Consider the following 57671-nt stretch of genomic DNA (forward strand, 5'->3'; position numbering starts at 1 on the left):
CTATGCTTTTGTTGATTCCACGCAAATGGCCATTGGTCTGCCGCCGCGCCAGTTCAGCTCCTTCAACGAGGCTGCGCTGGAGGCAGGGGAAAGCAGGATATACGGGGGCATCCACTTCCGCCCTGCCTGCGACCTTGGCGCAGAGCAAGGCAGAGAGGTAGGCGACCTGGTGGTCACGAAGTTGAAAACCCGTGGCGGTGAGCGGACAGCAAAGCTGTAGCTTGCAGCCAGTTCTTCCACCCTGATGATTACTTATTATTGAAAAGCAGTCTGCATTGGCTAACAGGCCGGCATGCTGCTTTTTTCAATTACCACACATGCACGCACCAACCAAAATCGCCCTGCCTAACAAGCTGAAGAATGTAGCGCTTGCTATGCTTGTGCTGCTTGCCAGCTGCAACCCCGAGCCGGAAAAGGAAACCGCCGCTACAGAGCCGGCAACAGCTACAGCACCTCCCCTGTTTCAGAGCCTCCCGGCCGAAGAGACGGGCATCACCTTTGCGAACACGCTCACAGAGACGCCTACCCTGAACGTGCTGGAGTTTGAGTACTTCTACAATGGCGGCGGCGTGGCCATGGGCGACTTTAACAACGACGGCCTGCAGGACATCTTCTTTTCGGGCAACATGGTGCCCAGCAGACTCTACCTTAACAAAGGAGATTTAAAGTTTGAGGATATAACCCGGCAGGCAGGCATCAATACCTCCGGCCGCTGGGCGAGCGGCGTGGCCGTGGCGGACGTGAACAGCGACGGTTACCAGGATATCTATGTCTGCGTGACAGGTAAAGTAGCGCCGCAGCAACGCCGGAACCTGCTCTATATAAACAACCAGGACAACACCTTCACCGAGGCGGCCGGACAATATGGCCTTGCCGACGACAGTTACTCCACGCACGCCGCTTTCTTCGACTACGACAAGGACGGTGACCTGGACCTCTACCTGCTCAACCACACACTGGAAGAAAAGAACCCGAACCTGCTGCGCCCCCAGTTAAAAGACGGTTCCGGGAAAAACACAGACAAGCTATACCGCAACAACGGCAACAATTCCTTTACAGACGTCTCGAAAGAAGCCGGTATACTGGTGGAGGGACACGGGCTGGGTGTGGCCATCAGCGACATCAACCGGGACGGGTGGCCGGATGTGTATGTGTCCAATGATTACCTGTCGAACGACATTCTTTACCTGAACAACAAAAACGGCACCTTCACCGACAAGGCAGCGGCTTACTTCAAGCACCAGAGCCAGTCGGCGATGGGCAACGATGTGGCCGACTTCAACAACGACGGGCTGGTGGACATCATCACGGTGGATATGCTGCCGGAAGACAACCTGCGGAGTAAGCTGATGTTCGCGGGCATGAACTACGACCGCTTTGTGGGGGAACTCATGAACGGCTACACACCGCAGTATATGCGCAACACGCTGCAGCTGAACAACGGCAACGGCACGTTCAGCGAGATGGGGCAACTGGCAGGCGTACACAGCACCGACTGGAGCTGGAGCCCGCTGCTGGCCGACTTCGACAACGACGGCTACAAGGACCTGCACATCACCAACGGCTTCCCGAAGGACATCACCAACCGCGACTTTATCATGTACCGCATGCAGGGCCTCAACAGCAGCATGCCGATGGACGAACTGAACAAGCAGCTGATGGAGATAATAAAGCAGCTGCCGAGTGCCAGGAAGCCGAATTATATATATAGGAACAAAGGCGACCTCACGTTCAGCAACCAGACCAGCGCCTGGGGCCTGGATGTGCCTTCTTTCTCAAACGGCGCCGCTTACGCCGATTTGGACCATGATGGCGACCTGGATCTGGTTACCAACAACATCAACGAAAAAGCCTTTGTGTACCGCAACAATGCCGAGAAGCAGCTGGGCAATAACTTCCTGCGGATAAAGCTGCAGGGAGACAAAGGGACCGCAGCCGGATATGGCGCCAAGGTAAAACTGACGCTGGACGGCAAGGAGCAGTTTCAGGAGTACTCGCCTTACCGGGGCTTTATGTCGACGGTGGAGCCTTTCCTGCATTTCGGGTTGGGGCCAGATTCGGTGGTGGCGGCCGTGGAAGTGACCTGGCCGGATGGCAAAGTGCAGCGCCTCGGGAATGTGAAGGCCAACCAGGTGCTCACGCTGCAGCAGAAAGATGCCGCCGCTGTGAGAGAATCAAAGAAAGCACCTGAGCCGCAGTTGTTCCAGCGGGTAAACGCGACGCACAGGATAGACTACACGCACATAGAGGAGCCCTATATAGATTTCAAGGTGCAGCCGCTGTTGCCGCACAAGTACACGCAAAACGGGCCGGGCATAGCGGTAGGCGACATGAACGGCGACGGACTGGATGATTTCTATGTGGGCGGGGCCTTCAAATATCCCGGCAGGGTTTTCCTGCAGTCCAGGAACGGCACCTTCACCAGCACAGCCGTCACGGACCAGACGAAGTACGAAGAGGATATGGGCAGCCTGCTCTTCGACGCAGACGGCGACGCAGACCTGGATTTATATATCGTGAGCGGTGGAAACGAGTTCCCGGCCAACTCGCCCTATTATCAGGACAAGCTTTACCGGAACGATGGCAAAGGCAACTTCACCCTGGATGCGCAGGCGCTGCCCAACACCACCGCCAGTGGCTCGTTTGTGACCGCGGCTGACGTGGACACAGACGGCGACCTGGACTTGTTTGTTGGTGGCAGGGTGTCGCCGCAGCAGTACCCGGCTCCGGCGGAGAGCTATATCCTGCTGAACGAGGGCGGGAAGTTCCGAAACGCCACCGCGCAGGTGTGCCCGGACCTGCAAAAGCTGGGGATGCTCACCGCCGCCCTCTGGACTGATTTCGACAATGACCGTGCCGTTGACCTGGTTGTGACGGGAGAAGGCATGCCCATCACTTTTTTCCGAAATACTAAAGGCAAATTGCAGAACGTAACGGCCGCCACCACGCTGCCTAACACCAGCGGCTGGTGGAACAGCCTAACCGGCGGCGACTTTGACGGCGACGGCGACATAGACTATATGGCCGGAAACCTGGGGCTGAATACCAAGCTGAAAGCCTCGGAGGCAGAGCCCGTGAGCGTATATGCCGCCGACTACGACGGCAACAGCAGCATGGACCCCATCGTGGCGCACTACGTGATGGGCAAAAACGTGCCGGTTCGGCCGCGGGATGATATCTTTGACCAGATGGTGTCCATGCGCCGGCGCTTTGCCACCTACGACAGCTACGCCCGCGCCTCTGTGACGGAAGTGCTTTCTCCCGCAGAACTGAACAAGTCCTACGTGCTGAAAAGCGTGAACATGCACTCGAGTTATATCGAGAACCTGGGCAACGGCAAGTTCCTGATAAAAGCCTTGCCTGTGGAGGCCCAGTTCGCCCCAGTATATGGCATGACGGTGCATGACTATGACGGCGACGGCAACCTGGACGCGCTGCTCACGGGCAACTCACAGGCCCCGGAAGTCATCAGCGGCGCTTACGACGCTTTTACCGGCCTGTATCTCAAAGGGAATGGCAAAGGTGGTTTCCAGCCTGTGCCGCTGCAGCAAAGCGGTTTCGTGGTGGACGGTGATGCGAAAGGCATGGCGAATCTGACACTGTATAACGGGAATACGCTGGTGCTGGCAGCCAACAACAACGGCCCGCTGCTGGCTTATACCGCGGGCACCGGAAATGGGGCACAGGTTGTTCACACCAATCCTTCAGACGCAAGACTGGAGATCATGCTTGATTCAGGAAAGAAAATCGTGAAGGAGCTTTATTACGGCTCCGGTTATCTTTCACAATCTACCAGAAGCGTTGCCCTCCCCCGGAATGCCGTGTCGGTGGTGGCTTTTGATTTTGAGGGTAAGAGCAGAAAGGTTAAGTAAAATGGGTTGTGGGGGTAAAGCCCCTGTTTTTTACCTGCCCTTCAGAGGAGTGGATTCCTGAATCGACTGAACTAATTCCCCTCCTTGAAGGGGCAGGGGTGGGTTTCTTTTTTATTCGCACTATTCATCAGTTAGCTGTTATTTATATATGAAGAAAGCATCAATATTAGCAGCTTTGATTATGGCAGTTTTTGGCTGTGAAACTAAAAACCCTGAATCCATTACAAATAAACCTTCAAAAGCTGACTATCAAAAAAATAAAAACTCCCGATTTACAGTAATAAGCGACACATCAGAAACAATAGCTGTTACCCATGGGAGTAAAAAGCTCTGGGAACCGACTGAAGAGCAAATCTTTGACATTGAGGCCATAATAAAGACAACAATTGCAAACGACCCCGGCGTTGGGAACAGACACCTAAAACCTGACAGCATAGAAAGCATTTACAAGCAATATGTCTGCTTTGTTGATAGCAATGGCGATTCTTTAGTTTATATAAACGCCTCCTGCAGAGTAAGAGAAATACTGGTGACCGATTCTGTAACGAATGAATTAAAATTCAAAAAGTTTGATTGGCGGAACAGTCTCTTCGGAACAGTATTGGACGGAGGAGATTGCTTCTGGAATATGTTAATCAACTTCTCCGAGAAAAAAACTTTAGAATTGAATGTAAATGGAGAAGCTTAAAAAATCAACGGCTAACAAGGCATAAAAATAGCACAGATACGATGTTTCCGCCTCCTATATATAGCAGAGTTATTCCCTGCCTTTTGCTTTCTGCCCTGCTCCTGCTGACTTCCTGCAAGGAAGAAAAGCAGGAAGACGGGAATGCCCCGATGGTGACGCTACTTGAAGAGGTGGCGCAGAAGTTCTACGTACCCGGCAACCGGTTTGCGAACCATGCCCGCGTCGCCCACTTCGACACGCTGGCCGCCAAATCCGCAGGCCGGGAGAAATTTGATTACGAGTACCAGAAAGCCACCGAGCTGCTGCGGTCAGGAGACCCGGAAGGAGCGGCAAAACTGTTTGAGAAACTGCACCAGCAACTGCCGCAGGTGGCCTACAGCTTTACCCCGAAAGACCAGGGACTGGCCGACAGGCTGCAGGCGGATATCGCGCAGGCTTACCTGCGCTTCGGCGAGCAGGAAAACTGCCTGATCAACCACACCTCCGCCTCCTGCCTCTTCCCCATCGCCAGCCCGGGGTTTCACCAGTTGCCGCAGGGCTCCCGCAAAGCCATCGAGCACTACACCGCGCTGCTAACCCGGAACCCGGAAGCGCTGCACTACCGCTGGCTCCTGAACATTGCCTATATGACCCTGGGCGAATACCCCGACAAAGTGCCGGCGCAATGGCTGATACCCATAGAAAGCCAATCTGAAGTCGCCGTGGCCCCTTTTGAGGAAGTGGCCGGAGACCTGGGCGTGGATGTAGACGCCATCTCCGGGGGCTCCATTGTGGAGGACTTCGACAACGACGGCTACCTCGACATCATGGCCTCTTCTTACGGATTGCGGGACCAAATCCGGTACTTCCGCAACGAGGGCGACGGCACCTTCTCGGACCATACCGGAAAGGCAGGCCTGAAAGGCATCACCAACAGCCTGAACATGGTGCAGGCGGACTATAACAACGACGGCTATATAGATGTGCTGGTGCTGCGCGGTGCCTGGTTTGAGCAGCACGGCAAGCAGCCCAACTCGCTGCTGCACAACAACGGCGATGGCACCTTTACCGATGTGACGGCAGAAGTTGGCCTGCTTTCTTTTTACCCTACCCAGACAGCGACCTGGAGTGATTTTAACAACGACGGCTGGCTCGACCTGTTCATCGGCAACGAAACGGCGGACAAGTTCAGCCCGAACCCCAGCGAGCTATATATAAACCACCGGGGTGTTTTTAAAAATATCGCGAAGGACGTGGGCCTTGAGTTGAACCGGTATGTCAAAGGCGTCACCTCCGGCGATTTCGACAACGACGGCTGGCAGGATTTATATGTCTCCACGCTATATGGCCAGAACTTTCTGTTCCGGAACCTGGGCTTGGGGCGCAACGAGCAGCTCAAGTTTGAGGACGTGACAGCGCAGGCGGGCCTGGCCAAGCCGATGATGTCGTTCCCCACCTGGTTTTATGATTTCGACAACGACGGCTGGCTCGATATTTTTGTCTCCGGCTTTAAGTTCAGCAAAGACCCCAGCGTATCCTACAATGTGGCCGCCGAGTACCTGGGCCTGCCGAACCAGGCTGAAAAAGCAAGGCTTTACCGCAACAACCGCGACGGCACCTTCACGGACATCGCCGAAGCAGCGGGCATCAACAAAGCCCTGTATTCCATGGGCAGCAATTTCATGGATATGGACAACGACGGCTGGCTGGATATGTACCTCGGCACCGGCGACCCCAGTTTCGAGTCTATCATCCCCAACAAGCTGTACCGCAACAACGCCGGTAAAACGTATCAGGATGTCACCACCGCTGCGGGTGTGGGGCACCTGCAGAAAGGGCACGCCGTTTCGGTGGGGGATATAGACAACGACGGCGACCAGGATATCTATACCGTGATGGGCGGCGCATATGAAGGCGACAACTACCGGAACGCCCTGTTTAAAAATACCTACCAGGGCAGCGCCACGGCTGGCAATAACTGGATATCAATAAAGCTGGAAGGAGTAAAAGCCAACAAAGCCGCCATCGGCACCCGCCTGAAAATAACGTTTACGGAGCAGGGAAAGCAGCGAAGCATATACCGGGACGTGAACTCCGGGGGAAGTTTCGGAGCCTCTGCGCTGCGCGCTGAGATGGGCCTTGGCCGGGCTACCAAAATTGACAAGTTGGAGATCCTGTGGGCAGGCTCAAACCGGAAACAGGTGTTTGAAAATATAGCCGCCAACCAGTTTATATATATTAAAGAAGGAGACAGCCAGGTAAAGAGACTTGACATCCGGAAGCTGGATTTACAGATGAAAAAAGGTGCGCACGATTTACACCATGCGCACCTCCCGAATCAGTTGGAGTAAGCCTATGGCTTCGTCGGCTTGCCTTTAGTAGCAATGTGTTTCGCCTGCGCTACGTCTGTTATCGTTGTCCGTACCTTTCCTGCCTTGTTTATGATCTGAACTGACTTTGTCCCGGCTGGCAGCCACAGGGTTCTGGAAGAATGGGACAAGTACCCGGAGCCATAATAGAATTCCTGCTTCCTTTTCTGGCCGTCAGGTAGTGTGAGGATGGCGTAGGCGTCGGATGACAGAACGGGCACAGCATATAGTTCAGCCGCCGGACGCGCACTTTTGTATGCCCGCAGGCTGTCGTTGTGCGAAGCGATGAGTACCAGCGGACTTCCTTCTCTGGCCTTTAGTTCTGCCATGCCTTTGGCATCCGAATCCACCGCAAAGCCGCTCTTGCTGATAGCAACCGGGGCGAACTTCCCTTTGCCATTGCCTTTCAGATATAAACCGGTAAACGCGTCATACCGCCCCACCACCACTTCCGTTGCATAGGAGTTCCCGACCAGCAGCAGGTCCAGGTGGCCGTCGCCGTCGTAGTCGTTCACCGTAATGCCGCACACCGGGGCGAACTGCGCCTGTATGGGGAGCGCTGTCATTTTGAATTTTCCGTTGCCCAGGTTCTCGATGTAGCTGCTTTTAAAGTTCTCGCTCTTCGCCACGTAAGCACCTTGCAGCCTCTCTGCCGTAAATATCTCGTCAAACGATTTGCTGGCGTAGTCTTCGTAGGTCCTGAATTCCCGCCGCATCGACACCATCTGGTCCGTCATATCGTCCCGCCCGTGTACCAGTTGCTCTTTTCCCTGGATATAATGCGTCATCACGGCATCCGTCGTGCCGCTCTTGTCAAAGTCTTTGGCATATACGCTTACCGGCTGCTCCTCCGAAGCCTTGAATTTGGAGTTGAGCCCCAGGTTTCCGGCTATATAGTCCGTGTCGCCGTCATTGTCGAAATCACCGGCTGCCAGGCTGTTCCACCAGCCGCTGGTACCGCGGAGCCCCGTCGTGGCGGTCACATCTTCCAGTTTGCCGTTTGTGTTCTTCAGAAACGTGAGCGGCATCCACTCTCCCGCCACCACCAGGTCGATGGCATTGTCGTTGTCAAAGTCTGTCCAGAGCGCGGAGGTCACCATGCCTAAATCAGAGAGCACCGGCCCGACGGTTTTGGTCACGTCAGAAAACTTGCCCCCGTTGTTCTGCAGGATGTAGCTCTTCGCGGGCAGCGGAAATTGCCTTGGCTGCACCCTTCCCCCCACAAACAAATCCAGGTCACCGTCCTTGTCGTAGTCTGCCGCCGCCACACACGAACCGCTTGCGTCTATATGGGGTAACGCCTTTATATCGAGCATGAAATTACCTTTTCCATCGTTGATATAGAGCCGGTCCTGATAGGCGCTGTCTCCGGCGGGGTACTCGCTTCCGCCGCGCACGATATATAAATCCAGGTTGCCATCATTGTCAGCGTCGAAGAACAGGCTGCCCATATCCTCCCCGGGTTTCTCCTGTGTAGCAAGTGCGCGTGCGCTGAAGCTTCCGTCGCCGCCCTGCCAAAACAATGCTCCGGCTTGGGTGGAACCGCCGCCTACATAAAAGTCCTCCAATCCATCTCCATCTATATCCCCCACCGATATGCCGGGCCCGTTCTGCGAGTACTTGTGCGGCAGCAGCGGCTGCAGTTTGAAGTCTATATACTCCTGGCTTTTGTCCTGGTAGGCAATGCCTACAGCCGCTGTTATATCTTCGAAAAGGGGAGCTACTTTATCTTCAGGCTTGCTCTTTTTGATTGTAGCATCCCTGTAATTCACCACAAGCACCTGGTTGGGCTTTACATTTTTCAGCACCTGCTGCTTGCCGTCAGGCCATGTGATTTCTACTTCCTCTACCACCCCGGCAGACCCCAGCCCGAAGTGCAGCGTGTTCTCCACTGTCGATTGGAATCCTCTGAAAGGATACTGCTCGGCCACCTGCATTTTGCCGTCATACCGCAGCGTTGCCTTTGCCCCGATGCCCGCTTTGTTCTTATCAGGTCCGTTAAACTTCAGGCGGAGGTAGTTTTTACTGCTCGCTTCCTTTTCCCCGCGCCGCTCCGACACCATGTTCTGGTATAGATAGGGCTCCTCGTCCACGTTGCTGATGACAATATCTAAATCCCCGTCATTGTCCAGATCAGCATAGGCGGCCCCGCTCGAAAAAGACTCCTGGCCCAGCCCCCAGTTGACGGACTTGTCGGTGAAGGTGAGGTCGGCATTGTTCCGGTACATGAAGTTGTGCTTTTTCACCCCCTCCATGGTCTCGGCCATCTTCACCAGATGTTCTCCGGTGCCCTCGTTGCCAAAGCTGGACCTCATCTGCGTGACATAGTAGGTCGCAAAATCCAGGTGCGTGATGTCTTTGCGGATGCCGTTGGTGATGAAAAGGTCGCGGTTGCCGTCGTTGTCGAAATCGGCCAGCAGGGGCGCCCAGCTCCAGTCGGTGTAATGGATGCCCGCCAGCTGGCTTATCTCGCTGAAGGTGCCGTTGCCGTTGTTCAGCTGCAGGTTGTTGCGGACGTACTGCGGCATATAGCCCCGCTGCAGCGCCAGCTGAAACTCATCGTAGTTCTTCACCCCGTTCATGAGCTTCTGCCGCCGGCTGTCGTCGGGCATCATGTCCAGGCTAATGATGTCCAGGAGCCCGTCGTTGTTGAAATCGGCGATATCCGTCCCCATCGAGAAGTGGCTGGTGTGCTTCAGGTAATCGCGGATACTTTCGGTGAAGGTGCCGTCCTGGTTGTTTATATATAAAAGGTCGTCATATATAAAATCGTTCGACACGTAGATATCCGGCCACCCGTCCTGGTTGATGTCCCCGATGCCCACGCCCAAACCGTAGCCCTCTTTTGTGATGCCCGCTTCCCTGGCAACATCGGTGAACGTGTTGTTCCCGTTGTTCCGATAGAGCCGGTCCACACTTGTGCCCTTGCCCTGCCCGGGTTTGGAGGCGAGCACATTTGGGTTCACCTTCGCGCGGTTTACGGTGGCCAGGTACATATCCAGGTCCCCGTCCAGGTCATAATCGAAAAATGCGGCCTGGGTAGAGTAACCGGTATCGGCCAGCCCGTATTTCTCCGCCTCCTCCACAAACTTCGGAGCATTGCCCGCACCGATGCCCTTGTTTATATATAAAAGGTTCTTCCGGCGGCGGTCATCCTTGTAACCCGACATGCAGACGTATATATCCAGCAGGCCGTCGTTGTTTATATCCACGATGGAGGCGCCTGTCGCCCAGTCGCTGGTTTCTACGCCCGCCTGCTGCGTTATATCCTCAAACTCGAATTTTCCCTTGTTCAGGTACAGCCTGCCGGACACCATGTTGCCCGTGAAGTATATATCGGGCAGCCCGTCGTTGTTCAGATCGCCCACCGCCACGCCGCCGCCATTATAGAAGTACTCGAAATTGAGCAGGTTGATGGAGTCGTTGGAGGTGAGTTGGTTCTTGAACGTAATGCCCGTTTCGGACGGGTACCGCAGCTCAAACATACTTTCTTCCTGGCCGCAGCCTGTAAATGCCACCGCCACAAGAAAAATAAGGATTGCTCTCACCAAATCTGAGATGCTGTTGAAAGTCAGGATCATGGTACCTGTGTGGCTCGTAAACTGCGAAGGCTACACCCGTTTGTCTGCCGGGGTGAAGCACCTGAAAACTGACAACAACCCTGTACCCTAAAAAGTGACATCTTCGATTTTACCGGCCACCACCGTATAGGTTGTTTCTTCAGGCACAGACATGCTGAACCCAAAACTGCCAGACACGCTGTAGTCGGCCGCATTGTACTCCGTAATCTGCAGTTCCCCGTTGCTGATGCCGCCCTCATACCTTGCCTTCGTCTCCTCCAAAGCGCCATTAGAAATGCGCGTTAAAAAATAACCCTTCCCTTTGGCGTCAGTTCCACCCCCAAGCCGGTAGGTGCCCACCTTGTCTTCATCCAGCTTCACCGACAATACAATGGCCGTCGTATCCGCGCCCTGCACCTGCACCCCGATAATAGTAAGGGTATCGCCGGGTTCTGTGAAGGCGCTGGCACCATTGGATACGGTGCGCGTGCCCAATTTAAAACTTCCCTTTGACGATGCCCAGTCTGCGTTGTTCACCTTTGCCGTAATGCTGCTTTGGGCGGTGCTTGCCGGAGTAGGCGCGTCGTCGTCGCTGCTGCAGCCCGGCAGCACCAGCAGGCCGGTAAAAGCAGCTAAAACACAGGTGCTGAATTTGTTATATACTTTCTTCATTTTGATATTCATTTTACAGTTCCGTTAAAATAGGAAAAGGATCGCAAACCGCGACCCTTTTCCTTATTCTTTTACGCTTTAATCTGATATGGCCAGGCTAGAATCCGGGGTTCTGGTCGCCCTGCAGGGCAGGGTTTCTGTCAATCTCGGCCTGCGGTATCGGGAACAGCTCGTTCTTGCCAACCTGGAATGGTCTTCCCATCGCGTTCAGCACTTCGGATGCTCTGCAGGTCCTCACAAGGTCGAAAAAGCGGTGCCCTTCAAAGGCAAGCTCCCTGCGACGCTCCTGAATGATGATGTCTCGCAGTTCGGCCTGGCTCACGCTGGTGACAGCCTCTGGGCAGGTTGCGCCCGGAAGACTTTCCCTGGCACGCTTCCTGACTGCGTTCAGCGACTCCAATGCCTCTTCTGTTCTGCCCAGTTCATTCAGCGCCTCTGCGTTCCACAGCAGCACGTCAGCATAGCGGATAAGCGGTATGTTGAGCGGGGAGTTGCCGGCACCTGTCAGCTGATCTTCGGGTATCAGGAACTTCTGGATGCTGTAACCGGTGCGTGACCAGGAAGCGGCATACGTCAGTCCATTGATTTCATCACCCGGCTCCAGAATAGAGTACTCCAGGCGCGGATCGCAGGGCTCGAAAGCCTCATATATGTTGTTCACCTTGATGTCGGGGTTACCGCCATAGTTGTCTGGTGTGTTCGGCCCGATCGGGGTGCTGAAGCCCCAGCCGGATATATCCGCAGTACGGGGCGACAGCCACTGGTTGAGCATAACGCCGTCGTTCTCGCTTGCCCAGCCGCCTGTGCCGCCTACTGCCTGCACCGCGAACACAATCTCAGGGCTGTTTTCCCCTTCCAGCAGGAACAGTTCCTCAAAGTCAGGCATCAGCCTGTAGTTGCCCGAGTTGATGATGGCGTTTGTCAGTTCCACCACCTCCTCGTACTGGTCTTGCGTAGCCCACGGCGTTTCAGCACAGCCTTCAGGAGTAGACTGCCAAAGCAGGCTTTTAGCCAGCAGCGCCCGGGCAGCGCCTTTCGTTGCCCGGCCTACATCCGCCCCTGAGTAAGATTCAGGAAGCACCTCAATGGCCTCCCGCAGATCCTGCTCCATCTGGTTCCAGTTTTCCTCGATAGACGCCGGGCGGGCGACAAACACTTCATCCGGATTAAGCACGCTCGTTATGATCGGAACACGTCCATAGGCTTTCACCAGATCGAAGTAGTACTGCGCCCGCAGAAATTTGGCCTCCCCCAGGATTCTGGCTTTCAGTGTTTCGTCCATCTCGATTTCGGGCACGCGCTCCAGCACCAGGTTTGCCCGGTACACCCCGTCATAAGACTGGCTCCAGAAGTCCATCAGCAGCGGGGCGCTGGCCACCTGCGTAAAATACTGGAACTGCAGAATTTCGGCATAGTCCTGGTCGTCCGTGCTTCCTTTGTCGGTGTCTCCGCCCACCACGTCTCCGAATATCCAGTCCATGCGGGAATGGACATCCCATTGCAGGGGATCGTAAGCGGCGTTCAGGGCGGCCAGGGCGTCTTCAGCCGTGGTATAGAAGTTAGCGGTTGTTAGATCAGACAGCGGCTTCCTATCCAGAAACTCCTCCTCACAGGCCTGCAGCACCATCCCACCCGCGAGCAGCCCACCGGCAATAAGGGACAGCTGTATCGTTTTTCTATAATTTATCATGATTTGTTTGAGTTAATACTTTGCTTAAAAACCGATGTTTACTCCGAACAGGAAGGTTCTTGACTGCGGGTAGATGCCACGGTCAACCCCTATTTCAAGCACACTGTTCGACTGGCCTTCGAGGAATCTTGCAGAGCCAATTTCCGGATCAAATCCATCGTCGTAGCCTGTTACGGTAAAGAGGTTAGCAGCACTTACATATACCCGCAGGCGCTCGATTTTTGCTCTTGTTGAGATAGCTGCCGGCACATTGTACCCAAGCTGGAGGGTCTTCAACCTTACGTAAGAGCCGTCTCTTATCCATCTGTCTGAATCCGGCCTCAGGTTCTGGTTGGGATCACCGGCTATCAACCTGGGGTATTCCGCGCCCGGATTGTCGGCGGTATACGTGTTGTTGATCAGCACCGAGAACTTATTGCCTGGGTCTGAGGAGTAACCGTAGAGGCTGATAGCACTCCAGATATCGTTACCGAAGCTGCTGTTTAACAGGAAGTTCAGGTCAAAGTTTTTATAGGTAAACTCACCGTTCAGACCTGCTGTGAAGTCAGGAAGAGGGTTGCCGATAAACGTTCTGTCGTCTCCGGTGATGGCGCCGTCCTCGTTCAGGTCCACGAACCGGATATCACCTAACTCAGCGTTCGGCTGCACGGGCTTCACCTCGTTCAGTTCTTCCTGCGTTCTGATGATGCCTGCCGTCTGGAAGCCATAGAACTGCGCGATCGGCATGCCCTCCTGCGTACGGCTGTTCGCCTGCGTCAGCACCAGCCCGTTCATGTCGATCACCTCGTTGTCGATGGTGGTCAGGTTCAGGCCAAACCCATACCCAAAGGCATTCTCCATGTTGCGGTAGCCCAGGGCAATCTCGAAGCCCCTGTTCCGGATTTCACCGGCGTTAGTATAGGCAGCGGCAGGACCGGTACTTGCAGGAATCGGGAGTTGCAGCAGCAAGTCTTTCGTGGTTTTCACGAAGTAATCGGCTGCGAAAGTCAGTTTATTCTGCAGAAAGCCTGATTCTATACCGAAGTTAATTTGCTTGGTCGTCTCCCACCGGATGTCCGGGTTAACCTGCGTAGGCTGAAAATAGCCTGGTACCTGAATCTGGTCAGCACCCAGTGCGTATCGTCCGGTTCCGACTAACCTACCGTAAGTAGGGTAAGGTTCACCTATGTTTTGGTTTCCGGTTTCACCCCAGCTGGCCCGCAGTTTCAGGTTGCTGACAAAGTTTACACTGTTCTTGAAGAAGTCCTCCTCTGATAGTCTCCAGCCAATGGAGGCCGAGGGGAACACACCGTATCGGTTATTGGCAAATCTTGATACACCATCACGTCTGATGTTGGCGGTGAACAGGTACTTGTCAGCAAAGCTGTAGTTTACCCTGGCCAGTTGTGAGAAAATAGCATATTCACTGGCCCCACCGCTCACGAAGAAGTCTTTCGTGGCCTGGTTCAGGAACTGGATTTCCGCATTCTTCAGAAAGCCGCCGCCTCTTGCAAAGGCATTCTGGAAATAATTGTCCTGTGCTTCGATACCGGCCAGTATCTCTATATCATGCAGACCGATTGTTTTGCTGTAGTTGAAAATGTTGCTCCACTGCCACGCCCGGTTGGTGCTGTTATTTATGCCCAGCGAGTTGGCGTCGTTCCGCCTGTTGCCAATGGCATAGGCCGGGTCGAAGTTCTGGTTCCGGAAGTAGCTGAAGTCCATGTTGAAGCTGGAGCGGAAGGTCAGATCTGGTATGATTTCCACCTCTCCATACACAGAGCCCAGCAAGCGGTAGTTTTTGTTGGTGTTGTAAGACTCCAGCGCCAGCCACACGGGGTTCTCAGACTCCCCTTCGAAGTTTCCGGTAGGTCCGGCAAAAGAGCCATCCTCATTATAGACAGGCACCGTGGGCAACTGGCGGATACCGCGTGACAGCACCCCGGTGTTCAGGTCTTCGTTGTTAGGAATCAGCGCCTCGTCCGTGTAGCTCAGTTGCAGGGTGTTTCCTACCTTCACCCTGGTTCCAATGGTATGGTCGGTGTTCACCCGGAAGGTATAACGCTCAAAGTCAGTGCCGATTACAATACCATCCTGCTGAAAATAGCCCGCGGAGACGTACATGGTGGATTTTTCTCCGCCCCCTGACCATGACAACTGATAGTTGGAGATAGGGGCAGTTCTGAAAAGCTCCTCCTGGTAATTTGTGCCCTCGCCCACGGACTGTGGGTTGGCCCACTCCGGGTTGGTGGGTATGCCTGCGGCCTGCCTTGCCAGGTTATCCAGCGTCACGTACTCGGCGGCATTTGTCATGTCCAGCGTCCGCCAGGCATTCTGCACACCGGTATAAGCTGAGAAGTTTACCTCACCCGCGCCTGCTTTACCTTTTTTGGTAGTAACCACGACCACGCCGTTTGCCGCCCTGGAGCCGTAAATGGCTGTGGCAGAGGCATCCTTCAGAATCTCGATGGAAGCGATGTCATTGCTGTTCAGGTAGTTGATATTGCCTTCCACCTGCACGCCGTCCACCACGTAGAGCGGGTTGTTGTTGCCGAGCGTACCGGCTCCCCTGATGCGGATACTGGACCCAGCGCCCGGTGAACCGGAGTTAGCCGTTACCTGCACACCGGGCGTTTGCCCCTGCAACTGCTGCGCGATGGTAGGGGTTGGAACCCTTTCAAGGGCTTCTCCCTGCACTGATGAGATGGCACCCGTCACATCGGTACGTTCCTGAGTACCATATCCCACTACCACCACTTCCTCCAGCGCTTCCACATCGGTAGAGAGGCTAACCGTAACGGTAGAGCGGTTGTTGATGGGTACTTCCTGCGTTTCGTAGCCGATGAAGGAAACAACCAGGGTTTCGCTGCCGGTTGGCACATTCAGCGTGAAGTTTCCGTTGGCATCCGTGGCCGTGCCGATCGTGGTGCCTTTCACCACCACCGTCGCGCCGGGCACTCCCTGCCCGTCGTCGCCCACTACTTGTCCGGACACTGCCACGCCCTGCATGAAGGCTTTCTCTGTTAGGGAGACGTTTCCTTCGGCCAGATAGGCGTTGTGGGTGCCGGCCTCTGCCTGCAGCGCGCCCTGCGAGAGGCAAGCGGCCGCCAGAAGCAGGGCGAGCACCCTTTTCTGCGGTAAGGTTTTCCTATGGCCGTTCTTTGAGGTCGGCCACGTATTCAAGTACCTCTTGTTCATACGTTGTGTTTTGAGATTAGAACTATGATTTTACTGATAACGCTCACTTTGACAATTACACCCTTTTAGAGGTATGCCAATAAGATTTACACGCAGGCTAATAAGAATGCCAAAGGCTCACGGACCAAAACGCATAGACAGAACAGGCATTTTGATTGAGCGCTCAACCTCCTAATTTATTCCAAATCTATGATAAATAGATCAACAATAGTGTATCGGTATCCGATAATTTTTTCTGGTTTTTTTATTGACTTCTGCAGCAACGCGTTCACGCTTCGCTATAGCTGTACCCGTACCGGGTATAGCATGGCTCCGGTGGTGGGCACTTCGGCAGAAAAGCCTCTGTGATGCCGCATTCCCGCTGTTGCTTGTAAGGTTATCCTCTCTTCAGACAAAAAAACAACACCGTCTGTTTTGCCTTGAGGCATTATTAGGCGCTAAGTGCTTGGGTGGGACGCCACGAAATGCCGCATGTAGCACAGACGCTGTAACGGAGGCAAAGTATCTTCTAATTCTGCTATTCAGGTACAGCAGTACTAAAATATATAACGGATATACTTAAACACGATGAAAAGCTGCGCGCATCGGACAGCTATAACCGACTATTACGATTTACGGATAAAGAAGTTAAATAGAAGTTTACTTTGTTCCGTACCCCGGAGCGAAATACGTATAAACCAGGCGCGGGGGCAGGGCAAAACAAGTATTTATCGCGCCCAACCTGCTGACTGCCTATGCCCGGAAGAACTATATGGCCTGTTTCAAAGTCCGCTCCCGAAGTCTCTCAGCAAACCTGAAACGAAATTTGCTGACTTGCCTGCCCAAAAGTTGCTTTGGTGCAGACCTCCACTCTTTTCTCCGGTTTGTAGGAGGTTTGCGTTCCCGCAGACAGGCAACAGGACACCAGTAGCAGGTAGCAAGACACAAGACTTTTCAGAGCCTGTTTAACGGCGGATATATCGGATGACAGGGCGCGCTTTTGTGGACAATGCAGGCGGATTTTGCATGGTTATATATAAACCAAGTTGCGATTTACTTTCGCCGTAGAAATTTGCCCACCCCTACCCTTCCGGCACCGCAGTTCCCGGGCTCTACCGGCTACGGATTGCTGCCGCCGCCGGGGAAGCCTCCCCCTAGTGCTTCCTTGCCAACCAGCAAAAGGGCCAACCAGGGTTGCATGTCAGAGATTTATATATGCATTGCCTGATGCACGCGCTTTTCTCTCGTTTTCCCTTCTACTATAGCGCCTGCCGGGTGCGCCCACTGAAATCCTGTATCAGCACAGAGGCCATGTTGCTCGCCAGGGCCAGCTTCCGCGACGACTGTGACAGGTAGGTATGGCCGTAGTAGAGTTCTTTCACCTGCTGTTTGCCATTCTTGTAGGTGATGGTGACTTTACAGTCCAGCGGCTGGAGCGTTAGTATTTCTGTGTGATCTTGCGCCTTGCCGACAGGCGCAAAAACCCGCAGGCTGTCGCTGTTCTGGGTGACAAGTGTTAGCTGCCGGCCGTCGGTGCCGAAGAGCTGCGCCACCGCTTTGGCATCCCCATCCACAAAAAACCCGCTGTTGGCAAGCGCCACCGGCTGGAATCCTCCCCTGCCGTTTCCTTTCAGAAAAAGTCCGGCAAAGGCATCGTAACGGCCCGTAAACACCTCCGTTCCATAGTCGTTGCCCACCAGCAGCAGGTCGAGGTTGCCGTCTCCGTCCATGTCATCGGGCTGCATGCCATATATGGGCGCAATCTGCGCCGCCACGGGAAGCGCCTTCAGCTTGAACTTGCCCTGGCCCAGGTTCTCTATATAGCTGCTCTCGAAGTGCGTTGCCTGCCTAATCAAAGCCCCTTGGCGCTCGGCCTGCGGTATCACCTCATCTATCGTGGCACGGGCATAGTCGGCATAGCGGCGGAAAATACTGCGGGTGCGGGGCATCTGGGCGTTCAGATCATCGCGGGTATGCATCGGGAAAGATTTCATGGTGCCATCTTCGGCCTTGAGGTAACACGACAGCACGGGATCGATGCTGCCGTTGCTGTCGAAGTCTTTTGCGAAGATGCGCAGCGGCTGGTTTACTGAGGCCACGTAATTTGTGTTCAGGCCCAGGTTCCCGGCCACATAATCTATATCGCCGTCGCTGTCAAAATCTCCTGCGCTGAGGCTGTTCCACCAGCCGGTATAGGACGAGAGGCCTGTCGCAGCCGTTACATCCGCGAACCTCCCTCCCTTGTTCTGAAGAAAGGTGACTGGCAGCCACTCCCCTGCCACCACTAAATCCACGTTCCCGTCTCCGTTAAAGTCAGACCACAGGGCGTCGGTTATCATGCCCAGGTTCTTCAGCCCGGGACTCACCGATGCCGTGACATCCGCAAAGCGGCCGCCGTCATTCCGGAGTATATAACTCTCCGGCGCCAGCGGGTACTTGCCGGGCACCACCCGGCCCGCCACTAGTAAATCCAGGTCGCCGTCTTTATCGTAATCGGCCGCCCTCACACAGGATTTGCTCGCCGTAAGCGCGGGAAGCGCAGCCGCATCCACTCTGAAATTGCCTTTACCGTCGTTTATATATAGCCGGTCCTGCAGCGCCTCCGAGCCCGCCTCAAATTCATAGCTGCCGCTGGCGGCATAGAGGTCCGGGTCACCGTCGTTGTCCGCGTCGAAGAACAGCACCCCCATATCCTCGCCGGTTTTACCTCCCGGCATGTTACCTGACGCCATGCGGAAGGTCCCGTCCGGCTGCTGCAGGAAAAGGCCGCCCGCCTTGCCCGCGGCTCCGCCAATATAAAAGTCGTCCAGACTGTCTCCATTGATGTCGGCGGCAGCAATGCCGGGCCCGTACTGCGACAATTTGTGCGGCAGGGTGCGCTGCCAGTTAAAGTCTACGGCATCATCCTCTTGGCTTTTGTAGGCAATGCCGAGCGCTTTGGAAACTTCCCTGAAAAGTGCCTGCTGCGGCTGGCCTCCGCCCTGAGCGGGGAAAACGTGCTGTTGTGTCGCGTTCTTCTGGTCGAGTGTCAGCACCTGGTCTGCCTTTATGTTTCTGAGCAGCTGACACTTTCCGTTTGGCCATACCACCCTCACAGAATCAACCTTGTCCGCATCGCCCAACCCGAAGTGGGCGACGTTCTCAACAGTAGACAGGTAGCCTTTGTAAATGCTGTTTTCATGGAACTGCGTTTTGCCGCCGCCATAGTACAGGGTGGCGGTTGCGCCCAGACCGGCTCCGTTCGGGGGAGTTCCCTTAAATTTCAAACGGAGAAAGTGCTCCTTGCCCGGACCAGTTTCCGCCATATATAACGTGTTCCGGTAGACCAGGGCGCTGTCGTTGATGTTGTTGACCACCAGGTCGAGATCGCCGTCGTTGTCCAGGTCGGCGTAGGCGGCGCCGTTTGAGAAAGACGGAATATCCAGGCCCCAGCTTTGGGTTTCGTCGCTGAAAGACAGGGCACCGTTGTTCTTAAAGGCATAGTTCGACACTTTGACCACCGGAATAGAGTCGGCCATGTATTCATATCCCCCTACTCTGCCGACGGGGCCGTTCCGGTACACGCCAAAGTCCTGGTCTGTTATGTCCTTGGGGAAGCCGTTGGTGATGATGACATCCCGCAGTCCATCGTTATCAAAATCGGCCACCAAAGGCGTCCAGCTCCAGTCGGTCTGGTGAAGCCCCGCCAACTGGCCCACCTCGCTGAAGACCGGGTGCCCCGCCGGCGTCATGCCCTGGTTCAGCTGCAGCGTGTTCCGGACGTACTGGTGCTCATAGCCATAGGCATCGTTGTTGAGGTAGGTAGCGTAGTTGTTTGCCATCAGCATCATTTTCTGGCGCTTGTTGTCTTCGGGCAGCATGTCCAGCGCCAGAATATCCACCAGCCCGTCGTTGTTGATGTCGGCCACGCTGTTGCCCATAGACGAGTGGCTTGTGTGCTTTATATAGTCTGCTATTTTGTTGGTGAAGGTACCGTCCTGGTTGTTGATGTAGAGCAGGTCGTTGGAGAGATAATCGTTAGTGACGTATATATCCGGCCAGCCATCCAGGTTAATGTCGTTGACGGCCACACCCAGGCCGAAGCCCTCGATCAGAATCCCGGCCTCCTGCGAAACATTGGCAAACGTTCCGTCCCCGTTGTTTCGGTAAAGCCGGTCGGTGTTGAGGGCAGATCCATCTGTCAGCTTCTTTCGGTAAGTTTTGGGCACGCCTGCGTTGATGACGCTGATGACTACATATAAATCAAGGTCCCCGTCGTTATCATAGTCAAAGAAAGCGGCATTGGTGGTGTAGCCTGTGTCGGCGATGCCATATATGGCCGCTGATTCCGTGAAAGTCGGCACGCCGTCTTTGCCCGGCCCGTTGTTTATATAGAGCAGGTTGGCCCGGCTCAGCGAGTCCTTTTTCATGGTGGCCCCCACATATATGTCCAGCCAGCCGTCATTGTTTATATCCACCAGCGCCACCCCGGAGCACCACTTGCCCTCGCCGGTCACACCGGCTTTCTCCGTCACATCATCAAAAGCAAAATCGCCTCTGTTCAGGTAAAGCCTGTTGGAGACCATGTTGCCCGTGAAGTATATATCCGGCAGCCCGTCGTTGTTGAAATCCCCGATGCCCACGCCACCGCCATTGTAGACATACTCCGATTTCAGGACGTTCAGCGTGTCGGATTCCGTGATACGGTTTGAGAAGGTGATGCCTGTCTCGCCAGAGGGCATCCGCTCAAAGAGGCGCGCTTCCTGCTGCCTGCAGGCTGGCAAAGCAAGCGCAAAAAAGGCAAGCAGAAAAAGAAGGGTGTTTTGAGGAAGGCGCATCATATATAAGGGAAACGGACAAGGCATGTTGGCCACCTGGCTCTCACTATCACACAAACCAAACCTCTGTTTATTAGGTTCTTTAGAACAGGCAATATGCATAATTAGGGCGAAATTCTGAACTGCCGGTATACTCCGGGCTAAAGAAAAAAGAAGCCTCCGGTGCTAATGCTCCGGAGGCTTCTTTTTATGATTCTCTTCCAACTTACGTCAAAAAGAAAAGAATGCCATGGGCAGGTTACAAATACCCAGGGTTCTGTGTCAACACAGATTCTCCGCCCACCGTCTGCAGGTCTATCTGTCGTTGCGGGATTGGGTAGTAATCGTTTTTGCCCTCCTGGAAGAAACCGCCCTCCACATCCGGAAGGATGGCTCCCTCATATTCGAAGAAAGCATTCAGTTCCTCAGCCGCTTTGCCCCAGCGCACCAGATCGAAGAAGCGGTGGCCTTCCAGCGCCAGCTCCAGTTTGCGCTCAAAGTAGATGGCTTCCAGCGCCTGATCTTTGCCAAGCCCTTCAAAATAACCTGCCGGGTAAGGCGCTATGTTGTAATTGGCTGCCGGCTGGCTTGTAAAGCCTTCCAATGGTTCTTTCGGATCTACATAGGTATGCACAATGTTCTCAGGCTTCGCTGCTCTGGCACGCACCATATCCACGTACTCCTGCGCCTGCGCCAGGTTGCCCAACTGCGCCTCCGCCTCGGCCGCCATCAGCAGCACGTCCGCAAAACGGATGATGAGCACGTTGATGGCAGAACCCGGAGCCCAGGAGCTCTGGTCTGAGAAGGTTTCTGCTGTGGCCTGCCAGTAGATGAACTTCTTGGCAGAGTACGGGCCGGCAGTAGACTGCTCACGAATCCAGGCCTGTCCCGGGTGAAGGCCCCAGTCCAGGAAAGGAATGCCGCGACGGCCTACGGTCCAGTCCAGGCGAGGGTCTACGGACTGATCGTCCGGTACAAAAGCCTTGTCAGAGGTCACGCCCTGGTCGTTCTTGAGCGGGTCAGCATTGTAGTTGTCTATCAGGGGAAGTCCCTGCGGCGTCGTCTGATACGAGTTTGCCAGGTCCAGGGTAGGCTGATAGAAGCCGCAGCAGCGGAAAGGGCTGTTGTACGGGAAGTTCAGCATCTGGCCCTGGTTGCCATTGGCAATGGTGTTGGTACCGTCGTTGGCCACCATCTGCACCGCAAAAATCGACTCTTTGTTATTCTCGGCGCTGGCATCGAAGTTATCTTTAAACTTGTCTACAAGACCATACGTCAGGCCGTTGCTGGTAACGCCTTCCGAAATAACGCGGTCGAACATCGCCTTCGCATCCGCATATTTGTGCTGATACAGGTAGGTTTTGCCGAGGTAAGAGGCTGCGGCCCACTTATTCGCTCTGCCGACCTCCGCCTGCGAGTTTGGCAGGTTATCGAAAGCGAACTGGAAATCCGCCTCGATATTCGGCCAGATGTCCACGTTGTTCGGCTGGTTGAACTCAGTGGTTGTCTCATCAATCCAGGGCACCATGTTAAACATCTTCTTCAGTTCGAAGTAATAGTGCCCGCGCAGGAAGCGGGCCTCCGCTGCCACTCTCTGCTTGTCGGCATCCGACATGTCTTCTGCCAGAGGGAGTATACTCAGCACAGAGTTTGTGCGGGAAATACCCTCGTACATCGCCCGCCATTTGAGGTTTATAAAACCGTTGCTGGGGTCTATGTTGAACGTCGCGATCGGGTTGATGGCGGGCTGGTCCGCGCCGTTGCTGCCTTTGTGGGCTTCCCCACCGGCCACGCTGCCATACACCCAGTTGGTAGGGTCTACCTCCCAGTTGCCTATGTCTATTCCATCCAGGGCGGCGTAGGCGCCTATCAGAAGTTTCTCCACCCCCGCCTTATTGGCCAGCACGTTGTCGCTCAGGGCACCAATGGCTGGCTTCTCCAGGAACTCATCGCCGCAGGAGGTAAACAGCGGCATAGTAGCCACCATGGCCGCGTAAACTATATATTTAAACCTTTTCATATATCGGATTAATTAAGATAAGAAATTAGAAGGAAACATTGAGCCCCACCAGGTACTGGCGCATGTTCGGATAATTGCCTTCGTCTATACCGAAGGCTGTGGTGCCTCCCGAGATCTCCGGGTCAATGCCCGAGTAGTTTGTAATAGTAAACAGGTTAGCGGCCTGCACATACACCCGCAAGCTGCCCATGCCGTATTTGCTTATCAGCTCAGTCGGCAGGGAATAACCCAGCTGCACGTTTTTCGCCCGCAGGTAAGAACCATTCTCCACGTAATAGGAGTTCGGAACGTTCGAGGTGCTGAAGGATCCCACGTTCTCCTGAATCGGCGCTGTGGCATCGTGGTTTTCCGGGGTCCAGGCATCATACACGGCGGTGTTGCTTTTCGCGCCCAGGAAGTTCGGGTAGAAGTCCGTCCACCATTTTACCTGGTTCCAGATTTCGTTGCCCTGGCTACCGTACAGGAACATACTGAAGTCGAAGCTCTTGTATGTGGCCGCAATGTTCAGACCATATGTGAAGTCCGGGTTCGGGCTTCCCAATATCGTTCTGTCATCAGGCGTAATGATGCCGTCTCCGTCTGTATCGGCATAGCGGAAGCGACCAACGCTCACATCTGACTGGTAAACGGCATCAGGATTGTCTGTAGCTGCCTGCGCTGCCTCGTTGGCACTGTTAATCTCTGCCTCGTCGTCCCAGAAGCCCTCGATTTGATAGCCGAAGAAAGAGCTCATGGCATCGCCCACCTGGTTGCGGATAATGTTGCTTCCGTTAAAGCGGCGTGACTCCAGGTCAAAGTTCTGCGCACCGTTGGATATCTTCAGAATCTCATTCTTATACGTCGTTACTGTACCCGTAATGTCGAATCTCAGGTCTGAAGAAGCTTCGATATGACCGGTCACCGCGGCATCAATACCCTGGTTCCGCATCTTGCCAATGTTTACAAACGGCCTGGTAGCTGCCCCTGAGGTACCCGGAAGCTCCGGGTTGAACAAGAGGTCCTGTATCTCCTTCACATAATAATCGGCGGTCACATCAATCTTACCGTTGAACAAGGTGGCGTCAATACCAATGTTGCTGTTAATGTTGGTTTCCCACTTGGCAGCCGGGTTACCGATACGGCTCTTCCGGAAGCCTTCTACAGTGCTATTGTTGGTACCATTGATGTCGTAGAAGGAAACAGTTCTGCTTGAACCGTAAGTGGTGAAGGCATTGGGCGGATCTACGTTCAGTTGGTTACCCATCACCCCATAGCCCCCGCGAATCTTCAGGTCTGTAATCCAGGGAATGTCCTGCATAAAGGCTTCCTCGGATATACGCCAGCCGGCGCTCACCGCCGGGAACACCCCATATCTGTTCTCTTCCCCGAAACGGGAAGACCCATCCCGGCGGATAACAAACCCGAGCAGGTACTTGTCCATCAGGCTGTAATCCACCCTGCCTATCAGGGAGAAGAGGGCATCCTCGCTTCTGCCACTGAAGTTGGTTGGAGTGCCCGAACCCGTGCTGAGCGTGGTAAAGTTCGGATCAAAAGAGAAGTAGCCCTGTGTTGAACCGCCCACCTCGTTCCAGAAATTGCTGTAGGCCTCCGTTCCCACCACTACACCCAGGTTATGGATCTCGTTGAAGGTGTTTTTATAGGCCAGCGTGTTGGTCCAGGTCCAGTTGTAGCCGTTGCTGGCGCTCTGGTTGAACTGGTTCACGGTGTTGTTCTCGGCATTCTCGTATTCCGGATAGGTAAAGGACCTGCCAGAGCCACTGTACATCTCCCCACCGAAGCTGGTGCGGGCCGTGAAGTTCTCCAGGAAGTCTACCTCCGCGAACACATTACCAAAAAGGCGGTTGCCGAGCCCGCTGTTGTCCCCAATCCTTGTGAGCTGCGCCACCGGGTTCCGGGCGTTGCCAAGGCCATTGCCAAACGAACCGGCAAAGTTGCCCATGATGTCATACACCGGGATAATGGTCTGCTGCCGGTAGGCCATGTTGATGGGGTTTTCGCCGCCGCCAACCTGCCGGTCGCTGATGATGGAGTACGACAGGTTTTCCCCCACCCGGATGTTCTCAGACACGTTATAGGTGCTGTTTGCCCGGATGGTGTACCTCTTAAAATAGGTATTCATCAGAGCCCCCTGCTGGTCGAAATAGTTTGCAGAGAAGTAGTAATTGCCCATGTCGCTACCGCCGCTCACGGCCACATTGTGGCTCTGGATAGGCGCCGGATCAAAGATTTCCTCAAACCAGTTGGTGCCTTCCTTGTTTGCCCGCACGATGCGGTAGAAGGAGCCAAGCTCTGTACTACCGCCTGTGTAGAACGGATTCAAGTTGTAGAGCGAGGGGTCCGTGGCCGGGTCTCCTTCCATCAGGCCTGTACGACTGCCGACAGCCAGATAGTCCGGCAGCACCGGGTTCGCCCCTGCGCCATATAGCGTCTCATTCGGCGCAACCCGGAAGTTCAGTTCGGCCATCGCCTGCGGGCTAGCCAGATCCCACACGTTGCCCTCCGGCGGCCGCTGCGTGCCGTAGTAGCCGTCGTACTGCACCGTCACTTTGTTCTTTCCTCTCTTGGTGGTGATGATGATCACCCCATTGGCTGCACGCGAGCCATATATAGAGGCAGACCCGGCATCCTTCAGCACCTGCATCGAGGCGATGTCGTTCGGGTTGATGTCGTTGATGTTCTGCGTAGGCACACCGTCCACTACGTAGAGCGGGCTGTTGTTCTGAAACGTGCTAAAGCCGCGTATCCGCACCTGCTGCGAGGCGCCCGGTTGGCCGGAGCCCAGCACCGTCACGCCGGCGGCCCTGCCCTGCAGCATGCTTGTCACCTGCGCCTCCGGCTGCTTGGTCATCTCACTCACGTCTACCACGGCCACTGCGCCCGTCAGGTCCTTTTTCTCCTGCGTGGCGTAGCCCACCACTACCACTTCTTCCAAGGCCTCCACATCCGTAGAGAGACTAACGTCAATCGTAGATCGGTTGTTGACAGGCACCTCCTGCGTCTCATAGCCGATAAAGGATATGACCAGCGTTGCATTGCCGCTCGGCACCGTTAGCGTGAAGTTACCGTTGGCGTCCGTGGCTGTTCCCACAGTGGTGCCTTTCACCACCACCGTGGCACCGGGCACCCCCTGCCCGTCGTCGCCTACTACCCTTCCGCTCACTTCCACGCCCTGCACAAAGGCCGCACCTGACAGGAAGAACGCGTCAGGGGCAAAGGCTTCCGCCTGCATGGGGCTCTGCGACAGGCAGGCGGCCGCCAGCAGGAGGGCGAGCACCTTCTTCTGAGGCACGGTTTTCACATGGCTGCGCTGCGAGAGCATCCATGTATTAAAGTAATTCTGTTTCATACTAGATTGTTTGGGATTAGTGAATACATTTCATTATTTAGGAAAAGCCTGATAAGAGCGCTCCTTTACTATCTATGCGTAGGTACCCGGCACCTGTTTAAGCCATATGAGTTAAAGGAGAGTGTGATACAGAAGGAGGCTTGACAGTCTGGGGGAGATTGCGGGATGCATATGTGGTAATTGAGCGCTCAAACTCTTTTTGCATTCCCAAATATATACTAAAATTTGATATCCGCTATAGAATTTAAATATTTTTTATTTGGATAAGAGCAAAGTTTATATATTGTCTAAAATACATTTATTTGCAGACAGGGTGTTTATATCCAACCGAACTAAGCAATAAGGTTTTTATAATATTAAATACTTTTGAAAAAAAATTATCAAAGCCTTTGCTAATAACCGAAAATTAATCAATTTAGCATAAATTTATGCCATGATGGAGCCTTCACTTATAGAAGAGAGGCATTTAGGGAGCCTAAATAACCTGGAGCGCAAGAAGCACTTGCAGAAACTCAGAATTATCAAGCACCTTTATGTGAAGGGGGCCAAGACCACCACAGACATATGCACGCGGTTTCACATCAGCCCTCCCACCGCCATGGGCATCCTGAACGAGCTGATTGCGGAGGGATTTGTGGAGAAGCAGGGACAGGGCAAATCCGTGGGCGGGCGCAAGCCGGACCTGTACGGCCTGAAAGACAACTCGCTGTTCGTGCTGAGCATCGACATGGAGCGGTACAGGACGCGCATGACCATCTTCGACAACAACAACAACAAAATTACCGCCACCCAAACGTACCCGCTGCAGATATCCAAAGACCTGAGCGCTGTGGAGCAGTTGTACGAGCATGCCAGCAAACTGATTCAGGAGTCTGGTATTAATACAGAGAAGCTGATGGGCATTGGCGTGAGCATGCCCGGCCTGGTGGCCTCCGCAAGCGGCAAAAACCACACCTACCTGCTGACGCAGCACATAGAGGAACCCCTGCAGGAAGTGCTGGAGAAGAAATTCGGCAAGCCCGTCTATATACAGAACGACGTGAAGAGCGCGACGCTGGCCGAGTACCGGTTTGGGCAGGCCCAGAATATGAAGAATGTGCTGGTCCTGTCGATGGACTGGGGGCTCGGGCTCGGCATCATCATCGACGGCAAACTGCGAACCGGCGCCTCCGGTTTTGCCGGGGAGTTCGGCCATATCCCCCTGATAGAGGGCGGCGCCCTGTGCCACTGCGGCAAGCGCGGCTGCCTGGAAACGGTGGCCTCCGGCATTGCCCTGGCCCGCATGGCCCGCGAGGGCATCCGGTCGGGGCAGAGCACCATGCTGCGGTACCTGGAAGAGGAGGACCTGGAGCCGGGGCTCATCATCAACGCCGCCAACGAGGGCGATCAGTACGCCATCAACATCCTGGCGGAGACGGGCCGGTACCTGGGCAAGGGCATCGCCATCCTGATCCAGCTGTTCAACCCGGAGGCTATCATCCTGAGCGGCAAGATTGCCGAGGCAAGGCAGTACATCACCATCCCGATACAGCAGTCCATCAACACCTACTGCATGACGCAGCTCCGCGAAAACACCACCCTCGCACTGTCTGACCTGGGCAGCGATGCCGGTATCCTGGGCTCCGTGGCAACGGTGATGGAGAACATTTTTGAAAAGCAGATTGCATCCGTAAAGTGACAGGTGCCGACACGCCGCACCCCGTCCCATATATATACCCTGGTAATCACATCAACAACCACGAATAGCAGTACAAAACTATGGCCCGATTAAATCTTCTGGAAGAAACACGCTTCGAAAAACTGCCGGTGACGGTATACCCCGATGAGCACATTGCCTCGGTGAGAGTGGCGCAACGCATCGCGGACCTGATCCGCTCCAAGCAGCGGCAGGGGGAGCAGGCGGTGCTGGGCCTTGCCACAGGCGCCACCCCCGTAGAGGTATATGCCGAGCTCGTGCGCATGCACCGCGAGGAAGGGCTGAGCTTCCAGAACGTCATCACGTTTAACCTCGACGAGTACTACCCCATGAGTCCCACCGCCGCCCAGAGCTACGTGACGTTCATGAACGAGAACCTCTTCGACCACATCGACATCCCGAGGGAGAACATCCATATCCCGGACGGCACCTTGGCGAAGGAGGAAATAGCGGCCTACTGCCTGGCCTACGAGCGAAAGATAGAAGAGGCAAACGGCCTGGACCTGCAGATACTGGGCATCGGCCGGACCGGCCACATCGGTTTCAACGAGCCGGGCTCGGCCCCTAACTCCGGCACCCGCCTCGTCACCCTCGACGACCTGACGCGCCGCGACGCCTCCCGCGACTTCGGCGGCAAGGAGAACGTGCCCACCAAAGCCATCACCATGGGTATCGGCACCATCTTCAAGGCCCGCGAGATCATCCTGATGGCCTGGAGCCAGAAGAAAGCGCCCATCATCAAGAAGGCTGTGGAAGGGGAGATATCCAGCGACGTGCCCGCCACCTACCTGCAGCTGTCGGACAAGGTGGAGTTTGTGCTGGACATGGACGCCGCCTCCGCCCTGACGCGCTTCGACACGCCGTGGCTGGTGAAGGACTGCGTGTGGGACGAGAAAATGACCAAGAAGGCGGTTATCTGGCTCTCGAACACCATGAAGAAGCCGATACTGAAGCTGACCGAGGAAGACTACAACAACCACGGCATGGCACAGCTGGCCGTGGAGAAAGGCCCTGCCTACAACATCAACATCCATATCTTCAACAAGCTGCAGCACACCATCACGGGCTGGCCGGGCGGCAAGCCCAACGCCGACGACTCCCAGCGCCCCGAGCGCGCGGAGCCTGCCCGCAAGCGCGTGATCATTTTCTCCCCGCACCCCGACGACGACGTGATCTCGATGGGCGGCACGTTCATACGCCTGGTGGACCAGGGGCACAATGTGCACGTGGCCTACCAGACCAGCGGCAACACGGCCGTTTGGGACGATGACGTGCTGCGCTACATGGAGTTCGCCATCGACTTCGACAAGAGCATCGGGGAAGACAGCCAGCGCCTCAAGACTATATATGAGGAGATGCGCACCTTCTTCGAGACAAAGCAGCCGAACCAGCCCGACAGCCAGGAAGTGCGCAACGTGAAGGGCTTCATCCGCAAGAGCGAGGCCATCGCCGCCGCGCGCTACGCCGGGCTCGACGACGACCATATCCACTTCATGGCCCTGCCTTTCTACGAGGCGGGCAAGCTGCGGAAGAACTCCGTGACGGACGAGGACATTGAGATGACGATGGACCTGCTCCGCCAGGTGAAGCCGCACCAGCTGTTCGCCGCCGGTGATTTTGCCGACCCGCACGGCACCCACATTGTCTGCTTCCGCATTATCCTAGAGGCCCTGCGCCGCCTGCGCGAATCCGGGACAGAGGAGTGGATAGAGGACTGCTGGCTGTGGATGTACCGCGGCGCCTGGCACGAGTTCGAGACACACGAGATTGAGATGGCCGTGCCGCTCTCGCCGCAGGAGGTGGAGCGGAAACGCAACGCCATCTTCAAGCACCAGTCGCAGAAAGATCGGCCGGTGTTCCCCGGAGACGATGCCCGCGAGTTCTGGGTGAGGGCCGAGGAGCGAAACCGCGAAACCGCCAAAGACTACGACGACCTGGGGCTGGCCGACTACGAGGCGATGGAGGCCTTTGTCAGGTATCACTTCTGACAACCAGCGCCACAGCCATCTATAAACCCGCGCTCGAAGAGCCAAAGGCTATATAGGAGGAAGCCGAAAGTTTTTAACTCAAACCGGAAAGGAATGCCGGAGTGGCCCTCTATATAGGGGCCACTCCTAAACCATTCAGCATATAGAAAGCAATATGAAAAGCCAGAAGATCATCTGCATAGACATGGGGGCTACCAAAGTCCATATAGGCGTCGTGCAGGATGGAGTGCTCCTGACAGAGGTAAGACTGCCCACCTCCGCGCACGCATCGCAGGAGCAGGTGCTGGCCGAGATAGCGGCGGGCATCGCGCCGCTGCTCGATGCGCAGGTGGCGGGGATTGGGATTGGTGTACCAGGCCTGGTGGACGATGTGGCCGGCTGCGTATATGACGTCGTCAACATCCCGTCGTGGCAGGAGGTGCCCCTGCGGCAGTACCTCGAAGACCGCTTCCATATACCCGTGTACCTGACCAACGACGCCAACACCTTTGTGCTGGGCGAGAAAATGTACGGCAAGGCGAAGCCTTACAAAAATGTGGTCGGGATAACGCTTGGCACAGGCATGGGCGCAGGCATCATCATCAACAACAGCCTCTACACCGGCACGCTCTCCGGCGCCGGGGAGTTCGGCAGTGTTCCCTACTTAGACAAAACCTACGACTCGTACTGCGGCGGAAAATTCTTCCTGAGCAGGTATGGCCTGGAAGGCAGCGTGCTCAGGGAGCGCGCATCGGGCGGGGACAAGGAGGCGATAGCAGCTTTCCAGGAATATGGGCAGCACGTTGGCAGCGTTGTCAACCTCATTTTATATACCCTTTCCCCGGAAGCGATTTTCCTGGGGGGATCTGTGAGCAAATCCTATCCGCTCTTTAAAGAGGCGATGTTCCAGTGCCTGCGGGCTTTCCCGTTCAAGCGGGTGACAGACAGGCTGGTCATCGAGCCATCCGACATCGACAATGCAGCCTTGCTGGGAGCCGCAGCGCTTTACCAACTGCGAAGCGCGGAGAAAGCAAGCGTGGCTGCACTATAATCAATTTTTGAATATGCCGCAGAATATGCCATATTACAGCTCCGGCCAATATCATTCATCCAAAACCTATCAAATAAACAGCACTATCCGATGGCAAACAACTCATTAGCAACAGAAGAAAAATTAGCCACAGCCTCGCAGGGGAACGGCACAATGCGGTCGATGCTGATCATTGGCGCACTGTTCTTCATCTTCGGCTTCGTGACGTGGCTCAACTCCGTCCTTATCCCCTACCTGAAAATCGCCTGCGAGCTCAACAACTTTGAGTCGTACCTCGTGGCCTTTGCTTTTTATGTTGCTTACCTGGTGATGGCCATCCCCTCCGCCTGGGTGCTTAAAAAAACGGGCTTTAAGAAAGGCATGTCGGTGGGACTGGGCGTGATGGCGCTGGGTGCCCTTATCTTTATTCCGGCCGCCATGACGCGGACTTACCTCATTTTCCTGATCGGCCTTTTTGTGCAGGGCACGGGTCTGGCCGTGCTGCAAACGGCTGTGAACCCTTACGTCACCATACTGGGGCCGCGCGAGAGCGCGGCAAAGCGCATCAGTATCATGGGCATCTGCAACAAAGTGGCCGGCGCGCTCGCGCCGTTCATCCTGGGGGCCATTATCTTGGATAACGCCGATGCCCTGACAAACAGCCTCAGCGGCATGAGCCTGGCGGAGCAGGCGGCAGCCCTCGACGCACTGGCCACGAAGGTTATCACCCCTTACCTGGTGATGGCGGGCATACTGGTGGTGCTGGCGGTGCTGGTTTCCTTCTCAGCCCTGCCCGAAATTGACACCGACCAGGAGGATGAGACCGTGGCCGTTGCCAACACAAACAAAACAAGCATCACGCAGTTTCCGCACCTGCTGCTGGGCGCTTTCACGCTTTTCCTGTACGTGGGTGTGGAAGTGATGGCAGGCGACACGGTTATCAGTTACGGCGCCTCCAAGGGAATTGATCTGGTGGATGCAAAAATCTTCACGACCTATACCATGATCGCCATGCTGGTCGGTTACGTCATCGGTATCTTCGCCATTCCAAAGTATATATCGCAGGCCAAGGCGCTGCAGGTATCGGCGGTGCTGGGCGTGGTGCTCTCGCTTGTCGCAATTTTCTCTGAGGGCTATACCTCGGTGATGTCGGTGTCGCTGCTGGGCCTGGCCAACGCTCTGATGTGGCCTGCCATCTGGCCGCTGGCCATCGCAGACCTGGGCCGCTTCACCAAAATAGGCTCTTCGCTGCTGATCATGGGCATTGCGGGCGGCGCTATTCTGCCCCTGCTCTACGGCTGGCTCGCCGACACCGTGGATCCGCAGCAGGCCTACTGGATTATGGTGCCCTGCTACCTCGTGATTTTGTACTTCGCGGTATACGGACACAAGATCAGGACAAAGCAACCGGTATCAGGCAGCCTCCCTCTGTAATCAAACCATCCTACAAACAGCATCATGAAAAAATTATTTTTCCTGTTCCTGCTGCTGGCTCACGTCGCGGCGGCACAGGAAGTGAGCATCATCCCGAAGCCTTCCAGCGTGCAGGTGAAGCCCGGAAACTTCACCATTACCCGGAACACCACCATCGCTGTAAAGGACAAGGCAGACCGCAAAACAGCTGAGTTTCTGAACGAGTACCTGCAGGAGGTATATGGCTTTCAGCTGGATATCAAAAAGAAGGGGAAGAAAGACTATATACGCCTCTCGACCGGCAAGCCCGCTGCGGAAGCCAAAGACGGCTACAGCCTGAACGTGACGCAGGACGGCGTGGCCATTGAAGGCGAGACGCATGCCGGCACGTTCCACGGCCTGCAGTCGCTGATTCAGCTGCTGCCTGTGGAGAAAAGTGCCTCGCTCGTGATACCAGCAGTGGCCATACAGGACGCCCCGCGCTTTGCTTACCGCGGCATGCACCTGGATGTGGGCCGCCATATGTTCCCGTTGGCCTTCATCAAGAAGTACATCGACTACCTGGCCCTGCACAAGATGAACTACTTCCACTGGCACCTGACGGAAGACCAGGGCTGGCGGCTCGAGATCAAGAAATACCCGAAGCTGACGGAAGTGGGCGGCTACCGCGACGGCACTATCATCGGCCGCTTCCCCGGCACCGGCAACACCAATAAGCGCTACGGCGGCTTCTACACCCAGGAAGAAGCCAGGGAGATTGTGAAGTACGCCGCCGACAGGCACATCACGGTGGTACCGGAGATTGAGATGCCCGGCCACGCCAGCGCCGCCCTCACCTCCTACCCCTGGCTGGGCTGCCCCGGCACCGGCCCTTACAAAGTAGAGCAAACGTGGGGTGTTTTTGATGACGTGTACTGCGCCGGCAAAGACTCTACCTTCACGTTCCTGCAGGATGTGATGGACGAGGTAATGGCCATTTTCCCGTCGAAGTATATGCACATCGGCGGCGACGAAAGCCCCAAGGCCAACTGGAAGGTATGCCCGCTGTGCCAGAAGCGCATTAAGGAGGAAGGCCTGAAAGATGAGCACGAACTGCAGAGCTACTTTATCCAGCGCATGGAAAAGTACCTCAACAGCAAAGGCAGAACCATCATCGGCTGGGATGAGATTCTGGAAGGCGGTTTAGCGCCCAATGCCATCGTGATGAGCTGGCGGGGCGAGGCGGGCGGCATTGCGGCGGCCCAGCAAAACCACTACGTCATCATGACTCCCGGTTCTCACTTGTACTTAGACCACTCCCAGAGCCAGCGCGAAGACTCCGTGACCATCGGCGGCTTCACCACAGTTGAGAAAACCTACAGCTATAACCCTGTACCGAAGGAACTGACGGCAGCGCAGGCAAAGTATATACTGGGCGCGCAGGGCAACGTGTGGACAGAGTATATGAATAACCCGGCCAAAGTAGAATACCAGGTTTTCCCGAGGATGAGCGCCCTGAGCGAAGTGCTGTGGACGGCCCCGGAGCAGAAAAACTGGGAGGACTTTGAAAAGCGGCTGCTGACGCAGTTCAGGCGCTACGACCTGTGGGGAGCCAGCTACAGCCAGGCGTTCTACGATGTCGGCACGGAAGTGCTACCGGCACCAGGCAACGAAGGCATCATGCTGAAGCTGGACGGCAAGCAAGACCTGGGCAAGCTGCTATATACCATCAAAGGCCAACAGGCCGAGACTCCCTATACGGGGCCGCTTGTGTTGAAGCAGACCTCGGATGTAACCGCTTTATATTACAAAGACAGCAAGCTGCTTGATTCTGTAACTGTTAATTTAAACTTCAACAAAGCTACCGGTAAGAAAATAACACTCGCTGAGCCGCCATCCAAAAGTTATCCGGGCAAAGGCGCTTTCACGCTCAACAATGGTTTCATCAACAAAAACGACAGCCGGGGCTCTGAAGTGCTGGGCTATGCCGGAAGAGACGTGGAAGCAACCATCGACATGGGGACACCCCAGGAGATAAGCAGCGTGGCAGTGCATGCCATCAACTCAAACGGCGCCTATGTGTACCCGCCAAAGACAGTGGCGATATATGGCTCCGCCGACGGCAAAAACTTTCAGCCGCTGGGCACCACAGACACCGTTTCCGAGACGGCTGGCCCCAAAGTTATCATGAAAGTGGATATAAAACCCGCCACGGCGCGCTTCGTGAAAGTAGCCATACAGAACATCCAGACCGTGCCGGATGGCAAGCCGGGCGCAGGCGAAAAAGCCTGGATTTTGCTGGATGAGATACAGGTGAATTAAGTAAGTTCACCCATATATAAAGAGGCCGCTCTGCATTTATGCAGAGCGGCCTCTTTATATATGGGTGGCTCAATGGCAGGCAACAAGTCAGGCCGAGACAGCCATGCTTTCCTCTTCAAGAGCGTAGCGGTACTTCAGGCCCTGCAGGATGTGGAGCACCTCGTCCTTCAGCCCGAGGCGTATATGGTCGTCCAGAATGTCGTCCCAGGAGGTAAATACTTTCCAGGTTTCGCTGTTTTTGCAGGAGGCTCTCTCGCGCGCGGTCAGCCTGCGCTCGAAGAAGGCGGTCAGTTCCATGTCCTCCTCGCGCATGGGCACCTGCACCACTTCCGAGCTGCTGTTCAGCACCTCGATAATCTCTGATTGCTTTGAAGGGTTGGCCGGGAGGTAAAAGTAGCGCACACAAGGGCTTTTGCTTTGGGTGTTGAAAGTAAGCATGTCAGATAAGGGTGTTTCTAGATCAGTGTTTCAGTGTTTTAGTTGGAGGCACACCTTTGCCGCCACGGCAACCTGCGTGTTCTACATTGTTGGCTGGCAGCGCACACAGGCTATATGCTACCGGCAAACACGTAAAGAATGCTCCAGTTTTCCGAGCTCAAAATTGCGGCCTCAGCTTTGATGATAGGCTATACCTACTTACCCCTGAAAGAGTTATGCTTTATAAATACATTTATGCATATTCTATATATAATTAAATTAATATTAAAAACAAGTGCAATTCCCGCCGTTGTCTTCCCTACCGCCGCCATTTGCATCTATCTTTTTTGGTTCTGATTTGTTAACTTTGCAGCACCTTAACAATTTATACAGTATTCCTATGGCAATGTATCCTGAATATATGGTTGCGCCTATCCGTGAGGACCTTACCTCCGCAGGCTTTGAGCAGCTAATGACACCTGAAGAAGTAGAGCAGGCTGTTACATCCGAGGGCACCGTACTGGTGGCCGTGAACTCCGTATGCGGCTGCGCCGCCGCAAAGGCGCGCCCGGCCCTTAAAATGGCGGTGGCCTCCGCTTCCAAGAAGCCAGCGAAGCTGGTAACCGTATTTGCGGGCATGGAGCAGGACGCCGTGGCCAAGGCGCGAGAGCACATGCTGCCTTATCCCCCGTCATCCCCTTCCATCGCGCTTTTCAAAGACGGTGAACTGGTACACATGATTGAGCGCTACCACATCGAGGGCAACGAACTGAACCGCATCGTGGACAACCTGCAGGGCGCTTTCGAGGCTTACTGCTAAGTATATAGCGGCTTATAGAAAAAGGCGAAGGCCGGTGAAATTCACCGGCCTTCGCCTTTTTCTCGTGTTTGTATATCCCGCTATATTGCCATACCTGTCTGTCAGGCGTGGGTGCCCTGCAGGTCGAAGCCAATGTCGTGGCGGTAGTAGCGGTCCTGCCACTGGATGGCGCTGGCGGCGGCATTCGCTTTTTTCAGCGCCTCCTCCATCGTGTCGCCCAGGGCCGTGACGGCAATCACGCGGCCGCCGTTGTTCACCAGTTTCCCGTTCACCATTTTGGTACCGGCATGGAACACCAGCACATCCGCTGGCACGTTCTCAATTCCCGTAATTTCCTTGCCCTTCTCAAACCCCTCGGGGTAGCCACCGGATACCAGGAAAACCGTGGTGGCCGTGCGCGGGTCAACCTCCAGTTCAAACTCACCTAGTTTATGGTCGTGCAGCGCCCGGAACAGCTCAAACAGGTCGGACTTGATGCGGGGGAGAATGGCTTCCGTCTCGGGGTCGCCGAGGCGCACGTTGTACTCAATCACGTAGGGGTCGCCGTTCACGTTCATCAGCCCGATAAACAGGAACCCGGTGTAATCCAGCTGGTCTTCCTGCAGGCCGCGCAGCGTGGGGTTGATGACACGCTCCTTCACCTTCTGCATAAACACGTCGTCCACAAAATGCACCGGCGATACAGCGCCCATGCCCCCGGTGTTCAGGCCGGTGTCGCCCTCGCCAATGCGCTTGTAGTCTTTCGCCTCCGGCAGCAGCACATAATCTTTCCCGTCCGTCAGGATAAACACCGACACCTCGATGCCGTGCAGGTATTCCTCGATCACCACTTTGCTGCTGGCCTTGCCGAAGCGCTTGTTGCGCAGCATGTCCTCAAGGGCGTCCACCGCCTCGTCATAATCCTTGGCGATGATGACGCCCTTGCCCGCGGCCAGGCCGTCGGCCTTCAGCACCGCCGGGAAACTGTGCGTGCGCAGGTACGCCGCCGCCTGCGCGAACGTGTCCTCGGTGAACGTCTGGTAACGGGCCGTCGGGATGCCGTGCCGCTGGAAAAACTCCTTGCAGAAGTCCTTGCTCCCCTCCAGCATGGCACCGGCTTTTTTCGGCCCTATCACCAGGATTTGCTTCAGGTACTCAGAACTCTGGAAATAATCATGGATGCCTTCCACCAGTGCGTTCTCCGGGCCCACCACAATCATCATGATGTTGAAATCGGTGGCAAACTTGGCCAGTTCATCAAAGTTGTGGATGTCTACCGCGGCGGTGGTGCCGTATTGTGCGGTGCCCGCGTTGCCGGGAGCCACGAACACCTTGTCGCAGTATTCGCTCTGGCTCAGTTTCCAGGCAATGGCGTGCTCGCGCCCACCGGATCCTATTATCAGTACGTTCATTGGGGGATAATTGAGTTGTTAATTATTGGTTGTTGGGTTGCTGAATGGCTACATGGTTGGATGGCTAAATGGCTGGTCACTGTTTGGGCAGCGGCAATATCGGGCCATATATACCCCGACAATCAACAATTTAACCATTCAACAATTCAACCATTCAGCCATTCAATTGGCGTACTCCGACATGAATTTCACGCGCATCAGGCGCAGATCTTCCTCGGTGTAGTCGTCGGTGCCGAGTTCTTTCACCGCTGCGGCGATGTTGTCGGTGCTGGCGCTCATAAAGTAATCGTAGATTTCCTCCTGGCGCTCCTGGTCCAGCACGTTATTGATGTAGTAGTTCAGGTTGAGTTTGGTGCCTGAGTAGCATATATGCTCAATCTCCTCTATCAGCTCCTGCATGGTCAGGTCTTTGGCCGCCGCTATTTCCTCCAACTCCACCTTTTTGTCAATCTGCTGGATGATGTAGATCTTGATTTTCGACTTGTTGACTGTGGTTTTCACCACTACGTCAGCCGCCGTCACAATATCGTTTTCATCCACATACTTGCTGATGAGGTCCAGGAAAGGCTTTCCGAATTTCTGTACCTTGCCCATGCCCACGCCGCCTATATGCGCCAGGTCATCTTTTGTGGTCGGGTATACGGTGGCCATCTCCTTCAGCGACGGGTCCTGAAAGAGCACATAAGGCGGCAGGCCTTTCTCCTTCGCCAGCTTCCTGCGCAGGTTCTTCAGCAGGTCGAACAGCACCTCGTCGTGCCCGGCAGAGGCCTGTGTCTCTTCCTTCTCTTCGTCCTCTTTTACCTCCTGCTCGTAGTTGTGGTCTTTTGTCAGCTGAATCGGCTGTGGGTTCTTTATAAACTCCTCCCCTTTCTGCGTCAGCTTCACGATTCCCAGGCTTTCAATGTCCTTCTCCAGGTAGCCCGACAACAGCACCTGCCGGACGACGGAGCTCCAGAACTGGGCATCCTGCTCTTTTCCTGCCGCAAACACTTCCAGTTTGTCGTGGTCGTAGCTGGTGACGTATTGGTTGCGCAGGCCGGTGAGCACTGCTGTGATATGGTCAATGCCGAAACGCTGGCCCGTCTGCTCCACCGCCCGCAGCGCCAGTTGCACTTCCTTCTGCGCCTCAAAACGCTCCTTCGGGTGCAGGCAGTTGTCGCAGAAGCCACAGTCTTTCTCGTAGGCCTCCCCGAAGTAGTGCAGCAGCTGTTTGCGGCGGCACACGGCAGAGTCGGCGTAGGCGGCCATCTCCTGCAGCAGCAGCTTGGAATTGTCGCGCTCCGTCACCGGCTTGTCCTTGTTGAACTTCTCCAGCTTCACGATGTCGTCGTAGCTGTAGAACATGATGCAGTTGCCCTCCAGGCCATCGCGCCCGGCGCGGCCGGTCTCCTGGTAGTAGCCCTCAATGGACTTTGGCGTGTCGTAATGGATCACAAAGCGCACATCCGGCTTGTCGATACCCATGCCAAAGGCAATGGTCGCCACAATCACATCGGCGTCCTCGTTCAGGAAAGCATCCTGATTGGCCATCCGTATGTTGGCATCCAACCCGGCGTGGTAGGGCAGCGCCTTCACGTCGTTCACGCGCAGCAGCTCGGCAATCTCCTCCACCTTTTTGCGGCTCAGGCAATACACAATCCCGCTTTTGCCCTTGTGCTTTTTTACGTACTGGATGAGTTGCTTTTTTGTATGGTGCTTCGGGCGCACCTCATAGTACAGGTTGGTGCGGTTAAAAGAGGATTTGAACACCGAGGCCTCGTCCATCTGCAGGTTGCGCTGAATGTCGAGCTGCACCTTGGGCGTGGCCGTGGCGGTGAGCGCGATAATGGGCAGGTTGCCGATCTGGTCGATGATGCCCCGGATGCGGCGGTACTCCGGCCGGAAGTCGTGCCCCCACTCCGAGATGCAGTGCGCCTCGTCGATGGCCACAAAAGAAATGTTGGAACTGCGCAGGAACTCGACGTTTTCCTCCTTCGTCAGCGACTCCGGCGCCACGTACAGCAGCTTCACCTCGCCGGAGAGCGTTTCTTTCTTCACCTTGTTTATCTCGGATTTCGACAGGGTGGAGTTCAGGAACTGGGCATTCACCCCGAACGCGTTCAGTTGGTCCACCTGGTTCTTCATCAGCGCGATGAGCGGCGAGATGACGATGGCGGTGCCCGGCAACGAAAGGGCAGGCAGCTGGTAGCACAACGACTTGCCCGCGCCTGTCGGCATGATCACGAAGGTGTTCCGGCCGTTGATAATGTTGTTTATTATCAACTCCTGGTTTCCCCTGAATTGATTATACCCAAAAACTTCTTTTAATTTGTTCTTGAGATTGATCTCTTGTTTTACTGACATGTAACCGTACTAAAATTAATCAGGCAGCAACGTACTCCCTTAGAGTATACTATACAAATTTAATTTGAATCTCTCACATAAAATAACCCTCACCGCAAAAAAAGTCTTACAACTTGAGGCAGAGGCAATCGCCAGGCTGGCAGAATTCATTGACGAAGGGTTTGAGGAGTGTGTCAAGGCCATCCTTTCCATCAAAGGGCGCGTGGTGGTGACGGGCATCGGCAAGAGCGCGAACATCGCCCAGAAGATAGTAGCCACGCTGAACTCCACGGGTACGCCCGCCCTCTTTATGCACGCCGCCGATGCCATACACGGCGATCTGGGCATGATTCAGCAGGACGACTTCGTTATCTGCATCTCCAAAAGCGGCAACACCCCGGAGATAAAGGTGCTGGTGCCGCTGCTGAAGCGCAAAGACTCCAAACTGGCCGCCCTGGTCTCCAGCACCGACTCTTACCTCGCCAAGTGCGCCGACTATGTTTTGAACGCCCATGTGGAGCGCGAGGCCTGCCCCTTTAACCTGGCCCCCACCACCAGCACCACGGCGGCCCTTGCCCTCGGCGATGCGCTGGCCATATGCCTGCTCGAGGCCAGGGGGTTCAGCAGCGACGACTTTGCGCACCTGCACCCGGGCGGCTCGCTGGGCAAGCGCCTCTACCTGAAAGTGGGCGATTTATATACCCAGCACGAGGCGCCGCACGTATCGGAGAACGCCAGGCTGAAAGAGATTATCATTGAGATTTCCTCCAAGCGGCTGGGGGCCACCGCCGTTTTGGCAGCAGATACGGAAGAACTGGTCGGCATCATCACGGACGGCGACCTGCGGCGCATGCTCAACAAGTACGACTCGGTTGAAGGCATCACCGCCACCGACATCATGACACCGGCCCCGCTCACCATCGAGGCGTCGGCCTATGCCGTGGAAGCCCTGGCCCTCATGCAGCATAAAAGCATAACACAGCTGATTGTGACAAATTCAGGTAAATTTGGGGGCTTTGTACACCTGCACGACTTATTAAAGGAAGGACTTATATAGATATGAGAAACGACACTTACGTGGTCATTATGGCGGGCGGCATCGGAAGCCGCTTCTGGCCCTTCAGCCGCACCAATTACCCGAAACAGTTCCACGATGTGCTGGGCACAGGCGAAAGCATGCTGCAGATGACCATGAACCGCTTCCGGGACATATGCCCGGTCGAGAACGTGTTTGTGGTGACGAACAAGGACTACAAAGGCCTGGTGCAGCAGCAGTTACCGGACCTCAGCGAAAACCAGGTCTTGCTGGAGCCTATCGGCCGCAACACCGCCCCCTGCATCGCCTACGCCTCCTACAAAATCGCGCAGCTAAACCCCAACGCCAACCTGGTGGTGACGCCCTCCGACCACGTGGTGCTGAAGCAGAACGAGTTCACCAGCGTGATCAAGGAAGCCGTGGAGGCCGCCGCCCAGGATGATGTGCTGATTACGCTGGGCATCACGCCAAGCCGCCCCGACACCGGCTACGGCTATATACAGTACATCAACGACGATGCGCAGCGCATCAAAAAGGTGAAGACCTTTACTGAGAAGCCGAACCTCGAACTGGCCCAGATGTTCCTGGACAGCGGCGATTTTGTCTGGAACTCGGGTATCTTTATCTGGAACGTGCAGAGCATTCTGCGGGCATTCCGCCAGCAATTGCCCGAAATAAGCGAGATTTTCGAGGAGGGCACTTTGGCCATGAACACGCCGGAGGAGCAGAACTTTATTACGAGAGCCTACTCGCACTGCCGTAACGTGTCCATCGACTACGGCATTATGGAGAAGGTGGACAACGTGTTTGTGCTGCTGGCCGACATCGGGTGGTCTGACCTGGGCACCTGGAACTCGCTCTACACCATCAACGAGAAAGACGCGAACGGCAACGTGGTGGACGGCGAGGTGATGCTGTATGACACCAAAAACTGCATCGTGAAAACGCCAAAGGAAAGACTGGTGGTGCTGCAGGGCCTGGAGGATTACATCGTGGCCGAGTATGACAATGTGCTGATGATCTGTAAGAAGGGCGAAGAGCAGAAAGTGAAGGACTTTATGGCCGACGCCAAGTCCAAAAAAGGGCCGGATTATATATAGGCAACTGGTTTTAAACGGAAACAACCGCCTGCTTTGACAAAGGAAGAAGGGCAAGCGGCAAGGTGCTTAATCATGATAGCACTTTGCCCCTTGCCCTTCTTCTGTTACGATCCTTTTATATATAACTTACGCTGTTACCGGCTTCAGTGGCTGGTGTTGCTGCTGCTGTCATGGAGGCGCTGCTTCATGGCTTCGTACAGGATGATGCCGGTTGCCACGGATACATTGAGCGACCCGATCTGGCCCATCAGCGGGATGCGCACCCTTGCATCGGCGCGTTTCAGGTACTCCGGCGATATACCGTCCTCCTCGCTGCCCATGATGATGGCGGTCGGGCCTACCATATCTAATTCCGCATCCGTCAGGTTCTGCTCTGTTTTCTCGGTACAGGCCACCACCTGGAAGCCCGACTCCTTTAGATAGTCGATGGTGTCTTTCAGGTTCGGCTCGCGGCACACCGGCATGAGGTGCAGTGCCCCGGCGGAGGTCTTCACGGCATCCGCGTTTATCTGGGCGCCGCCGCGGCTCGGGATCACGATGGCGTGCACGCCCATGCACTCGGCGTTACGGGCGATGGAGCCGAAGTTCCGCACGTCCGTCACCCGGTCCAGGATCAGCAGCAGGGGGTTCTTGCCCTGTTCAAACAGCGCCGTCACAGTTTCCTGCAGCGGCACATAGGAGATGGGCGAAATAAGGGCCACGGCGCCCTGATGGTTCTTGCGCGTGAGGTTGTTGAGTTTCTCCAGCGGCACGGTTACCACCGGCACCTCAAACCGCTTCGCCAGCTGCACAATCTCGTCGGTGGCCGGGTTCCTGGCCCCGCGCTGCAGGAAAATCTTCTCCAGCTCTTTTCCGGCCGACAGCGCCTCCAGGATGGGGCGGGTCCCGAAAATCATCTCACTTTTATCGTCCCTTGATGTCCTGGGGCCACCGGGGCGGTTGCCTATGTACTTATTCTGCCTGCTCTCCATTTTGCTACTGCGCTGTACCAACTGTCGCCGTACTCGCGCCGCCGTATCAGCTCATAATGATTTCGGGTAAAGGTATTCTCTTTTTTGGTAAAAACGAATTTGATATAGGGCCGCTCCGCCGCGTCGCGGTATATCCAGGTGATATCAGAGCCGTTTTCAGTAACCTGGCTGGGCTGCCCGAAGACGATGTAAATCATGCCCCTGTCGGTGGACCAGCCCGCCTTGTGCGAGGAGAAGCGCCTGTTCGCCAGTTCCACGCGCTTATAAAACTCCCGGATGAGGGCGCGCGCTTCGGCCTTGCTGCCGCCCAACTGCAGCCAAAACCTGTCCATAGCGGCCTTGGCATTTTTCGCCTCCGAAAGCGCCTTCCGCTCCTCTGAGGTAGTCAGGTACACGAGGGGCTGCAGCATTTCCTGTGGCCGCGTTATCAGCGGGAAACGGTTCGGCATCACCAGCAGGCCCCTGGCAAAGGCTGTGTTTGGGTCCAGGAGGTATATCCCCTCCTGCCGCAGCGCCACAGTGTCCGCGGCCCCGATGGTATACGTGTCGGTTGCGGAGAGCGTGCGCGGGCCCGCAGGGGCCCGCATGGACATCGGCGGTGCGGCGGGCATAAAGTCGGGCTCGAAGCGCTGCACCGTTACCGTACCTGAATCTGCCCCGAAATGCTGCACCCGTAATCTATCGGACGTGGTGGCGTAGTTCTGCAGCAGCGGCTGGCCGGTGGTGGCGTTTACCAGCAGGTAGTTCTTCTGCAGCATGCTGCTGTGCAGGGGCAGTCTGAACTTCGTTTCCATCAGTTCCTGCCCCATCAACTGCTGCCACAGCCGGAAGTGCAGCACATGGCCATCCTGTACCACCTGCGCCGGCAGCGCCACCTCCACCGTCACTTCCCCTTCCTTATCTGTTATTTTTCTTTTGGGCATGTCCACGGAGTCGCTGGCCACCACCGCGTCTTTCTCTGAGCCCCCTGCCCTTATGGCGTACTCATAGGAGGTGGCGGCCTGCAGGGGGTCCAGCACCTGTCGTGCATCCTCAATCCGCAGGATCAGGTGCAGGCTGTCGTTGCTGGCGTAATAGCTGTGCTGCATCATCATCTCCGGCGACTCCTGCTTCACGACAACGGGCTGTAGCCTCTCGGGCGGCAGCCCGCCACCGCATCCTGTCATCAGCAACAGCAAAAGGAGGAGCGCAGCGGTGTTTTTCATTTCCGGTTATATATGAGGTACCAGCATCAATCAGAAAGGCCGGACAGTAGTACTACTATCCGGCCTTTTTTACTGCATCTGCAGCGGTTTTGTTTAGCGGCGCATGCGCTGCAGGTACTGCATAAACTGCTGCTGCAACTGCGCTGCGCGGTCCTGCAGACCGAGGCTCTCGGCAGCGCCAATCAGTTGCTGCAGCACCACCATGTTTGTCTGTATCTCGGTGTCGAACAGGGCACCCTTGGCAAAGTAGTAGTCAAGGGCCTTCTGCGAGTCCTGCGCCATCTCGTTCAGCAGTTGCTCAGCCTTCTCAGGCTCTCCCAGGGCGTCATATATAGGGATGAACTGCGGCGTGTAGTAGTCGTAGGGCACAGTGCTGCCCGGCAATACCTTGAAGGCGTAATCTACAACCTCTTTTGCTTTAGCGGTGTTGCCATCTTCCAGGTAAGCCTCTGCCAGGCGGGCGAACTTGTCGCGGGCGTTGGCCGAGAAGCGGTAGTAGTTCTCGTCGTAGAAGATGTCGGGGTCATCGAAATTGCGGAACTCGAACTCCTTCATCATGTTCTCATACATCACCTCCTTGTTCACGAAGCCCGCCTCCTCCGGATCCGTTGACTTGACAGGCACCACCCTGTAGGCCAGGCCCTCTAGCTGGAAATAGTCGGAGAGCCCCATGAAGTCGGCGCTGTTGACGGTGGTGGAGAAGTAGATTGGCCGCTCCCAGTCGTTGGTGGCCAGCAGGTCCAGCATCACCAGGTGCTTCTTCTCCAGCAGCGACTTGTTGATGGTCCACTGCATGCGGCTCACAATCTCGTCTTCCTTCTCGTCGGCCACAAAGCCCATTTCCCGCACTTTTTCCGGGTCTACGTTCAGGCTAAATATTTTGGTGGGCATGGTGAGCAGCGTGGTGCCCTGGCCATACTCCACCTGCAGGGCCGGGTGGTTTTGCTTCACGAGGTCGATGTACTGGTCGAGGTCGATGCCAGAGGCCACCTGCGGGCGCTCCACATAGGGCAGATAGTCGTTGGTGCCCTGGCGGTAGTTCTTCATCTCCAGCGTCAGCGGCCAGGGCGCCGACTCATAAGACGGGCGCTTCATCTGCTCAATGTACCAGTCCGTGTTCAGATAACTGAGTACGGCCACCCGCACGTCGGTGCGGTAGCCCTCCACTTCCTGCGCATACCACAGCGGGAACGTGTCGTTGTCGCCGTTCGTGAACAGGATAGCATTCGGGGCTACGGAATCAAGCAGGTTCTTGGCAGAGTCCACGGAGTGGTAGCGGCCGGACCGGTCGTGGTCGTCCCATCCCTCGGCAGCCATGATGGCCGGCACGGCCAAGCCGATGACGGTGGCTGTGACCGCCCGCGCCTGCTTGTTTTGGAGGAACCTCCCCAGCAGGTCAGCCAGCCCCATCACGCCCAGGCCAATCCAGATACTGAAGGCGTAGAACGAACCGGCGAAGGTATAATCGCGCTCCCGCGGCTCCACGGGGGGCTGGTTCAGGTAGAGGGCAATGGCGATGCCCGTGAAGAAGAACAGCAGGCCGATCACAAAAGCGTCGCGCTCCGCCTTCCGCACCTGGTATATAAGCCCCAGCACGCCGATGAGCAGCGGCAGCAGGAAAAAGTAGTTGCGGGCCTCGCTCTCGAGCACACGTTCCGGTATGCTGGAGTCATTATTTGGGAACCACAGCACCCCGGCATTCTGCACATCGCTCTCTCGCCCCACGAAGTTCCAGAGGAAGTAGCGCCAGTACATGAACCCCAACTGGTAGCGCATCAGGAAACTCAGGTTTTGCCCAAACGTCGGCGCCTGGCCTTCGCGCAGGTCCACCCACTTTTTATAGGCGTCTATATGCTGCGACTGGTCGCTGTAGATGCGCGGCAGCAGGGTTTTGTCTTTGCTGTCATATATGGGTTCGATCTTGGGGCTGGTGGGTATATAGCGGTCTTCGCCCCGGATGTAGCGCGGCTCGCCCTCTTCCTGCGCAATCGGCTGGGCGTTGTACTGCGGGCCATATAGCAGCGGCCGGTCGCCGTACTGCTCGCGCTTGAGGTACGACACAAACGAGAGGATATCGTCCGGGTCGTTCTCGTCGATGGTCGGGTCGTAGGAGGATCGGATCGGGATCATCATATAGGATGAGTAGCCAATCAGCACGAACACAAAGGAGAGCAGGGCCGTGTTGAGGATGCGGTTGCTGTGTTTGATAGAGTAGCGCAGGCCAAAGATGATCAGCCCCACCAGCAGGATTACAAAAATGATGAGCCCGGAGCCGAACGGCAGCCCGAAGGAGTTCACGAAAAACACCTCGAAGTTACCCGCCAGCGTCGGAAGGCCCGGAATAATGCCCCAGAGAATGGCCATCACGATGACGGCGCTGATGGCAAAGGCGATGACGCCTCCCCAGAAAGTGGGCTTGTAGAGGCGGAAGTAATAGATGAATGCCAGCGCGGGGATGGTGACCAGGTTGAGCAGGTGCGCCCCGATGGAGAGCCCCACCAGGTAAGCGATCAGGATCAGCCACTTATCAGAGTGGGCCTCCCCCACCTTCGCCTCCCAGCGCAGCATGGCCCAGAACACGATGGCGGTGAAAAAGGAGGACATGGCATATACCTCCGCCTCCACAGCCGAAAACCAGGCCGAGTCGGAGAAAGTGTAGGCCAGCGCTCCCACGGCGCCGCTGCCCATAATCAGCAGCACGTTGCCTGTTGTCGGCTCCGCCCCCTCCCTGACCAGCAGCCTGCGCGCCAGTATGGTGATGGTCCAGAACAGGAACAGCACCGTGAAGGAACTGCAAAGCGCCGAAAGCAGGTTCACCCACCAGGCCACCTGCGACGGCTCGGAGGCGAACATGGAGAACAGGCGGCCCACCAGCAGGTAGAAAGGAGCCCCGGGCGGGTGCGGCACCAAAAGCTTATAGGAACTGGCGATAAATTCGCCGGCATCCCAGAAGCTGGCCGTCGGCTCGAGCGTGAGAACATAGGTTAGCGTCGCGATAAAGAAAACGACCCAGCCCACGATGTTGTTTATCTTCCGATAATTCGTCATAACGGTAATTGATTCAGCCCCGAAAATAATAAATAATGTAAAGCGGCTGCGTAATAATTAGATGTTTATAAAGAAAAAGCCGACCAGTTGGTCGGCTTATATATTCATTGCGGATCAGAGCAGCCTTACTTTTGGAGCACCAGGCGCTTTGTCTCCACCGTTTTGTCGTTCACCAGCAGGCTGTAAAAATACACGCCGGAGGGATAGCTGCTCAGGTCCAGCTCTACTTCCATGGTTTCGGCTGGCGCCAGCTCATGCACCCTGATCACGCGGCCAATGGTGTTGGAGATGCGGATCTTGTAGCTGTTGTCGCCGGGCAGGCTGAGCGCCAGGCGCGTGATGCCGCGCGACGGGTTAGGGTACGCGTTGATGGAAGGCACCGGCTTGATTTCACGCCCCGGAGCCAGCGTAGCCAGGGTGATGCGGGCATATGCCGCCTTATCTGATTTTGCCTCCACCACATGAAACGCCTGGCTTACGGCAGATGCATATAGCCTGGAGCAGGTGTGCTTCTGTGGATTCGCTACAAAGGCCGGTCGGGAGTTATTCGCAGAAACAACCAGCTGTCCGCCGCCCTTCTCCGTCATAAGCTTCCAGATGGTGCCTCCGCCATTACTTGCCGGAGCCACGCTCCCGTTCACGCCGGTTGCCGCAAAACTCAGCAGGTGCGTGGCGATAAGTGTCACTACTAATATTGCTCTTGTAAAAATTCTCATGTATAGCTCGCTTTTATAAACCGTCGAAGATAAGACCCACGTACTCCAAATATAGCCTAAATTAACTTAAAACCCCGCACGTTATTTTAAATATCTGTCATCCCGCCATACTAACAGCCAGTTTCTACCGTTAAGCGCCCCCGCCCCCCTTTCAGGATCATCAACTACCATGCCTTTTTCTGGCGGACTTGCATTCTTTATAAATAAAAAAGCACAGCGCCCGCGGGCAAGGAACGTCACCGCACCCGTACCTGTAAGCGGGCGGCCATATATAACCCGGGCACAAAAGCCTATGTAACTTTACAGGGAACGATTGTTTCAGCTGCTTCTAAGCGGGCTTCAGTCCGCTTAGAAGCAGCTGAACCGCGGACTGAAGCCCGCTTCTTCACTGGTTTGGCTCTCTCAGGCAGCTTATATATAACTCAGGCCATATATAAAACTGGCTCGGAAAGCCCGGGGCTGGACCAAAAGCACCCGGTCAGAGGATATAGCTGACTTCCTTGAAGCCGAAGTACCGCAGCCTGTTCCCGATTTCCAGCGCCAGGCGGCCTTCCTCGTCCACGCCCACTAGCTGGGCCCGCACCTGCCGGCCGTCGATGCTGTAGGCATGCACCTCCTGATAGCGGTAAAGTGCCTGCAGGTAGGCGTGCCGCAACTCGCTGGCCTGGCCACTGCGCAGCTGCAGGTAGCGCTTTTCCAGCAACTCCAGCAGCCGCACCGTCACAGTCTCCACCTCCAGGGCAGCGCCCGCCGCGCAGGCCATCGAAGTGGCCGTGGGGCTCTCGAACCGTAACTGGTTCACATTTAAACCAATCCCGACGATGCTGTGTTGTAGCCTATGACCGTTGACAGAATTTTCTATCAGAATCCCGCCGAGTTTCTTATCTTGAAAATATAAATCGTTTGGCCACTTGACCTGCGCCCCCGTCAGGCCCTGCTCACGGAGCAGGTCGAGCGCTGCCAGCGACACCGCCATGTTGAGGTAAAACTGCCGCCGGGCGGCCAGGAACGAGGGGAACAGGATCACAGAGAGGGTCACGTTTTTTCCCGGCTCGGCCTCCCATGTATTGCCGCGCTGCCCACGCCCCTGGGTCTGGTGGCCGGCCACAATGGTGCAGCCCTCTGTGGCCTCGTTTTTGATAAGGAGCAGGTGAGCTTCTGCGTTGGTAGACCCGCAAACTGGCAGAAAATAAAGCTGCTGGCCTACAAACAGTGTATGAGGCAACATATATACGCGTAAAATTAGTACTTTTGTAGACCAAATTTAAAGAGCACAAATGAAAGAAACCAAGGTTGAGGCTACTTCAGACATATTGGCAGAGCTAGTGGTAAAGGGAATGCAGGAAAAGAAAGCGACCGATATTGTTGTGATCAACCTCAAATCGCTTAAAAACGCTGTATCCGACTACTTCGTCATAGCATCCGCCAACTCCGACACGCAGATAGACGCCATCGCCACCTCCATCGAAGAGGAGGTCTTCAAATCAGTGCGGCAGAACCCGTGGCAAAGCGAGGGCCGCACCAACAACGAGTGGGTGCTGCTGGACTACGTAAACGTAGTGGCGCACATTTTCCTGAAAGACAAGCGCGAGTTTTATGCGTTGGAGGAGCTTTGGGGCGACGCCAAAATAGAGCACGTAGCGTCATAACAAACATTTATGGCCGCACCCGAACATTTCGTGCAGGCCTGTGTTTCTCATGTATCTGAATTTAAACATCAATGGCAGAAAATAATAACAAAGGCAACAACAAGAAGAAAAAGCCGATGATCCCGAACACGCCGCCACGGCCCACCATGCAGTTGTGGATGCTGGCGGTGCTCATTCTGCTGATCTTCGGGCTGACTTACCTGAACAAGAGCAACTCCACCGTAGAAACCACCCAACAGGAGTTTGAGGAGATGCTGCTGAGCGGCGACGTGAAGAAGCTGACCATCGTGAACGGGAAGACCGTGGAGGTGACCCTGAAGGAAGAGGCGCTGCAGAACGACAAGTACAAGACGGAGCTGAACAACCAGGATGCCCTCGGAGGGATAGAGCAGGGACCGCATTACCACTTCCAGATTATCTCTGCTGAAACCTTTAAGGAAGACCTGGAGAAGATGCAGGAGAACGTCCCGAAAGACCAGCGGGTGGGCTACACCCTGGATACCCGCTCCAGCTTTGCCGACTTCTTCCTGCAGTGGGGCTTCCTGATTCTGCTGGTGTTCGGCTTCTGGTTCCTGATGCGCCGTGTCACCACGGGTGGCGCAGGAGGCCAGATATTCAACATCGGCAAGTCGAAGGCGGCCCTTTTTGATGCGGAGAACAAGGTAAAGATCACGTTTAAGGACGTGGCGGGCCTGGAAGAGGCAAAGGAGGAGGTGCAGGAGATCGTGGAGTTCCTGAAGACGCCATCTAAGTTCACCATACTCGGCGGTAAAATACCGAAAGGCGCGTTGCTGGTGGGCCCTCCGGGTACAGGAAAAACCCTTCTGGCGAAAGCCGTGGCGGGTGAGGCGGACGTACCGTTCTTCTCGCTGTCCGGCTCCGACTTCGTGGAGATGTTTGTGGGGGTGGGCGCTGCCCGTGTGCGCGACCTGTTCAAGCAGGCGAAGGCCAAGGCGCCTTGTATCATCTTTATCGATGAGATTGACGCCATTGGCCGCCACCGCAGCCGCGGCTCGACGCCCGGCGGCAACGACGAGCGGGAGAACACCCTGAACTCCCTGCTGGTGGAGATGGACGGCTTCGCCACTGACTCCGGGGTGATTATCCTGGCCGCGACCAACCGCCCTGACACACTGGACTCTGCCTTGCTGCGCCCCGGCCGTTTCGACCGCCAGATCAGCATCGACAAGCCCGACATTAACGGCCGCACCGAGATCTTTAACGTACACCTGAAGCCACTGACGCTGGCCCCGGACGTGAACGCAAAGAAACTTGCCGCCCAGACCCCGGGCTTTGCGGGCGCCGAAATCGCGAACGTCTGTAACGAGGCGGCCCTTATCGCGGCCCGCCGGAACAAGAAAGCGGTAGACCAGCAGGACTTCAACGACGCGATTGACCGTGTGATTGGCGGTCTGGAGAAGAAGAACAAGATTATATCTCCGGAAGAGAAGAAAATTGTGGCGTACCATGAGGCGGGTCACGCAGTGGCTGGCTGGTTTCTGGAGCACGCCGACCCGTTGGTGAAGGTGAGCATCGTGCCGCGCGGTGTGGCGGCATTAGGCTACGCGCAGTATCTTCCGAAAGAGCAGTTCTTATATACGACTGAGCAGCTGATAGACGAAATGTGCATGGCACTTGGCGGCCGTGCCGCAGAAGAGCTTGTGTTCGGCAAAATCTCGACGGGCGCCCTGAGCGACCTGGAGCGCATCACGAAAATGGCGTACAGCATCGTGACGATGTACGGCATGAACAAGAAGATCGGCAACGTGTCGTTCTATGACTCGAAGCAAAGCTCCGACTATACCTTCAGCAAGCCCTATTCCGAAGCTACTGCCCAGACAATAGACGAGGAAGTGCGCGTGATCATCCAGGCGGCTTACGACCGCACCAAACAACTGCTGACGGATAAGGGTCCGGAGTTGGAAGTAATAGCCCAGGAGCTGCTGGCGAAGGAAATTCTGTTCCAGAGCGATTTGGAGCGCCTGGTGGGTCCGCGTCCGTTTGAGGCGCTCACCGCTTACCAGGCACACACCGCCGGTACGGACCGCAGCCAGACGCTGAGCGAAGTGGAGCAGCACGCTCCCGTGGAGCAAGGCTTGACGCAGCACCCGGAGCAGGAAGAAGGCCAGGTGCCGGGCACTCCACTCAACGGCAACGGCAACATCCCCGCGGAGCAGGACGATTCTGTAAACTCAAGAAGAGCTTGACCTGAACAGGCATGTACGAAGCAAAATCAAAAGAAATAGTTTTAAGAAGAGTAAGAGAGGCGCTGGCTAAGTCGGCGCCTTTTCTGCCTCCTACCCCTGATTTCACCTCGCCGCTGTACCCGGTGGTGCCCATCGAGGATATGTCCATCCTGTTCGCGGAGAACTTTATCCGCAATGCCGGGGTGTTCATCTACTGCGAGAACCAGGAAGACTTCTTCGACCAGCTTTATATATATAAAAAAGAGCAGCACCTGCAGCACCTGTACGTATGGGAGCGCAACCTGCAGGCAGCCCTCGCGCATGCGGGCATCGAGTTCAGCGACAATGACGAAACTTTTGTGCAAGACGCGGAGGCCAGCCTCACCACCTGCGAGTCCCTCATCACCCGCACGGGCAGCATTCTGGTGAGTTCGGCAAACGCCGGAGGCCGCCGGCTGAGCATCTATCCGCCCACCCACATGGTGGTGGCGCAGGGCAGCCAACTGGTGCCGGATATAAAAGACGCCCTGCAGCGCCTGCGCAACAAGTATAAAGAGAATTTCCCATCCATGGTTTCGGTGGTGAGTGGGCCAAGCCGCACAGCTGACATTGAGAAGACGCTGGTGATGGGTGCCCACGGCCCGAAGCAGCTAGTCCTGTTCCTGATTGATGACCTTCCGCATTAACGAACTCTTACCAGGAAAGAAAGTATACTTTGCCTCTGATTTCCATTTGGGCGTGCCCGATGCCGAGACCAGCAGGGCAAGGGAGCAGAAGATAGTGCGGTGGCTGGAGACGGCGCGGCAGGATGCGGCGGCAGTGCTGCTTGTCGGGGACATCTTCGACTTCTGGTTTGAGTACAGGCACACCATCCCGAAAGGCTTTGTGCGGCTGCAGGGCAAGCTGGCCGAGCTGACGGACAGTGGCATTCCGGTGCTGCTCTTCACGGGCAATCACGACATGTGGATGTTCGACTACTTCCCCACGGAACTTAATATACCGGTGCTGCGCGAGCCTATTTCCACTACTTTTGGAGACAAAACATTCTATATAGGACACGGCGACGGCCTCGGCCCCGGTGACCACACCTACAAGCTGCTGAAGCGGGTGTTTGACAACAAGGCCTGCCAGTGGCTGTTTGGGCGGGTGCATCCGAACCTGGGCATCGGGGTGGCGAACAGGTGGTCGAGGAGGAGCCGCATCAGCAACAACAAGAAAGATGAGGCCTTTATGGGCGAAGAGGAGTGGCTGCTCCAGTATTGCCGCGAGGTGGAGAAAGTGCAGCACCATGACTATTATATCTTCGGGCACCGCCACCTGCCCCTCGACCTGCCCATCGGCGACAGCAGCCGCTACCTGAACCTGGGGGAGTGGGTCAATTTTTGCACCTACGCCGTATATGACGGCGACACGCTACAACTGAAGACCTTTGAAGACTAAGGCATATAAATACCTGCTGCTGCTGGTGCTGCTTCTGGCTCCCGGGTATGCCTCCTTTTCTCAGCAGTTGCGCTATAGCCACAGCTTCCCGATCAGTTCCCCAACCACTATCTCGCAGGACCGCAACGGCTATATATACCTGCTGGACCCGCTGCACAACCTCGCGCGCCTCGACTCGGTGGGCCGCCCCGTGGATACCTTCTCCCCTCCTACCCGTGGCCGCATCAGCAACATAGAGGCCTGGAACCCGATGAAAATCCTGCTTTTTTATGAAGACCGGCAGTCGCTTCTTTTGCTCGACAGGTTCCTGCGCCCTATCAGCAGCACCGAACTGCGCGACCTCAACTACCAAGGCATCGCCAAGGTTGCCACGCTCGCTGCCGATGACGGCTTCTGGCTCTTCGACGAAACCAACCTCACCTTGAGCAAGCTGGACCTGCGCCTGCGCAGCGTATCCGCGGAAACACCCCTCAACCTTATCCTGGACAAGGCCCGCTTCGATGTGCGGCAGTTGCGGGAGTACCAGAACATGCTCTACCTGCTGGACTACAACAACGGCATTTATGTGTTCGACAACCTGGGCAACTACAAGAAAAGCATGCCGCTAAAGGGCATCAGTCATATCGGCTTCCGGGGAAACAAGCTGTTCTTTGTGCAGGAGGGGCAGCTGCACTTTTATGATTTATATACCTCCGAAAAGCGAAGCATCGACCTGCCGGAGCAGAAGTTATATATAACCGCCCTCGCCGGGGATAACCACCTGTACCTTTTCACAGACGACGCGGTGGACATATATAACTGGCAGTAACGGTTACTTTGCCCCGGAAAACACCTTCAGCCCCACCACACCCGCTATAATCAGCAGGAGGCAAATGACCCGGATAAGGTCGCGCGGCTCGTTGAGAAACACCATTCCGAGTATGGCCGTGCCCGCCGCCCCGATGCCTGTCCAGATGCCGTAGGCGGTGCCCAGCGGCAGGTGCTTCATCGCCTGCGCCAGCAGCACAAAGCTCAGAATCATCACGATAACGGTTACCACGCTCACGCCTATTTTCGTGAACCCTTCGCTGTACTTCAGCCCGAAGGCCCAGCCAATCTCACAGATGCCCGCCAGAATCAGGTATACCCACGCCATGTTCATTTCTCAGGTGTTGGTTTAGTTGAGGCGCAAAGATACGAAATAGATTCGCCGGGTTCACACTGGTTATATATAGCCAGGCGTATTCGAGCTGCATGAAATGAACCTGCCTGTGGCACAGGCAGCATATATAAATTTATATATAACCCGAGCGCAAAGTATATAGAAAGTGCCCGGCCTATACGACGATCGGAAGCAGCATCTCGTATTGCCGGAGCACATGGCTGAAGTGGCGCCGCCCGAGGTATGAGACAAGGGAGGTGGTGTCAAGATCAATATTTACGAACATGAGCGCGGGAGCCGAAGTGTGTTGCACCGCCTCGCGCAGCAGGGCCGTGCCAATGCCTTTGCCGCGTCTGCGGGCGTCTACGGCAAACTGCGCCACAGAACCAGTATGGGGAAAGAAAGCGATATAGCCGGCAATTTCCTGCTCCGTATCCCGGGCCTCCAGCATTATTTTCTCATCGGGGCTTTTCCGGATGGCCTCCGCCGTGTTTTGCCACGATGGTTCCGCATCCCTAAAGCGGCTATATGCCTCCCAATCAGGCCTTGTGGTGGCGGCAACGGTTATACCCTCCGGTTCCGCCACGCCCAGCAGCAACTCGCTCTTCTGCGCCCTGAACAAATCCAGCGTGCGCGTCACCCTGAACCCGATGGCCTTGTAAGACCGCAGCGCGGGGGCGTTCTCCCGTATCACCTCCAGCAGGCACTGCTCCATGCCGCTCTCCCTTAGCTTGGGCAGCATAAAAGCATATAACTGTTGCGTCAGGTTGTAGCCCCTGTACTGCGGCAGCACGCCCGTGCCGGCATTGTAGGCCGTCGGCCTGCCCTGCCACTCCCCCAGGCCTGTCAGGACGAAGCCCACCATCCCGGTGCCCACATAAGCCGCCACACAGAAGGACGGCACGATTCCCTCCCGCTTGATTTTAGCCCTGAACTGCTCCGCGCTCAGGTGGACAGGCATCAGGTAATCCGCAAACGCCTGCAGAAACGTCTCGTGCAGTTGGGGCAGGTCTTTTTCCGCGAGAAAGTTAAATCGAAAGTCGGGCATGCTTGCTGTATCCGGTAAGGCTGTAGTCTGTCTACGTTTAACCACAGAAAGATAGTTGCCTCTGCCGCCACTGTGCCGGTATATAACTTGCCTTACCTGAGCGCCGTTTATAGTAGCTACACTTTGCCAGCGCAGCCGGCAAGGCATCTTCAAACTAAAGCAATAGCTATGAAAGCAGCAGTATTCCACAAAATGAAAGACATCCGGGTGGACAACGTGGAGGACCCCAGAATCCTTGATCCGCGCGATGCCATTGTCCGGGTTACCTCCACCGCCATCTGTGGCTCCGATCTGCACATCTACAACGGGATGATTCCGCAGGCGAAAAACATGGTGATGGGCCACGAGTTTATGGGCGTGGTGGAGGAGACCGGCGCGCAGGTGCGGAACATTAAAAAGGGCGACCGCGTGATCGTGCCCTTCCCTATCTCCTGCGGCAGCTGCTTCTTCTGCCAGCAAGGGCACTATCCGCACTGCGAGAACTCCAACCCCGAAAACTACGGACCCGAGGGCGGCCTGATGAGTGAAAAAGGCGCCGCCCTATATGGCTACACGGATCTATATGGCGGCTATGCCGGCGGGCAGGCCGAGTATGTGCGGGTGCCCTTTGCCGATGTGGGCCCCGTAAAAATCTCCGACCAGTTCACAGACGAGCAGGTGCTCTTCCTGACCGACATCTTTCCGACTGGCTACACGGCGGTGCATTGGGGCGAGGTGAAAGGCGGCGAGACGGTGGCCGTGTTCGGGTGCGGCCCGGTTGGCCTGATGGCGCAGAAAGTGGCCTGGATAAAAGGCGCGAAGCGCGTGATAGGCGTAGACCTGGAGAACTACCGCCTCGATATGGCGCGGCGCTCCGCCAAGTCAGAAACCATCAACCTGAGAGACGTGGACCCCATCGAGGCCATCCGCGACATGACCGATGGCCGCGGCGCCGACGTCTGCATCGACGCCGTGGGCATGGAGGCCGACAAGTCTATTCTCGACCGTGCCCTGTCTGTGGTGCATATGGAAAAAGGAACCATTAACGCGCTCAAGATGTGTTTCAGCGCGGTGCGCCGGGGCGGCATTGTGTCGGTGGTGGGGGTATATGGCTCACCTTACGACAACTTCCCGCTGTACCAGGTCTTCGACAAAGGCCTCACCATCCGTGCCGGGCAAGCGCCGGTGCAGCTCTTTGTGGACGAGCTGTACAGTTGGGTGGACCAAGGCAAAATTGTGCTGGACGACATTATCACGCACACGCTGCCGCTGGAGCAGGCCTCCCACGCCTACGACATCTTTAACAAGAAAGAAGACAACTGTGTGAAGGTGGTGCTGAAGCCGTAAAAATTATCACTTTATATCCAGTCCTGACTCACATGAGTCAGGGCTTGGGTATGAAGCGTACCAAATCTTTGAAAATCCTTGGCACCTCATCAACACGCTGCTTATAGGCAGCGTCATCTTCGGCAAGAAACAGCGCGAATGAGTATGTCTTTCTTCCGCACAACGCAGCATACAGTGCAGCAGAGCTTAAAAACACATAAAAGTTAAGATTTTTAACATCGGGGTCTGCTGCTAACTCCTCCAGGCTTTGGTTTTGTCTAACTTCAACAACTGTAATGCTCTTTTTAATCTCATCGATGAGATTTTTTGAGCGGCTTAGCTGTACGGAATCCTTGTATTGCTTCGGGTGAAATCTGATCAGCAGTTTCTTGTATCCCTCTTCCTGAAGGTACTGGAATATTTCCTCAAGCGCTTTTCCGAACTGTTCCCAGGTTATAACCCCATAATCCAGAAAAGAATCCAGCACCAACACTGCATCAGCAGGGGCAGTGCTGTCGTTCGTAACCTTCTTAAACGGAAAAGGCACAATATTCCTGTTCCTGAACCCCGGAAAAGCCTCTGGACTAATGCCAAAAACAGCAGCATAGCCCGAAGCCAGGAAATACTTCTGTTGCTCCAGCCTTCCCGCATAGTTCAGAAGAATCAGCAGTTTGTAAAATAAACTTGGTTTTCCAACAGGGGGGCAAAGCACCGTGTTGATAAAATCAAAGGGATAGTAGGAATACAGACCTTCCTCTATAAAAGAAAACCCTCGGCAGTTCCTGTGGCTGATAAACAGCCTGATAAAATCCAGGCCTGTCTGATTCGTGTATATATGAAAATTTAAATCCTGCGTGAGGCCCCGTACGTATTTGTCGAAGGTGGTTAGTCTAAACCAGCTCTTCCAAAACTGCCTCTCCATCGGGAAAGAGCTTTGGGGGTAGTGCGTAAATGGAAGATCTACTTCTAAAGCCACAGCTCCCGCCCTTGCAGGTCTGAACCCTCTCCCATACATAAAGACACAATCAGCATGATTTAACTGCTTGTACTTTATTACCTCCAAACCAACAAAATACGTGATGTAGCTATGGATATAGAATAAGTGCTTCATCGCCCGATAGATATACAGGTTAATGCCTGTTGCCAGGAAAGCGCATTTTTGGTAAACATTTGCCTGATGAACTCATGTTGTTCTAATCTGTTGATATACTGCAGCCTGATTACTAAGACAAAGCTAGGCAAAAGGAATCCACTTTACCAGCGTTGACTGCATGTTCTATATATTAAAGAGCATATTACTGCTGTAATGGTTTATCATGTT

General features: G+C 55.4%; 36 protein-coding genes (1 of these 36 cut by a window edge). 18 read left to right on the top strand and 18 right to left on the bottom strand.

Annotation, left to right across the window (positions count from 1 at the left end; all coding sequences use genetic code 11):
* The 4 genes from GSQ62_RS07360 to GSQ62_RS07375 all read left to right on the top strand — a co-directional run.
* Window positions 1-220: the final stretch of a vanadium-dependent haloperoxidase gene (locus tag GSQ62_RS07360; protein WP_161888908.1), read on the top strand. It extends 1130 nt beyond the left edge of the window; the window shows 220 of its 1350 coding nt (coding positions 1131-1350); the start codon falls outside the window, past its left edge; the stop codon is at window positions 218-220.
* 97 nt (window positions 221-317) lie between these two features.
* Window positions 318-3872, top strand: coding sequence for a VCBS repeat-containing protein (locus GSQ62_RS07365; RefSeq protein WP_161888909.1), 3555 nt, complete (start codon window positions 318-320; stop codon window positions 3870-3872).
* 148 nt (window positions 3873-4020) lie between these two features.
* A complete protein-coding gene (locus GSQ62_RS07370) occupies window positions 4021-4560 on the top strand; it encodes a hypothetical protein (protein WP_161888910.1) in 540 nt (179 codons plus the stop codon).
* An 83-nt stretch (window positions 4561-4643) separates the two neighbouring features.
* On the top strand, window positions 4644-6890 hold the full coding sequence (locus GSQ62_RS07375; protein WP_161888911.1) for a CRTAC1 family protein: 2247 nt from the start codon (window positions 4644-4646) through the stop codon (window positions 6888-6890).
* Window positions 6891-6892: 2 nt separating this feature from the next.
* Here GSQ62_RS07375 and GSQ62_RS07380 read toward each other — a convergent pair whose 3' ends face one another.
* The 7 genes from GSQ62_RS07380 to GSQ62_RS07410 form a co-directional block, all read right to left on the bottom strand.
* Window positions 6893-10489: a VCBS repeat-containing protein gene (locus tag GSQ62_RS07380; RefSeq protein ID WP_161888912.1), complete on the bottom strand. Its 3597-nt coding sequence runs from the start codon at window positions 10487-10489 to the stop codon at window positions 6893-6895.
* 87 nt (window positions 10490-10576) lie between these two features.
* Window positions 10577-11152, bottom strand: coding sequence for a DUF6252 family protein (locus GSQ62_RS07385; RefSeq protein WP_161888913.1), 576 nt, complete (start codon window positions 11150-11152; stop codon window positions 10577-10579).
* A gap of 85 nt (window positions 11153-11237) precedes the next feature.
* On the bottom strand, window positions 11238-12830 hold the full coding sequence (locus GSQ62_RS07390; RefSeq protein WP_161888914.1) for a RagB/SusD family nutrient uptake outer membrane protein: 1593 nt from the start codon (window positions 12828-12830) through the stop codon (window positions 11238-11240).
* Between the two features lie 24 nt (window positions 12831-12854).
* Window positions 12855-16007, bottom strand: coding sequence for a SusC/RagA family TonB-linked outer membrane protein (locus GSQ62_RS07395; RefSeq protein ID WP_161888915.1), 3153 nt, complete (start codon window positions 16005-16007; stop codon window positions 12855-12857).
* 1238 nt (window positions 16008-17245) lie between these two features.
* Window positions 17246-20806 (bottom strand): VCBS repeat-containing protein, encoded by a 3561-nt coding sequence (locus GSQ62_RS07400; RefSeq protein WP_161888916.1) that lies wholly within the window; start codon window positions 20804-20806, stop codon window positions 17246-17248.
* A 235-nt stretch (window positions 20807-21041) separates the two neighbouring features.
* The gene (locus GSQ62_RS07405; protein ID WP_161888917.1) at window positions 21042-22802 is read right to left on the bottom strand and encodes a RagB/SusD family nutrient uptake outer membrane protein; all 1761 of its coding nucleotides are present in this window, start codon (window positions 22800-22802) and stop codon (window positions 21042-21044) included.
* A 25-nt stretch (window positions 22803-22827) separates the two neighbouring features.
* The gene (locus GSQ62_RS07410) at window positions 22828-26148 is read right to left on the bottom strand and encodes a SusC/RagA family TonB-linked outer membrane protein (protein ID WP_161888918.1); all 3321 of its coding nucleotides are present in this window, start codon (window positions 26146-26148) and stop codon (window positions 22828-22830) included.
* A gap of 502 nt (window positions 26149-26650) precedes the next feature.
* Between GSQ62_RS07410 and GSQ62_RS07415 the strand changes: the two genes are divergently transcribed.
* The 5 genes from GSQ62_RS07415 to GSQ62_RS07435 all read left to right on the top strand — a co-directional run bounded on the left by GSQ62_RS07415 (window position 26651) and on the right by GSQ62_RS07435 (window position 34555).
* Window positions 26651-27826, top strand: coding sequence for an ROK family transcriptional regulator (locus GSQ62_RS07415; protein ID WP_237587054.1), 1176 nt, complete (start codon window positions 26651-26653; stop codon window positions 27824-27826).
* Window positions 27827-27906: 80 nt separating this feature from the next.
* Window positions 27907-29832, top strand: a complete 1926-nt coding sequence (gene nagB / locus GSQ62_RS07420) for a glucosamine-6-phosphate deaminase (protein ID WP_161888920.1) — start codon at window positions 27907-27909, stop codon at window positions 29830-29832.
* Between the two features lie 154 nt (window positions 29833-29986).
* On the top strand, window positions 29987-30862 hold the full coding sequence (locus tag GSQ62_RS07425; protein ID WP_161888921.1) for an ROK family protein: 876 nt from the start codon (window positions 29987-29989) through the stop codon (window positions 30860-30862).
* 90 nt (window positions 30863-30952) lie between these two features.
* Entirely contained in the window at window positions 30953-32275 is a 1323-nt protein-coding gene (locus tag GSQ62_RS07430) for a sugar MFS transporter (RefSeq protein WP_161888922.1), read from the top strand.
* 24 nt (window positions 32276-32299) lie between these two features.
* A complete protein-coding gene (locus GSQ62_RS07435; RefSeq protein WP_161888923.1) occupies window positions 32300-34555 on the top strand; it encodes a glycoside hydrolase family 20 protein in 2256 nt (751 codons plus the stop codon).
* 87 nt (window positions 34556-34642) lie between these two features.
* Here the strand turns inward: GSQ62_RS07435 and GSQ62_RS07440 are convergent, their stop codons facing one another.
* Window positions 34643-34993 carry a hypothetical protein gene (locus GSQ62_RS07440; protein ID WP_161888924.1) on the bottom strand — a complete coding sequence of 117 codons (351 nt, stop codon included), beginning with the start codon at window positions 34991-34993 and terminating at the stop codon, window positions 34643-34645.
* Between the two features lie 385 nt (window positions 34994-35378).
* On the opposite strand from GSQ62_RS07440, the gene GSQ62_RS07445 reads away from it, so the two are divergent.
* Window positions 35379-35792, top strand: a complete 414-nt coding sequence (locus GSQ62_RS07445; protein WP_161891356.1) for a BrxA/BrxB family bacilliredoxin — start codon at window positions 35379-35381, stop codon at window positions 35790-35792.
* 101 nt (window positions 35793-35893) lie between these two features.
* Here GSQ62_RS07445 and purD read toward each other — a convergent pair whose 3' ends face one another.
* The gene (gene purD, locus GSQ62_RS07450) at window positions 35894-37183 is read right to left on the bottom strand and encodes a phosphoribosylamine--glycine ligase (RefSeq protein ID WP_161888925.1); all 1290 of its coding nucleotides are present in this window, start codon (window positions 37181-37183) and stop codon (window positions 35894-35896) included.
* Window positions 37184-37345: 162 nt separating this feature from the next.
* A complete protein-coding gene (gene recQ / locus GSQ62_RS07455; RefSeq protein WP_161888926.1) occupies window positions 37346-39526 on the bottom strand; it encodes a DNA helicase RecQ in 2181 nt (726 codons plus the stop codon).
* A 64-nt stretch (window positions 39527-39590) separates the two neighbouring features.
* On the opposite strand from recQ, the gene GSQ62_RS07460 reads away from it, so the two are divergent.
* The gene (locus GSQ62_RS07460; protein WP_161888927.1) at window positions 39591-40562 is read left to right on the top strand and encodes a KpsF/GutQ family sugar-phosphate isomerase; all 972 of its coding nucleotides are present in this window, start codon (window positions 39591-39593) and stop codon (window positions 40560-40562) included.
* 2 nt (window positions 40563-40564) lie between these two features.
* Window positions 40565-41641, top strand: coding sequence for a mannose-1-phosphate guanylyltransferase (locus GSQ62_RS07465; protein WP_161888928.1), 1077 nt, complete (start codon window positions 40565-40567; stop codon window positions 41639-41641).
* 143 nt (window positions 41642-41784) lie between these two features.
* On the opposite strand, the gene rlmB is transcribed toward GSQ62_RS07465, so the two are convergent.
* The 5 genes from rlmB to GSQ62_RS07490 form a co-directional block, all read right to left on the bottom strand.
* A complete protein-coding gene (rlmB, locus tag GSQ62_RS07470; RefSeq protein ID WP_161888929.1) occupies window positions 41785-42612 on the bottom strand; it encodes a 23S rRNA (guanosine(2251)-2'-O)-methyltransferase RlmB in 828 nt (275 codons plus the stop codon).
* Window positions 42585-43817: a GWxTD domain-containing protein gene (locus GSQ62_RS07475; protein ID WP_161888930.1), complete on the bottom strand. Its 1233-nt coding sequence runs from the start codon at window positions 43815-43817 to the stop codon at window positions 42585-42587. The genes rlmB and GSQ62_RS07475 overlap by 28 nt, the downstream gene beginning before the upstream one ends.
* A 93-nt stretch (window positions 43818-43910) precedes the next feature.
* Complete coding sequence (locus GSQ62_RS07480; RefSeq protein WP_161888931.1) at window positions 43911-46865, bottom strand: glycosyltransferase family 117 protein; 2955 nt, start codon at window positions 46863-46865, stop codon at window positions 43911-43913.
* A 125-nt stretch (window positions 46866-46990) separates the two neighbouring features.
* Window positions 46991-47581 carry a T9SS type A sorting domain-containing protein gene (locus GSQ62_RS07485; protein ID WP_161888932.1) on the bottom strand — a complete coding sequence of 197 codons (591 nt, stop codon included), beginning with the start codon at window positions 47579-47581 and terminating at the stop codon, window positions 46991-46993.
* Between the two features lie 478 nt (window positions 47582-48059).
* Window positions 48060-48809 carry a biotin--[acetyl-CoA-carboxylase] ligase gene (locus GSQ62_RS07490; protein ID WP_161888933.1) on the bottom strand — a complete coding sequence of 250 codons (750 nt, stop codon included), beginning with the start codon at window positions 48807-48809 and terminating at the stop codon, window positions 48060-48062.
* A 49-nt stretch (window positions 48810-48858) separates the two neighbouring features.
* Here GSQ62_RS07490 and rsfS point away from each other — a divergent pair, with 49 nt between their 5' ends.
* The 5 genes from rsfS to GSQ62_RS07515 all read left to right on the top strand — a co-directional run bounded on the left by rsfS (window position 48859) and on the right by GSQ62_RS07515 (window position 53664).
* Window positions 48859-49230, top strand: coding sequence for a ribosome silencing factor (gene rsfS, locus GSQ62_RS07495; RefSeq protein ID WP_161888934.1), 372 nt, complete (start codon window positions 48859-48861; stop codon window positions 49228-49230).
* A gap of 71 nt (window positions 49231-49301) precedes the next feature.
* Window positions 49302-51437 (top strand): ATP-dependent zinc metalloprotease FtsH, encoded by a 2136-nt coding sequence (gene ftsH / locus GSQ62_RS07500; RefSeq protein ID WP_161888935.1) that lies wholly within the window; start codon window positions 49302-49304, stop codon window positions 51435-51437.
* An 11-nt stretch (window positions 51438-51448) separates the two neighbouring features.
* Entirely contained in the window at window positions 51449-52102 is a 654-nt protein-coding gene (locus tag GSQ62_RS07505; RefSeq protein WP_161888936.1) for a LutC/YkgG family protein, read from the top strand.
* Window positions 52086-52856, top strand: coding sequence for a UDP-2,3-diacylglucosamine diphosphatase (locus GSQ62_RS07510; RefSeq protein WP_161888937.1), 771 nt, complete (start codon window positions 52086-52088; stop codon window positions 52854-52856). The genes GSQ62_RS07505 and GSQ62_RS07510 overlap by 17 nt, the downstream gene beginning before the upstream one ends.
* Window positions 52846-53664, top strand: coding sequence for a hypothetical protein (locus GSQ62_RS07515; protein ID WP_237587058.1), 819 nt, complete (start codon window positions 52846-52848; stop codon window positions 53662-53664). Before GSQ62_RS07510 ends, GSQ62_RS07515 begins: the two co-directional genes overlap by 11 nt.
* Window positions 53665-53667: 3 nt before the next feature.
* Here the strand turns inward: GSQ62_RS07515 and GSQ62_RS07520 are convergent, their stop codons facing one another.
* Window positions 53668-53991 carry a DMT family transporter gene (locus GSQ62_RS07520; protein WP_161888938.1) on the bottom strand — a complete coding sequence of 108 codons (324 nt, stop codon included), beginning with the start codon at window positions 53989-53991 and terminating at the stop codon, window positions 53668-53670.
* A gap of 181 nt (window positions 53992-54172) precedes the next feature.
* A complete protein-coding gene (locus tag GSQ62_RS07525; protein WP_161888939.1) occupies window positions 54173-55045 on the bottom strand; it encodes a GNAT family N-acetyltransferase in 873 nt (290 codons plus the stop codon).
* Between the two features lie 168 nt (window positions 55046-55213).
* Between GSQ62_RS07525 and GSQ62_RS07530 the strand changes: the two genes are divergently transcribed.
* Window positions 55214-56371 (top strand): zinc-dependent alcohol dehydrogenase, encoded by a 1158-nt coding sequence (locus tag GSQ62_RS07530; protein ID WP_161888940.1) that lies wholly within the window; start codon window positions 55214-55216, stop codon window positions 56369-56371.
* A gap of 37 nt (window positions 56372-56408) precedes the next feature.
* On the opposite strand, the gene GSQ62_RS07535 is transcribed toward GSQ62_RS07530, so the two are convergent.
* Window positions 56409-57461: a polysialyltransferase family glycosyltransferase gene (locus tag GSQ62_RS07535; protein ID WP_161888941.1), complete on the bottom strand. Its 1053-nt coding sequence runs from the start codon at window positions 57459-57461 to the stop codon at window positions 56409-56411.
* Window positions 57462-57671 lie beyond the last annotated feature (210 nt).

The sequence above is a fragment of the Pontibacter russatus genome (assembly GCF_009931655.1).
Lineage (GTDB): Bacteria > Bacteroidota > Bacteroidia > Cytophagales > Hymenobacteraceae > Pontibacter > Pontibacter russatus.

What these genes read in the sequence shown, in the direction of transcription:
- GSQ62_RS07365 (WP_161888909.1), top strand. Translation starts at nt 318, where the DNA reads ATGCACGCACCAACCAAAATCGCCCTGCCTAACAAGCTGAAGAATGTA.
- GSQ62_RS07370 (WP_161888910.1), top strand. Translation starts at nt 4,021, where the DNA reads ATGAAGAAAGCATCAATATTAGCAGCTTTGATTATGGCAGTTTTTGGC.
- GSQ62_RS07380 (WP_161888912.1), bottom strand. Translation starts at nt 10,489, where the DNA reads ATGATCCTGACTTTCAACAGCATCTCAGATTTGGTGAGAGCAATCCTT.
- GSQ62_RS07385 (WP_161888913.1), bottom strand. Translation starts at nt 11,152, where the DNA reads ATGAATATCAAAATGAAGAAAGTATATAACAAATTCAGCACCTGTGTT.
- GSQ62_RS07390 (WP_161888914.1), bottom strand. Translation starts at nt 12,830, where the DNA reads ATGATAAATTATAGAAAAACGATACAGCTGTCCCTTATTGCCGGTGGG.
- GSQ62_RS07395 (WP_161888915.1), bottom strand. Translation starts at nt 16,007, where the DNA reads ATGAACAAGAGGTACTTGAATACGTGGCCGACCTCAAAGAACGGCCAT.
- GSQ62_RS07400 (WP_161888916.1), bottom strand. Translation starts at nt 20,806, where the DNA reads ATGATGCGCCTTCCTCAAAACACCCTTCTTTTTCTGCTTGCCTTTTTT.
- GSQ62_RS07405 (WP_161888917.1), bottom strand. Translation starts at nt 22,802, where the DNA reads ATGAAAAGGTTTAAATATATAGTTTACGCGGCCATGGTGGCTACTATG.
- GSQ62_RS07410 (WP_161888918.1), bottom strand. Translation starts at nt 26,148, where the DNA reads ATGAAACAGAATTACTTTAATACATGGATGCTCTCGCAGCGCAGCCAT.
- nagB (WP_161888920.1), top strand. Translation starts at nt 27,907, where the DNA reads ATGGCCCGATTAAATCTTCTGGAAGAAACACGCTTCGAAAAACTGCCG.
- GSQ62_RS07425 (WP_161888921.1), top strand. Translation starts at nt 29,987, where the DNA reads ATGAAAAGCCAGAAGATCATCTGCATAGACATGGGGGCTACCAAAGTC.
- GSQ62_RS07430 (WP_161888922.1), top strand. Translation starts at nt 30,953, where the DNA reads ATGGCAAACAACTCATTAGCAACAGAAGAAAAATTAGCCACAGCCTCG.
- GSQ62_RS07435 (WP_161888923.1), top strand. Translation starts at nt 32,300, where the DNA reads ATGAAAAAATTATTTTTCCTGTTCCTGCTGCTGGCTCACGTCGCGGCG.
- GSQ62_RS07440 (WP_161888924.1), bottom strand. Translation starts at nt 34,993, where the DNA reads ATGCTTACTTTCAACACCCAAAGCAAAAGCCCTTGTGTGCGCTACTTT.
- GSQ62_RS07445 (WP_161891356.1), top strand. Translation starts at nt 35,379, where the DNA reads ATGTATCCTGAATATATGGTTGCGCCTATCCGTGAGGACCTTACCTCC.
- purD (WP_161888925.1), bottom strand. Translation starts at nt 37,183, where the DNA reads ATGAACGTACTGATAATAGGATCCGGTGGGCGCGAGCACGCCATTGCC.
- recQ (WP_161888926.1), bottom strand. Translation starts at nt 39,526, where the DNA reads ATGTCAGTAAAACAAGAGATCAATCTCAAGAACAAATTAAAAGAAGTT.
- GSQ62_RS07465 (WP_161888928.1), top strand. Translation starts at nt 40,565, where the DNA reads ATGAGAAACGACACTTACGTGGTCATTATGGCGGGCGGCATCGGAAGC.
- rlmB (WP_161888929.1), bottom strand. Translation starts at nt 42,612, where the DNA reads ATGGAGAGCAGGCAGAATAAGTACATAGGCAACCGCCCCGGTGGCCCC.
- GSQ62_RS07475 (WP_161888930.1), bottom strand. Translation starts at nt 43,817, where the DNA reads ATGAAAAACACCGCTGCGCTCCTCCTTTTGCTGTTGCTGATGACAGGA.
- GSQ62_RS07480 (WP_161888931.1), bottom strand. Translation starts at nt 46,865, where the DNA reads ATGACGAATTATCGGAAGATAAACAACATCGTGGGCTGGGTCGTTTTC.
- GSQ62_RS07485 (WP_161888932.1), bottom strand. Translation starts at nt 47,581, where the DNA reads ATGAGAATTTTTACAAGAGCAATATTAGTAGTGACACTTATCGCCACG.
- GSQ62_RS07490 (WP_161888933.1), bottom strand. Translation starts at nt 48,809, where the DNA reads ATGTTGCCTCATACACTGTTTGTAGGCCAGCAGCTTTATTTTCTGCCA.
- rsfS (WP_161888934.1), top strand. Translation starts at nt 48,859, where the DNA reads ATGAAAGAAACCAAGGTTGAGGCTACTTCAGACATATTGGCAGAGCTA.
- ftsH (WP_161888935.1), top strand. Translation starts at nt 49,302, where the DNA reads ATGGCAGAAAATAATAACAAAGGCAACAACAAGAAGAAAAAGCCGATG.
- GSQ62_RS07505 (WP_161888936.1), top strand. Translation starts at nt 51,449, where the DNA reads ATGTACGAAGCAAAATCAAAAGAAATAGTTTTAAGAAGAGTAAGAGAG.
- GSQ62_RS07510 (WP_161888937.1), top strand. Translation starts at nt 52,086, where the DNA reads ATGACCTTCCGCATTAACGAACTCTTACCAGGAAAGAAAGTATACTTT.
- GSQ62_RS07520 (WP_161888938.1), bottom strand. Translation starts at nt 53,991, where the DNA reads ATGGCGTGGGTATACCTGATTCTGGCGGGCATCTGTGAGATTGGCTGG.
- GSQ62_RS07525 (WP_161888939.1), bottom strand. Translation starts at nt 55,045, where the DNA reads ATGCCCGACTTTCGATTTAACTTTCTCGCGGAAAAAGACCTGCCCCAA.
- GSQ62_RS07530 (WP_161888940.1), top strand. Translation starts at nt 55,214, where the DNA reads ATGAAAGCAGCAGTATTCCACAAAATGAAAGACATCCGGGTGGACAAC.
- GSQ62_RS07535 (WP_161888941.1), bottom strand. Translation starts at nt 57,461, where the DNA reads ATGAAGCACTTATTCTATATCCATAGCTACATCACGTATTTTGTTGGT.